This window comes from Bradyrhizobium elkanii USDA 76 (assembly GCF_023278185.1).
Lineage (GTDB): Bacteria > Pseudomonadota > Alphaproteobacteria > Rhizobiales > Xanthobacteraceae > Bradyrhizobium > Bradyrhizobium elkanii.
In genome coordinates this window covers 8,479,845-8,535,428 of record NZ_CP066356.1, presented here as the reverse complement: position 1 = coordinate 8,535,428, position 55,584 = coordinate 8,479,845, and the positions used below count along the sequence as shown (strand labels likewise).

The 55,584-nt window shown below is 63.4% G+C and carries 54 protein-coding genes and 4 pseudogenes (2 of these 58 running past the window's edge); 28 read left to right on the top strand and 30 right to left on the bottom strand.

Annotated elements, in window-relative coordinates; translation table 11 throughout:
* From JEY66_RS40500 to JEY66_RS40485, 4 genes are all read right to left on the bottom strand, one after another.
* Positions 1-1,050, bottom strand: the 5' portion of a protein-coding gene (locus JEY66_RS40500) for an ABC transporter permease (RefSeq protein WP_018269501.1). Its footprint begins 1,074 nt before the window's first position; only the first 1,050 of its 2,124 coding nucleotides appear in the window; its start codon is at positions 1,048-1,050; the stop codon falls past the left edge of the window.
* A 77-nt stretch (positions 1,051-1,127) separates the two neighbouring features.
* Positions 1,128-2,144, bottom strand: a complete 1,017-nt coding sequence (locus JEY66_RS40495; RefSeq protein WP_018269502.1) for a sugar ABC transporter substrate-binding protein — start codon at positions 2,142-2,144, stop codon at positions 1,128-1,130.
* A 42-nt stretch (positions 2,145-2,186) separates the two neighbouring features.
* The gene (locus JEY66_RS40490; RefSeq protein ID WP_018269503.1) at positions 2,187-3,158 is read right to left on the bottom strand and encodes an ABC transporter permease; all 972 of its coding nucleotides are present in this window, start codon (positions 3,156-3,158) and stop codon (positions 2,187-2,189) included.
* 19 nt (positions 3,159-3,177) lie between these two features.
* Entirely contained in the window at positions 3,178-3,885 is a 708-nt protein-coding gene (locus tag JEY66_RS40485; protein ID WP_016848130.1) for a TetR/AcrR family transcriptional regulator, read from the bottom strand.
* 377 nt (positions 3,886-4,262) lie between these two features.
* Between JEY66_RS40485 and JEY66_RS40480 the strand changes: the two genes are divergently transcribed.
* A complete protein-coding gene (locus JEY66_RS40480) occupies positions 4,263-4,454 on the top strand; it encodes an MJ0042-type zinc finger domain-containing protein (RefSeq protein WP_016848131.1) in 192 nt (63 codons plus the stop codon).
* 69 nt (positions 4,455-4,523) lie between these two features.
* Here the strand turns inward: JEY66_RS40480 and JEY66_RS40475 are convergent, their stop codons facing one another.
* From JEY66_RS40475 to JEY66_RS40455, 5 genes are all read right to left on the bottom strand, one after another.
* On the bottom strand, positions 4,524-5,786 hold the full coding sequence (locus JEY66_RS40475; protein WP_018269504.1) for an MFS transporter: 1,263 nt from the start codon (positions 5,784-5,786) through the stop codon (positions 4,524-4,526).
* The gene (locus JEY66_RS40470) at positions 5,783-6,112 is read right to left on the bottom strand and encodes a hypothetical protein (RefSeq protein ID WP_016848133.1); all 330 of its coding nucleotides are present in this window, start codon (positions 6,110-6,112) and stop codon (positions 5,783-5,785) included. Before JEY66_RS40470 ends, JEY66_RS40475 begins: the two co-directional genes overlap by 4 nt.
* The gene (locus tag JEY66_RS40465) at positions 6,099-6,725 is read right to left on the bottom strand and encodes an isochorismatase family protein (protein ID WP_018269505.1); all 627 of its coding nucleotides are present in this window, start codon (positions 6,723-6,725) and stop codon (positions 6,099-6,101) included. The genes JEY66_RS40470 and JEY66_RS40465 overlap by 14 nt, the downstream gene beginning before the upstream one ends.
* Before the next feature lie 41 nt (positions 6,726-6,766).
* Complete coding sequence (locus JEY66_RS40460) at positions 6,767-7,219, bottom strand: MarR family winged helix-turn-helix transcriptional regulator (protein ID WP_016848135.1); 453 nt, start codon at positions 7,217-7,219, stop codon at positions 6,767-6,769.
* A gap of 223 nt (positions 7,220-7,442) precedes the next feature.
* Positions 7,443-7,757, bottom strand: coding sequence for a hypothetical protein (locus JEY66_RS40455; protein ID WP_240536739.1), 315 nt, complete (start codon positions 7,755-7,757; stop codon positions 7,443-7,445).
* 248 nt (positions 7,758-8,005) lie between these two features.
* Here JEY66_RS40455 and JEY66_RS40450 point away from each other — a divergent pair, with 248 nt between their 5' ends.
* From JEY66_RS40450 to JEY66_RS40410, 9 genes are all read left to right on the top strand, one after another.
* The gene (locus JEY66_RS40450; RefSeq protein ID WP_018269506.1) at positions 8,006-9,076 is read left to right on the top strand and encodes a sensor histidine kinase; all 1,071 of its coding nucleotides are present in this window, start codon (positions 8,006-8,008) and stop codon (positions 9,074-9,076) included.
* Positions 9,077-9,125: 49 nt separating this feature from the next.
* On the top strand, positions 9,126-9,782 hold the full coding sequence (locus JEY66_RS40445; protein ID WP_018269507.1) for a response regulator transcription factor: 657 nt from the start codon (positions 9,126-9,128) through the stop codon (positions 9,780-9,782).
* Between the two features lie 139 nt (positions 9,783-9,921).
* The gene (locus JEY66_RS40440) at positions 9,922-10,308 is read left to right on the top strand and encodes a hypothetical protein (RefSeq protein WP_244620903.1); all 387 of its coding nucleotides are present in this window, start codon (positions 9,922-9,924) and stop codon (positions 10,306-10,308) included.
* 1 nt (position 10,309) lies between these two features.
* Complete coding sequence (locus JEY66_RS40435; protein ID WP_018269508.1) at positions 10,310-12,061, top strand: OmpA family protein; 1,752 nt, start codon at positions 10,310-10,312, stop codon at positions 12,059-12,061.
* Complete coding sequence (locus JEY66_RS40430; protein ID WP_016848141.1) at positions 12,061-12,561, top strand: GTP-binding protein; 501 nt, start codon at positions 12,061-12,063, stop codon at positions 12,559-12,561. The genes JEY66_RS40435 and JEY66_RS40430 overlap by 1 nt, the downstream gene beginning before the upstream one ends.
* 282 nt (positions 12,562-12,843) lie before the next feature.
* Entirely contained in the window at positions 12,844-13,248 is a 405-nt protein-coding gene (locus JEY66_RS40425; protein WP_026192134.1) for a DUF3597 domain-containing protein, read from the top strand.
* 77 nt (positions 13,249-13,325) lie between these two features.
* Positions 13,326-13,610 carry a hypothetical protein gene (locus tag JEY66_RS40420; protein WP_026192135.1) on the top strand — a complete coding sequence of 95 codons (285 nt, stop codon included), beginning with the start codon at positions 13,326-13,328 and terminating at the stop codon, positions 13,608-13,610.
* A 78-nt stretch (positions 13,611-13,688) separates the two neighbouring features.
* Entirely contained in the window at positions 13,689-14,108 is a 420-nt protein-coding gene (mscL, locus tag JEY66_RS40415; RefSeq protein ID WP_016848144.1) for a large conductance mechanosensitive channel protein MscL, read from the top strand.
* Between the two features lie 50 nt (positions 14,109-14,158).
* On the top strand, positions 14,159-14,326 hold the full coding sequence (locus tag JEY66_RS40410; RefSeq protein ID WP_016848145.1) for a hypothetical protein: 168 nt from the start codon (positions 14,159-14,161) through the stop codon (positions 14,324-14,326).
* Positions 14,327-14,371: 45 nt separating this feature from the next.
* On the opposite strand, the gene JEY66_RS40405 is transcribed toward JEY66_RS40410, so the two are convergent.
* Positions 14,372-15,190 (bottom strand): class I SAM-dependent methyltransferase, encoded by an 819-nt coding sequence (locus JEY66_RS40405; RefSeq protein ID WP_038378315.1) that lies wholly within the window; start codon positions 15,188-15,190, stop codon positions 14,372-14,374.
* A complete protein-coding gene (locus JEY66_RS40400) occupies positions 15,177-15,641 on the bottom strand; it encodes an Rrf2 family transcriptional regulator (protein WP_018269511.1) in 465 nt (154 codons plus the stop codon). The genes JEY66_RS40405 and JEY66_RS40400 overlap by 14 nt, the downstream gene beginning before the upstream one ends.
* A gap of 338 nt (positions 15,642-15,979) precedes the next feature.
* Here JEY66_RS40400 and JEY66_RS40395 point away from each other — a divergent pair, with 338 nt between their 5' ends.
* The gene (locus tag JEY66_RS40395) at positions 15,980-18,067 is read left to right on the top strand and encodes a tetratricopeptide repeat protein (RefSeq protein WP_051110139.1); all 2,088 of its coding nucleotides are present in this window, start codon (positions 15,980-15,982) and stop codon (positions 18,065-18,067) included.
* A gap of 7 nt (positions 18,068-18,074) precedes the next feature.
* On the opposite strand, the gene JEY66_RS40390 is transcribed toward JEY66_RS40395, so the two are convergent.
* A complete protein-coding gene (locus tag JEY66_RS40390) occupies positions 18,075-19,805 on the bottom strand; it encodes an ATP-dependent Clp protease adaptor ClpS (protein ID WP_016843520.1) in 1,731 nt (576 codons plus the stop codon).
* Positions 19,806-20,119: 314 nt separating this feature from the next.
* Here JEY66_RS40390 and JEY66_RS40385 point away from each other — a divergent pair, with 314 nt between their 5' ends.
* The 4 genes from JEY66_RS40385 to JEY66_RS40370 all read left to right on the top strand — a co-directional run bounded on the left by JEY66_RS40385 (position 20,120) and on the right by JEY66_RS40370 (position 25,553).
* Entirely contained in the window at positions 20,120-22,462 is a 2,343-nt protein-coding gene (locus JEY66_RS40385) for a mechanosensitive ion channel family protein (RefSeq protein ID WP_018269513.1), read from the top strand.
* Between the two features lie 320 nt (positions 22,463-22,782).
* Positions 22,783-23,883 carry an LLM class flavin-dependent oxidoreductase gene (locus JEY66_RS40380; protein ID WP_018269514.1) on the top strand — a complete coding sequence of 367 codons (1,101 nt, stop codon included), beginning with the start codon at positions 22,783-22,785 and terminating at the stop codon, positions 23,881-23,883.
* 155 nt (positions 23,884-24,038) lie between these two features.
* A complete protein-coding gene (locus JEY66_RS40375; protein WP_016847112.1) occupies positions 24,039-24,593 on the top strand; it encodes a flavin reductase family protein in 555 nt (184 codons plus the stop codon).
* A 204-nt stretch (positions 24,594-24,797) separates the two neighbouring features.
* On the top strand, positions 24,798-25,553 hold the full coding sequence (locus tag JEY66_RS40370; RefSeq protein ID WP_016847113.1) for an SDR family oxidoreductase: 756 nt from the start codon (positions 24,798-24,800) through the stop codon (positions 25,551-25,553).
* Positions 25,554-25,562: 9 nt separating this feature from the next.
* On the opposite strand, the gene JEY66_RS40365 is transcribed toward JEY66_RS40370, so the two are convergent.
* From JEY66_RS40365 to JEY66_RS40340, 6 genes and pseudogenes are all read right to left on the bottom strand, one after another.
* Entirely contained in the window at positions 25,563-25,967 is a 405-nt protein-coding gene (locus JEY66_RS40365; protein WP_016847114.1) for a hypothetical protein, read from the bottom strand.
* Positions 25,967-27,550, bottom strand: coding sequence for a tetratricopeptide repeat protein (locus tag JEY66_RS40360; RefSeq protein ID WP_038378309.1), 1,584 nt, complete (start codon positions 27,548-27,550; stop codon positions 25,967-25,969). The genes JEY66_RS40365 and JEY66_RS40360 overlap by 1 nt, the downstream gene beginning before the upstream one ends.
* An 83-nt stretch (positions 27,551-27,633) precedes the next feature.
* Positions 27,634-29,499: a sigma-54-dependent Fis family transcriptional regulator gene (locus JEY66_RS40355; protein WP_018269516.1), complete on the bottom strand. Its 1,866-nt coding sequence runs from the start codon at positions 29,497-29,499 to the stop codon at positions 27,634-27,636.
* Between the two features lie 198 nt (positions 29,500-29,697).
* Entirely contained in the window at positions 29,698-31,815 is a 2,118-nt protein-coding gene (gene glgX / locus JEY66_RS40350; RefSeq protein ID WP_018269517.1) for a glycogen debranching protein GlgX, read from the bottom strand.
* 265 nt (positions 31,816-32,080) lie between these two features.
* Positions 32,081-32,245 (bottom strand): annotated as a pseudogene (locus JEY66_RS40345) (JAB domain-containing protein); the annotation flags it as partial.
* Between the two features lie 246 nt (positions 32,246-32,491).
* Positions 32,492-33,202 carry an IS4/Tn5 family transposase DNA-binding protein gene (locus JEY66_RS40340; RefSeq protein ID WP_018269518.1) on the bottom strand — a complete coding sequence of 237 codons (711 nt, stop codon included), beginning with the start codon at positions 33,200-33,202 and terminating at the stop codon, positions 32,492-32,494.
* A gap of 132 nt (positions 33,203-33,334) precedes the next feature.
* Here JEY66_RS40340 and JEY66_RS40335 point away from each other — a divergent pair.
* From JEY66_RS40335 to JEY66_RS40325, 3 genes and pseudogenes are all read left to right on the top strand, one after another.
* Positions 33,335-33,669 (top strand): annotated as a pseudogene (locus tag JEY66_RS40335) (transposase); the annotation flags it as partial.
* Between the two features lie 287 nt (positions 33,670-33,956).
* Positions 33,957-35,111, top strand: coding sequence for an acyltransferase family protein (locus tag JEY66_RS40330; RefSeq protein WP_223153693.1), 1,155 nt, complete (start codon positions 33,957-33,959; stop codon positions 35,109-35,111).
* Positions 35,112-35,385: 274 nt separating this feature from the next.
* Positions 35,386-35,532: pseudogene (locus JEY66_RS40325) on the top strand (transposase); the annotation flags it as partial.
* A gap of 111 nt (positions 35,533-35,643) precedes the next feature.
* On the opposite strand, the gene JEY66_RS40320 reads toward JEY66_RS40325, so the two are convergent.
* The 5 genes and pseudogenes from JEY66_RS40320 to JEY66_RS45335 form a co-directional block, all read right to left on the bottom strand.
* Entirely contained in the window at positions 35,644-37,248 is a 1,605-nt protein-coding gene (locus JEY66_RS40320) for an IS66-like element ISBj7 family transposase (protein WP_011084592.1), read from the bottom strand.
* Between the two features lie 72 nt (positions 37,249-37,320).
* Positions 37,321-37,674, bottom strand: coding sequence for an IS66 family insertion sequence element accessory protein TnpB (tnpB, locus tag JEY66_RS40315; protein ID WP_011084591.1), 354 nt, complete (start codon positions 37,672-37,674; stop codon positions 37,321-37,323).
* Positions 37,671-37,997, bottom strand: a complete 327-nt coding sequence (gene tnpA, locus JEY66_RS40310) for an IS66-like element accessory protein TnpA (protein ID WP_157183409.1) — start codon at positions 37,995-37,997, stop codon at positions 37,671-37,673. Before tnpA ends, tnpB begins: the two co-directional genes overlap by 4 nt.
* Before the next feature lie 166 nt (positions 37,998-38,163).
* Positions 38,164-38,874, bottom strand: coding sequence for a 5'-methylthioadenosine/S-adenosylhomocysteine nucleosidase family protein (locus JEY66_RS40305; RefSeq protein ID WP_233475583.1), 711 nt, complete (start codon positions 38,872-38,874; stop codon positions 38,164-38,166).
* 48 nt (positions 38,875-38,922) lie between these two features.
* Positions 38,923-39,159 (bottom strand): annotated as a pseudogene (locus JEY66_RS45335) (HNH endonuclease signature motif containing protein); the annotation flags it as partial.
* Between the two features lie 286 nt (positions 39,160-39,445).
* On the opposite strand from JEY66_RS45335, the gene JEY66_RS40300 reads away from it, so the two are divergent.
* The 3 genes from JEY66_RS40300 (at position 39,446) to JEY66_RS45600 (ending at position 42,160) form a co-directional block, all read left to right on the top strand.
* The gene (locus JEY66_RS40300; protein ID WP_011082908.1) at positions 39,446-41,257 is read left to right on the top strand and encodes a hypothetical protein; all 1,812 of its coding nucleotides are present in this window, start codon (positions 39,446-39,448) and stop codon (positions 41,255-41,257) included.
* A gap of 115 nt (positions 41,258-41,372) precedes the next feature.
* Complete coding sequence (locus JEY66_RS40295; protein ID WP_011082907.1) at positions 41,373-41,927, top strand: restriction endonuclease; 555 nt, start codon at positions 41,373-41,375, stop codon at positions 41,925-41,927.
* A gap of 5 nt (positions 41,928-41,932) precedes the next feature.
* The gene (locus JEY66_RS45600; RefSeq protein WP_071908403.1) at positions 41,933-42,160 is read left to right on the top strand and encodes a restriction endonuclease; all 228 of its coding nucleotides are present in this window, start codon (positions 41,933-41,935) and stop codon (positions 42,158-42,160) included.
* Between the two features lie 129 nt (positions 42,161-42,289).
* On the opposite strand, the gene JEY66_RS40290 is transcribed toward JEY66_RS45600, so the two are convergent.
* The 4 genes from JEY66_RS40290 to JEY66_RS40275 form a co-directional block, all read right to left on the bottom strand.
* Positions 42,290-43,426 (bottom strand): SAVED domain-containing protein, encoded by a 1,137-nt coding sequence (locus JEY66_RS40290; RefSeq protein WP_011082906.1) that lies wholly within the window; start codon positions 43,424-43,426, stop codon positions 42,290-42,292.
* Positions 43,410-43,859 (bottom strand): type II CBASS E2 protein, encoded by a 450-nt coding sequence (locus JEY66_RS40285; RefSeq protein WP_202557271.1) that lies wholly within the window; start codon positions 43,857-43,859, stop codon positions 43,410-43,412. Before JEY66_RS40285 ends, JEY66_RS40290 begins: the two co-directional genes overlap by 17 nt.
* A 6-nt stretch (positions 43,860-43,865) precedes the next feature.
* On the bottom strand, positions 43,866-45,116 hold the full coding sequence (locus JEY66_RS40280) for a nucleotidyltransferase domain-containing protein (RefSeq protein ID WP_011082904.1): 1,251 nt from the start codon (positions 45,114-45,116) through the stop codon (positions 43,866-43,868).
* Between the two features lie 75 nt (positions 45,117-45,191).
* Positions 45,192-45,413, bottom strand: a complete 222-nt coding sequence (locus JEY66_RS40275; protein ID WP_011082903.1) for a DUF2188 domain-containing protein — start codon at positions 45,411-45,413, stop codon at positions 45,192-45,194.
* 134 nt (positions 45,414-45,547) lie between these two features.
* Between JEY66_RS40275 and JEY66_RS40270 the strand changes: the two genes are divergently transcribed.
* Genes JEY66_RS40270 through JEY66_RS40260 form a run of 3 tightly spaced genes read left to right on the top strand, consistent with a single transcriptional unit; the run spans position 45,548 to position 47,875 of the window.
* Positions 45,548-45,943 carry a helix-turn-helix transcriptional regulator gene (locus JEY66_RS40270; protein ID WP_011082902.1) on the top strand — a complete coding sequence of 132 codons (396 nt, stop codon included), beginning with the start codon at positions 45,548-45,550 and terminating at the stop codon, positions 45,941-45,943.
* On the top strand, positions 45,940-46,461 hold the full coding sequence (locus JEY66_RS40265) for an ImmA/IrrE family metallo-endopeptidase (RefSeq protein ID WP_011082901.1): 522 nt from the start codon (positions 45,940-45,942) through the stop codon (positions 46,459-46,461). The genes JEY66_RS40270 and JEY66_RS40265 overlap by 4 nt, the downstream gene beginning before the upstream one ends.
* Before the next feature lie 7 nt (positions 46,462-46,468).
* The gene (locus tag JEY66_RS40260) at positions 46,469-47,875 is read left to right on the top strand and encodes an exodeoxyribonuclease I (RefSeq protein WP_011082900.1); all 1,407 of its coding nucleotides are present in this window, start codon (positions 46,469-46,471) and stop codon (positions 47,873-47,875) included.
* Positions 47,876-48,142: 267 nt separating this feature from the next.
* Here JEY66_RS40260 and JEY66_RS40255 read toward each other — a convergent pair whose 3' ends face one another.
* Positions 48,143-48,358, bottom strand: a complete 216-nt coding sequence (locus JEY66_RS40255) for a helix-turn-helix transcriptional regulator (RefSeq protein ID WP_011082899.1) — start codon at positions 48,356-48,358, stop codon at positions 48,143-48,145.
* A gap of 361 nt (positions 48,359-48,719) precedes the next feature.
* On the bottom strand, positions 48,720-48,878 hold the full coding sequence (locus tag JEY66_RS40250; RefSeq protein WP_016839828.1) for a hypothetical protein: 159 nt from the start codon (positions 48,876-48,878) through the stop codon (positions 48,720-48,722).
* Positions 48,879-49,260: 382 nt separating this feature from the next.
* Here JEY66_RS40250 and JEY66_RS40245 point away from each other — a divergent pair, with 382 nt between their 5' ends.
* The 4 genes from JEY66_RS40245 to JEY66_RS40230 all read left to right on the top strand — a co-directional run bounded on the left by JEY66_RS40245 (position 49,261) and on the right by JEY66_RS40230 (position 55,094).
* Positions 49,261-50,457 carry a hypothetical protein gene (locus JEY66_RS40245; RefSeq protein WP_026192137.1) on the top strand — a complete coding sequence of 399 codons (1,197 nt, stop codon included), beginning with the start codon at positions 49,261-49,263 and terminating at the stop codon, positions 50,455-50,457.
* A 172-nt stretch (positions 50,458-50,629) separates the two neighbouring features.
* Positions 50,630-52,723 carry a ParB/RepB/Spo0J family partition protein gene (locus JEY66_RS40240; RefSeq protein ID WP_014490278.1) on the top strand — a complete coding sequence of 698 codons (2,094 nt, stop codon included), beginning with the start codon at positions 50,630-50,632 and terminating at the stop codon, positions 52,721-52,723.
* A 56-nt stretch (positions 52,724-52,779) separates the two neighbouring features.
* On the top strand, positions 52,780-53,838 hold the full coding sequence (locus JEY66_RS40235; RefSeq protein WP_011082896.1) for a DUF7146 domain-containing protein: 1,059 nt from the start codon (positions 52,780-52,782) through the stop codon (positions 53,836-53,838).
* Between the two features lie 326 nt (positions 53,839-54,164).
* The gene (locus tag JEY66_RS40230) at positions 54,165-55,094 is read left to right on the top strand and encodes a DUF2493 domain-containing protein (protein ID WP_011082895.1); all 930 of its coding nucleotides are present in this window, start codon (positions 54,165-54,167) and stop codon (positions 55,092-55,094) included.
* A 75-nt stretch (positions 55,095-55,169) separates the two neighbouring features.
* Here the strand turns inward: JEY66_RS40230 and JEY66_RS40225 are convergent, their stop codons facing one another.
* Positions 55,170-55,584, bottom strand: partial view of a hypothetical protein gene (locus JEY66_RS40225; protein ID WP_011082894.1) — the 3' portion only. It continues 254 nt past the right edge of the window; only the last 415 of its 669 coding nucleotides appear in the window; the start codon falls outside the window, past its right edge — the gene reads right to left on this strand; its stop codon occupies positions 55,170-55,172.

Here is a 55,584-nt window from a genome sequence, read left to right as displayed (position 1 = left end):
GGTCGGCGCGACATAGACCTTGCTGATGATGCGGGTGCGGTTCTTCTGCCAGCGGATGTCGATCATCGCCGCAACCAGCAGGATGCCTGCCAGCGCCATGCGGTTGATGCCGCCCCGTGCATTCAGCGTGGTCAGGCCGTTGGTGATCAGGAGCACGATCAGCACGCCGACCAGCGATTTGGCGACCGAGCCCTTGCCGCCGCCGAGCGTGATGCCGCCCAGCACGGTCGCGGTCAGCACGATCACCTCGAGGCCGACGCCGATGTCGCCGCCGACGGTGCCGAGCCGGGCCGCGAAGAACAGCGCGGCGATGCTGGTCAGCACGCCGCTTGCGACATAGCAGAGCGCGATGGTGCGGCGGACCGGAATGCCGGAATTGTAGGCCGAACGGCGCGAGCCGCCGATCGCGGTGATGTGCCAGCCCGGGCGCAGCCGGGTCATGAAGATATGGCCGAAGATCGCGATCGCGATGTAGACCAAGGCGACGCTCGGAATGCCGAACACGTCGCCGCCGCCGATGAAATTCCAGGACGGGATGTCGGGGAAGGCGGCGGCGATCGAATTGGAGTAGCGCTGGATCAACAGATCGAACGCCGAGCGGTAGATGATCAAGGTGATCAGCGTGGTGATGAAGGCGCGCAGTCGCAAGTAGCCGATCAGGACACCGTTGACGGCGCCGAGCAGTGCGCCGCAGACGAGGGTGGCGACCACCACCGCGGGAACCGGCCAGTTCAGCACGTCGAGCAGGTAAAGCGCGCAGAAATCCGTCAGCGCGAAGATCGAGCCGACCGACAGATCGATGCCGCCGACGATGACGACCAGCGCCATGCCGAGGCCGATGAAGCCGATCTCGCCGGCCTGCCGCGCGGTGTCGGCGAGGCCCGACGGCGACAGGAAGTGATCGATGGAACGGCTGAGCGCGAAGCCGACGATCAAGAGCAGGATCACCGGAATTGCGGTCTCGGTCCAACGCTTGGACAGGATCTCGCCGAGGAGATGATCCGGCCAGTAGCGGTAACGCAGGCTCGTCAGGGTGTCGCGCATCGGCATTCCAGCAAGGCGTTCGATTCGGGAAGATCGACGTCCCGGGGTGAGATCGCCCGGGACGTCGAGCGGGAATGGCCGGACTATTTCTTCAGGTCGCTGAGATTCCAGCACGCGGTCTGGCTGTCCGCGTTCTCCTTGGTGATCGGGATCAGCGTCGTGTACTCCGAGCCCTTGATCGAGCCGGCCTTGGCGCCCGACGACAGCAGCCATTTGATGGTGCCGGCCATCTGCGCGGCCTGGGTCGGCACGTCGTAGCTCATGTTGAGATCGAACGCGCCGGACTTCACCAGCTCGCAGGCGCCCTTGCGCTCGCCGCCGCCGGAGGTCGCGACGAACACCTTGCCGGTCAGGCCGGCTTCCTTCACCGCGGCGGCGGTGCCGATGTCCATGCCGTCCCAGAAGCCGACGATGCCGCAAAGATCAGGATTCTGCTTCAGCACGGTCTGGGTAATCGCCTTGGCCTTCGCGGCGTCCCAGTCGGCCGCCTGGCTCGAGACCACCTTGATCTCCGGATGCTTGGCGAGCACGTTCTCGACGCCCTTGAGCGTGTAGGCGCTGGCGGCCGCCGAGAGCGCGCCCTGCACGATGGCGATCTTGTTCGACTTGCCCTGGCAGGCCTTCACCACGGCTTCGGTGTCCCGCTCGCCGATCTCGATCCAGTTGGCGCCGACAAAGGCCGAAGAGCGATAGGCCGACCCCATGTTGATCTGGATGACGTAGATGCCTTCGTTCTCGGCGCGCTGCAGCAACTTGGCGTAGGTCTGCACGTCCGGATTGTGGATCACCATCACGGCTGGCTTCTCCGAGATCAGCGAGGTCACCGCCTGCGCGCCGGCATTGGTGTTCCAGTTGGGATCGCGGATCTCGAACTTTACGCCGTAGGGTTCGAGCTCCTTCTTCATGCCGGCGTACCAGCCTTCGGTGAGGTCGAAGTTCATGGCGACCGGAACGTAGGCCACCGTCTTGCCGGCGAGGGCTTCCCTGAACGGCTTCTGGAACGGCTCGTCCAGGCCCTGCTGGGCCAGAGCCGGAGCGGCGATGGCTGCAAGCCCGAGCGCCGCGGCGATCACCTTTGCAGTCCTGACAGCGTATTTCATTGCTTCCTCCTTGGTCGTGATTGAATGTTCTTGTGGCCTGGTTCAGATGTCGCCCTGCTGTGCCGTTTCTTCGTTGCGCGGATTCAGGAACGAATCCGTGATGACGGCGAGCAGCAGGACGACACCCTTGACGAGGTTTTGTCCGGCGTAGGAAATGTCCATGATGGTCATGCCGTTCAGCATGGTGCCGATCAGCAGCGTGCCGATGATGACGTTGAGCACGCCGCCGCGGCCGCCCGACAGGCCGATGCCGCCGAGCACGACGACGAGGATGACGTCGTAGATCAGCGTCGAATTGAAGATGCGGGTCGGCATCGAATTGACCGATGCCGCCATCACCAGGCCCGCGAAGCAGCCGATCAGCGCCGCGACGACATATTGCAGCACAATGATCGGGCGCGAGGGGATGCCGGTGACGCGGGCCGCGTAGGGATTATCGCCGATCGCGTAGATATAGGCGCCCCAGCGCGTCTGCCGCAGCAGGAACGCGACCACGACGCAGGCGATCGCGAACATCACGATCGAGGTCGGGATGCCTGATATGGTGCCCTGTCCGAGCCGCTCGAAGCCCTTCATGCCGTCGCTCCACTGCACGACGTCGAGCTGAAACAGCGCGGCCTGCCCGAGGCCGGCGAGCAGCAGGCCGGTCGCCAGCGTCGCAAACAGCGAAGGGACCTCGGCATAGGCGATCAGCCAGCCATTGACGAGGCCGAAGGCGATCGTGAGCAGCACGGCCGTCACCAGCGCGGTCGGCAGCGAGTGGCCGTTCTGCACCATCTGCAGCACGAGCCCCGGCGGCACCGCGAGGGCTGCGATCAGCGAGATGTCGATGCCGCGCCCGATCACGACGATCGCCATCGCCAGCCCGAGGATGCCGAGCACCGCAACGTTCTGCAGCAGCGTCAGCATGTTCTCCGGCGTCAGGAAGCCGCGCAGGAAAATCGAGAACGCCAGGAACAGCACGGCAAAGACGGCGAAGACGATCTCCTGTTGATTGAATCGCAATCGCTTCATTGCCTCGTCCTTCCTGCTTCTACGGGTGCGCCGTCGGTCTGGCTCTCGTGCGGGAGCCGGTCGCGGCGCGGCCGGGCCGCGGCCTGCCGGCGACCGCGGCGTCCACGAACGCGCCGACGGATTTGATGTAGGCCTCGATCGAAGTGCCGCGTCTGCGGTACTTCGCGCGTTTGACGTACCAGTCCTGCAGCAGCGGCTTGATCAGCGATGCCGTCAGCGTGACCTGGTCGATCGCGAAGACGCCGCTGGCGACGCCCTGCTTGAGGACGCCAGCGATGATCTTCTCGGTCATCACCTCCATCTCGATGGCGCGCTGGCGCTCCGCGGGCGGAAACGACTTTGCTTCCATGAAGCAGAACACGAACCAGGGCTGCATCGCCTCGCTCATGCGGACATGGGTCGCGATGATCCAGTGCAGATGCTTGCGCGCATCCTGCTTCACGTCGGCGGGCGGCGAGTTGAGAACCTCCGCCACCGTCTCGGCGACCTCGCCGAGAATCATCGACAGCAGCGTCGGCTTGCTGTCGAAGTACGTATAAAGGCCGCCCATGCTGAGGCCCGAGGCCTCCGCGAGCTGGCGCAGCGTGGTGGCGTGAAAGCCGTGCTTGTTGGAAAGCGTGAGCGTGGCGCCGATGATGCGCGTGAGATTCGGAACGGCGAGATGGGTTTTCTGGACCCGGATGGAATCCCGATGACGTTCGAGGATGCGTGCGCAAAGCACGTCCATCGCGAACGCATTCGCCGTCCCCGGTCGCTGACGCGCGAGACCCACGTTGCCTCCCTGGCTATGCTCCCGGACCATTTCATTTTGTTGCTGGTCCGGGCTGGGCTTTACGCCCTTGCCTAATTCCTAGCCCACGAAATGGCGCTCGGAAAAGGGGGATGATGAAATTTTCTGAGAGAGCGCTCGCTCGTTTTTTGGTCCGCAGCCGTGTTGCCCGCCTTGGGCTCGGCGTCGTTCCGGCCATCGTCGGGAACTTTTCGCGCTGAAAGCACAGCACAAATTCCCGATGCTCTGGTCGACCAGCACGCCGGTTAGACGGCCGTCACATTTCCGATCATGGGCGTGTGGGAAACTCAAGAGCGCAACGGCTTGCTGATTCCATGCGAAAATCCGACGTGACGTGCCCACACTGCCAGGCCGGCTATCGCCGGATCGAATTGACGTCGAAGGGCGGCGTCGCGGGTGAGTTTCGCTGCCTGGTGTGCGACCACATCATCGAGCTGATGGATGGGTCGACCGATGTCGCCTTTCGGCTGACCGTGCAGCCGGGCAAGCCGTCCTACGCGTACTAACGTTTTCGGTTCGCGGGAAGGGCACGCGTCCAAACACAGAGCAGGAGCGCCGGTCGGTGGCAGCCCCGATCAACGCTGCTGCGGCAGGTTGACCTCGCTCCTTCGCGCCTCCTGGCTGCGGCGCTCGGCTTCGCCGCCCGATCGGGACAGCATGCCGAGGGCAACGATCGCCGCGGCAAAGCCGGCGGCGGCGCCGACGCCGAGTGCCCAACGCGGGCCGAGGTGATCGGCGACCCAGCCGACGATCGGCGCGCCGATCGGCGTGCCGCCGAGCGCAACGCCGAGCCGCAGCGCCATCACCCGTCCGCGCATCGCCGGCTCGGTCGAGAGCTGCATCAGCGCGTTCGAGGTGTTGGTGACGGTCAGCGCGGCGACGCCGATCACGACCAGCGCCGCGGCGAACAGCCAGTAGCTCGGCGCCAATGCCGCGAGCGTGCAGCCCAGCCCGAAGATCGCGGCGCCCAGCATCAGCGAGCCGAAGCGCGGCTCCTCGCGGCTCGCGGCCAGCAGCGCGCCCGACATCGTTCCGAGCGCCATCATCGACGACAGCAGGCCGAAGCCACGCGCATCGGTGTGGAACACGCCAACCGCCATGGTCGAGATGAAGATCGGAAAGTTCAGTCCGAAGGTCCCGATCAGGAACAGCATGATCAGTGTCGCCCTGAGATCGGGCCGGGACCACACATAATGAAAGCCCTGCATCACGCTGCCTTTGGTGCGATGGGCGCGCGCGTTCGGACGCAGTTCGGAGGTGCGCAGCAGGGTCAGCGATGTCAGCACCGCCAGGAACGATGCGCCGTTGAACAGGAATGCCCAGCCGGTGCCGACGGAGGCGATGATGAGGCCGGCGACGGCGGGGCCGATCATGCGCGCGGCGTTGAACGAGGTCGAGTTCAGCGCGATCGCATTCGACAAATTGGTATCGCTGACCAGCTCGGCGACGAAGGTCTGCCGCACCGGGGCATCGAGCGCTGCCGCGCAGCCGAACAGGAACGCGAAGGTATAGACGTGCCAGAGCTGCACCAGCCCGGTGACGGTGAGAATGCCGAGGATGAGTGCAAGCGCGCCCATCGTCGCCTGAGTCGCCATCAGCAGCTTGCGCTGGTTGAAATGATCGGCGGCAAAGCCGGTCCACGGCATCAATAATAGTTGTGGCCCGAATTGCAGCGCCATCACGATACCGACGGCGGACGCGCTGTGATTTGTCAGCTGGGTGAGAACCAGCCAGTCCTGCGCTGCGCGCTGCATCCAGGTGCCGATGTTGGACACCAGCGCGCCGGCCGCCCAGACCCGATAGTTGAAGCTCGCGAGCGATCGAAATACGCGTCTCATGTTCTCTGAGGTTCATTCCCGCCGTGAAACCGCCCGAACCGTCGCGCCAGGAACAGGCCGATCAGCAGACCGCCGAGACCGAGCGCTGCGACGTCGCTGGTGGTTCGCAGGCCGAAGTCGCCGACGCGGCAGACCAGGAGATATCCGACCGCGAGGTTGAAGAAGCCCCACACGATGTTGACGGTCGATGAGGACAGACCTTCGCCGGGCGGCTTGGCGAACGGGCTCTGGAACGCTTCGCCCATCATGCCGGCGACGACGTGGGGGATCGCATTGGTGAGAAAGGCGCCGCCGAAGAAATAGGCGACGAGATCAAGCCAATTCATGAGCGTTGGTCCTTTCAACGAGATCGATGATCGCCTGCGTCGAGCCGGTTTCGCCGAGCCGCGGGAACACGTGCTCGACGCTGTAGGCATGCGCGTGCGGCCGCGCGTCGGTCACGGCGTCGATCGCGAGCGTGACGTTGAAGCCCGCTTCATAGGCCTGTCTTGCCGTCGATTCGACGCCGCCGGCGGTGGCGACGCCGGCGATCACGACTTGCGTGACGCCGCGCGCTCTCAGCAGGCTTTCGAGGTCCGTGCTGGCAAATGCGCCTCGCGTTCGCTTGGTCACGACGATGTCGCTGGGCCGCCGGTCGAGCTCCGGAATGAGATCGGTCCATCCGTCGGGAAGCGGGCCGCCAAATGGATTTCCAATTGGATTTCCAATTGGATTTCCAATTGGATTTCCCTGGCGCGGCGCCTGCTCGGTTCGTCCCGGCGAGCTGCCGTCGACATTGACCAGCGCGACCGGCAGGCCGCGCCGCCGGAACGCAGCGCCAAGCGCGGCGGCGCGAGCCACGATGTCGCCGATCGGATGGGCGAAGGGCCAGCCCATGAGGCCGCTTTGCAGATCGATGACGATCAATGCGGTGATCGGATCGAGCGTCGTCAGGGCCATGGTCGTTACCTTTCTCGCAAGCTGTCGCGGCGCAGCCAGCCTCAATCCTCGACCAGCCGCTTCAGCAAGCCGACGGCGGCGGCGAGTTCGTCCTGCTCCCGCGCCGACAGCCGCGCGGCGATGGTGCGCGACAGCCAGTCCTGCCGCGCGGCGCGGCCGGTGCGGAGCCGCTCGCGGCAGCTATCGGTGAGCGACATGATGGTCTGCCGGCCGTCGTCCGGATCCGGCGCGCCGCGGACCAGGCCCGCAGCCTCGAGCGCCGATATCGCCGAACTCATCGACTGCGGACGCATGCCCTCCGATCGCGCCAGGCTGGACACGGTCGCGGGGCCGTCCTTTTCGAGGCGAAGCAGCACCGCGACCTGGGAAGGCGGGAGGTCCTCGCGCTGACCCTGCTCGCGAAGCCGCCGCTTCAGCTTTCCAATCAACAGGCGAAGATCTTCGGCCAGCGCGGATGTGCGCGCCGAGCCGGGACGGGCCGGTACATTGCTCATGCCGGACCGGATAGCATATATGAAGGTAAACTGTAAAGATTGTCTTCGCAGTTTATCTGCATACGTGTCCTGCTGCAGCCAGCCGGCTGGTCCGACGCTGCTCGCGGCCGGAATCGGCGCGGCACGCGGGGCGTCTGCGCGCATGTGACGCCGGCCAAGCCTCTGCGGAGAAATGAAATGGATGGTGAGGGTTTTGAGAGCGCCTCAGCGCAATGGCGCGCGCTTACTCGGGCGCAGCGTCGCCGCTTGCCGCGGCCTCGTACATCTCGCGCGCGCGCCTGGTCACGGCCGCATAGCGCGCCGTCGCGCTGAGGCTCATCAGGCCGGCGCGCACCAGTCCGAGAATGGCGCGTCGGGAGTGGAACGGTCCGGTCTTGCTCGCGGCATATCCGCGCGGATAGAGCTGCAGGCGGCCGGCGAGCGCTTCCTGCAACGCCATCTTCTGGGTTGCGCTCAGGCGCCGGCGCCGCGCGGGTCTGCTTGCTTCCGCCAGCATGCGCAGCTCGATGCCCGACGGTTTTCGTGGTGCGCCCTTCATTGTCAGCTCACATTCCGGCCGACTGGCGCGACCTTCCGCGAGGCCCGGCGCCCGGCCGGCATCGCCATGGACGCCGGCATGTGGCACATCATGGCTTGCGCTGTTGCTCATTCGTGAGACAGAACCGCATTTCGAGCAGCGGCGGCATCTGACGAAGGTCAGGACCGGTTGTGACGAAAGTCATATTCGTTTGCGACCGCTGCCGGCTTACGCCAGAGTGGGCTGCTCGCTGAGCTGATGGGCAACGCATGATCGATCTGAGCGCGGATTTGCTTGCGGCCGCAGAAGCCGACGTCATCGGTCTCGCCGTCATCGGCGCCGATCGAAGCATGCAGCGGAAGATCGGCCGGCTGGTCGAATGGCTTCCCGCAACCGGCGTCGATTGCTGCGAGTGTGTGTTGCTGGTCGGCATGGAGGCCGAGTTGGCGGCGCTTGCCCAAGGCCAGCGGGACATGATCGCGCTGGCCGGTGTGCGTGGCGCGTCGCCTGACATCACGCAGCCGATGACGGCGGTCGTGCTGTGGAACGGTGCGCAGTCGCATTACTTCGTCATCGCCATGCCGGATTTTGCCGGCCGTCAGGTCGAAACGCTGCTCGGCAGCGAGCGCCGCGCCCGGCGCCTGATGGAGCAGCAGCTCGAGGCGGCGAGCGCTGAGGTGCGCTTTGCCTCGCTGGCGCGGACGCGGCTTCGGCTGGCGCGCGATCTGCACGATACGCTGGTGCACTCGATCGTGGCGCTGCTGACCCAGATCCGGCTGATCCGGCATTATCTGTCGGCCGATCCCGCCCGTGTGGCGGACAGCCTTGCGACCGCGGAAGATGCGGCCGCGAGCGGCCTGAACCGCGCCCGCGAAGCCATCGATCGCCTGCGCACGCCCGACGATCTGAAGCTTGATCCCGACGTCGAGGGGCTGCTCAGCGACTTCGCCGCACGCAGCGGTGTCAGGGTGTCGATCCAGATCGACGAAGCGGCGCGCCCCGGCTTGCGCGATTGCGGCCTGACGGTTCAGCGCATTCTCAGCGAGGCACTGCGCAATGTTCAGACGCATGCGCAGGCGCGCCGCGTCTCCTTTCACGCCTTCGACGAACCGGCCGCGGTCGGCCGCAAGCTGATTGTCGAGATCCGCGATGACGGCCGCGGCTTCGATCTCGCGGTCCCGACTCCAGGACATTTCGGATTGATTGGAATGGCCGAATTTGCTGAACTTGTCGGCGGCAGCTGTGCGGTGGAGAGCGCGCCCGGGCAGGGAACGCTGGTCCGGATCTCGCTCCCCGTGGCGGTGCCGCCGGCAGCGTCTGCCGGTGTGCTGGCCGATTGAATTCGCAGCCGCGCATTCAACGCGTTTTCGAGAGGATGACGGAAAGCCCGTGAGCAGAATCGAGAAGATACGGGTGCTGATCGCCGAGGATCAGACCCTGATCAGGGAAGGTATCGCCACGCTGCTTGCCCAGCAGAACGACGATTTCGAGATCCTTCCCGGCGCGGCCGATGGCGAGCAGGCCATCGAATTCGCGCGGCGCTATCGGCCGGATGTCATCCTGATGGATTTGCAGATGCCGCGGGTCGACGGCATCGCCGCGACCCAGCGGATTCTCCGCGAATTGCCGCAGACCCATATCGTGGTGCTGACGACGTTCGAGACCAACGATCTGATCTTCGAGGCGGTGAGCGCAGGCGCCAAGGCGTATCTCCTGAAGGACGCCAGGATGGAGGAGATCGCCTCGACGATCCGCGCCGTGATCAACGGCCAGTCCGGGCTTTCGCCCAGCGTCGCTGCGCGCATCCTCGACGAGTTCAAGCGGCTGCGCGGCCCGCGCGTCTCGGCGAAGCTGCCGGTTCGTGACGGGCTGACGGCGCGGGAAAATGAAATTCTTACGCTGATCGTCGAGGGCAAGAGCAACACCGAGATCGGCGAGCAGCTGCATTTGGCCGAAGGAACCGTGAAGAACTATGTCAGCACGATTCTGGAGAAATGCCAGGTCAAGAACCGTACAGAACTCGCAATAAAGGCAATAACTTACTAGAAATAATTGGCCGCGATCGCACAACCACGCGGTTGATCCGGCTGAGATTGCTCGCCTTTCTCTGGGCCGCGCCCGCAAAATTGGCTATAGGGTTGTTTCGGATTTGCTTTTCGACACCGCAGGTCCGGATTGCGCAGCTATGAGTAAGCGGGAAATGACCATGAAGGGTATCGAGCGCCAGACCAAAGGTACGGACGGACCGGCGGACGCTCCGGCGGCCGGCAACGGCGTGGATCCGGCGGCGCATGGCATGGCGGCGATCGATCAGGTTCGCGACCTGCTGTTCGGCGGCGCGCAACGCTCGCTCGAGACCAACCTCTCGGGCCTGCGCGAGGAGATGCAGGCATCGCTCAAGCAGATGCAGGCGGACTTCACCAACGAGCTCACCGCGCTGTCTGCGCGGCTCTCCGACCTCGAGCATGATACCGAGCAGAAGCGGCTCGACTCGCTGAAGGATGTCGGCGCGGCGATCACCCAGCTCGGCTCGGTCATCAGCGGATTGGGATCCGGCCGCACGGGCAAGTAGCATGGCAGCTGCTGCCGGCCAGAACCGCGAGATCGAGCAGCTCAAGACATTGCTGTTTCAGCCCGAGGCGACCCGTCTGACGTCGCTGGAGGCCGACCTCGACTCGCTGCAGCGCTATGTCGGCAACGCCGACCGCCTGGAGACGGCAACCGCGGGCATCCTGGTCGAGGCGCTGGAGCGCGCCGAGGTCAACCGGCCGCGCGAGCTCGCCAGCGCGATTGCGCCGGTCGTGGTCTCGGCGATCCGCAGCGAGATCAAGAATTCGCGCGAGCAGATGATCGAGGCGCTCTACCCGATCGTCGGCCGGCTGGTCAGTGCCGCGGTGGCGAATTCGTTCAGGGAGCTGGTTGCCTCGCTCGAGCAGCGCATCAATGCGTTGACCTCGGCGCAATTGTGGGTCGGCCGCGTCAAGTCGCTGGTCACGGGACGCCCGATCAGCGAATTCGTGCTCGCCGATCAGCCGCCGCAGATCAACCGGCTCCTGATCATCGAACGCGGCAATGGCCGCCTGATCGCGGACTGGAAGCGCGATGCGACCGCCGACGAACGCGCCGACCTGCTCAGCGCGATGGTCGCGGCGATCCTGGAGTTCTCGGTGCAGGCGCTGGCCGGCGAAGGCAATCTGCAGACGCTCGATTTCGGCGGACGGCAGCTCGCGCTGCGCGCCTCGCCGCGCTTCATCCTGGCGGCGGAGTGCCTGGGACCGCTGCGGCCCGCCGACAATGCCAGGATCAACTCGCTGTTCTTCGATGCGATCGAGCGCATCGACCGCGGCGCGGATTGCGACGGTCCGATGCTGGCGTCGCTGGCAGCCGCGATCGAGACCGACGACACGCCACGGCGGATCGCGAGCCGGCGCGGCAAGGTGATCCTGTTCGCCTTGCTCGCGGCGGTGGCCGCGCTGTTGCTCTGGCTTGCCGCGACGTCGGTGACGCGCGGTCTTGTGGAGCGGCGAACCCAGGCGGCGCTGGAACAGCTCGCCGCAAAGCAGCCGTTGCTGGCCTCGTTCCCGCTGCAGCTCGACTTCGATCACGGCGGCCGAAGCGTGGCCGTTTCAGGCATCGAGCCGAGCCAGCTGGAGACCGCGCCGTTGATCGATGCGCTCGCCGCGGCCGCGGCACCGTACAAGGTCGTCAACCGCATCGGTCTGGTGTCCGCACCGGAGCAAATCGCGGCATCGCAGGCCGGCATCGCGGGCCTGCAGCAGAGCCTGACGCGCCTGCAGGCGAGCCTCGACCAGATGCGCGAGGCGATCGGTGCGCAGGCGAAGTCGGCCGACCAGAAATATACCGCCCTGAGCGAGCAATATGACAAGCTCGGCGAGCAGTATGCCAAATTGGCCGAGCAATATGCGAAGCTGCAAGCCGTCGCCGACGGCCCGGCGGCGCGGCTCGACCGCTTCATCGCCACCACCGCGATCTTCTTCGCGAACAATTCGGACGAAGTCCTCGACAACGACCAGGCCGAGCAGCAGCTGCGCGAGCTCGCCGGACTCATGGCGAACAACGATCTCAGGCTGCGCATCGTCGGCTATGCCGATCAGAGCGGCACGGAGGGCACCAACCGGACGCTGGCGCGCAAGCGGGCCGAGCAGGTCCAGCGCAGGCTGACCGCGCTGGGGGTCGATCCGTCGCGGCTAATTTTGGTTTCGCGCGCGGCGACGATGCCGATTACCGACCGGGTCGACGCCACCGTCGGCGGCAACCGCCGCGTGGCGTTCGAGACGGTCTATCGAGGCGAAGTGGCCCGCTGATGCTCACCGCAAAAGTCATGCTGCTCGGCGATATGGGGGTCGGCAAGACGTCGATCCTCTATCGGCTGATCTACAACCGGTTCGAGGGCCAGTACAAATCGACTCTGGGCGTCGAGATCCTGAGCCACGACGTGGTGCCGGCGGATGGCAGCGATCCGATGCGCCTCGTGCTGTGGGACACCGACGGCGATTTCGGCACGCAGATCTTCGACACCGTCTATGTCACCGGCGCATCCGCCGCCATCATCGTGTCCGACGTCACGCGGCCGCAGACGGTGACCCGCATGGTCGAATTGGTCCGCGGCTTCGAGGAGCGCTTCCCCGGCCGGCCCTATCGGGCGCTGCTGAACAAGATCGATCTGCCGGAAGCCGCGGGCAGCGCGGGCGCGATTGCCGGGCTCGCCAGGTCGAGCGTCAAATCGGTCAGCGCCAAGACCGGCGTCGGCATTGTCGAGAGCTTTGTCGAACTCGCCCAGACCATCCGCCGCCGCCAGCTCTAGTTAGCGACAACGCGCACACGTCTGTGTCAGCCGTCCCGACTTCTCGGGGCTGGCGAATCGGGCCGGGACGGCTGACTTCATCGCACGTGGGGCGTGCGATGAAAGGCTGTCGCGCGGCCGCAGAAAGCCGCACGCTTTCCCCGCCAACAGCACCACGCCGTCCCTCACTCCGATAGTGACGATGGTCATCTTCCGCTCGGCCAATGGCCTGCCTATCGTCCGCCCCGTCACTGGAAACAGCCACGGGACGAGCGGTGTCTCGGGCGCACGGAGCGAGAGATCATGAGCATTTTTGGAAGCATCATGGGTGCAATCTTCGGCCACGGCGCCCAGGCCAAGACCGCTGAGAGCACGACAACGACAGCGCCCGGCGCGGCGCCATCGGCGTCGGCGTCTGCATCCGCTGCGTCCGGCACGGCGGCGGCACAAACCGTCGACGTCGCCGCGATCGTCGACAAGGCGGCCGCTGCGACCGGCGAGAAGCTCGACTGGCGCAGCTCGATCGTCGACCTGATGAAGGCGCTCGGTCTCGACAGCAGCCTTGCGGCGCGCAAGGAGCTCGCCAAGGAGCTGCACTACACCGGCGACACCAGCAACACCGCCACCATGAATGTCTGGCTGCATCAGCAGGTGATGGCGAAGCTCGCCGCCAATGGCGGCAAGCTGCCGGACGACATCAAGACCTGACGTCCCGCCTCGAGCCGTGCGCGGCGCTCGCGCCCGCACGGTTCCGAACGATGTGTATTGCGTGAGGAGCAGCTGCGATGACCTCATCTCATCCTGCCATCATGAACCGGCAGCGGCCTGCCATGCCGCGGTTTGGCGCGGCGCTTGCTGCGGGAATTGGATTCGTCGCGCTGGCGCTCGGCATCCATGTCGCCATCGCCCGCGCGGATAATTCCGCCGACGAGCCGCACCCGGCCAATGCGAATGTGCAGCGCGCCGCGCAGAACCTGCCGCCGGCGCGGGTCATCCTGCCGGCGCCATGGGAGCAGGCCGCGCCTGCGCAGCCGGTCGCGGCGCCCGCGAAGCCGGCCGATCGCAAATAGTCTTTCGTCCCCTTATAGCGGCCGGCGATCCAGTCGCCGCGCCGTGCCATCGCATTCATTTGGAGAACAGGAGATCACATGCTGAAGGAATTCAGGGAATTCGCCATGAAAGGCAATGTCGTCGATCTCGCCGTCGGCGTGATCATCGGCGCGGCATTCGGCGCGATCGTCTCGTCGATGGTGGCCGATATCATCATGCCGATCATCGGCGCGATCAGCGGCGGGCTCGACTTCTCCAACTATTTCACGGCGCTGTCGAAGTCGGTAGCGGCGACCAACCTGGCCGATGCCAAGAAGCAGGGCGCGGTGCTGGCCTGGGGCAACTTCCTGACCCTGACGCTCAACTTCCTGATCGTTGCCTTCGTGCTGTTCATCGTGGTCCGCCTCATGAACCAGCTCAAGCGCGAAGCGCCCGCGGCGCCGGCCGAGCCGCCGAAGCCGACCAAAGATCAGGAGCTGCTCGCCGAGATTCGCGATCTCCTCAAGTCGCGCGCGTAGCAATCGCTGCGAATTCCACTGCGTACAGCCCCCAGCTCTGGAGTCTAGCCATGCCAGATCAGGTCAAGCTGCCCCGAAAATTGTCGCAAGAGCCCGGTGGTGAAGAGCCGCTACGGCCGAGCCACCGGCGGGTCATCGAGGAACTCGATCGCTGGGCCAACAGCCCCGGCCTGCAGCCGCCGAGCGATGAAGAAAAGCCGGACGACGACAAGCGCTAGTGCCGGCAGGGGACCGCATACGTAGTCGGATTACGCCAGCTGCGGTCAAGCCCGCCGGGCCGTCGCGATCAGCGCGGTCGACGGAATCGCGAAGCTGTCGCCGACTCGCCCCCGCTCGATCTCGCTCCGGAATGCGCGCGCGACTGCGGCGCTCTGCTCGGCATCGAGCCCGCTCCAGTGCGGCATGAACTCGAACAATCTGTCGACGTCGCCGGGATTGGCGACATTGAGTTTGAAGTCGTGGGTGACCTCGGCAATCGCCGGATCGGAGAAGCCGGCGGCGACGAGCGCAGCGGCGAGGCGGCCGGGATCGGCGAGCTCGGCGAGGCCGGTGCAGGGCATCGGCGTGACGTTGTCAGGATAGAGCCGCCGGATGATCTGCGAGAGCAAGAGATGCACGGCGGCGCCATCGGCGCTTTTCCAGACCGCAATCGCCGCCGATCCGCCCGGTCGCGTCACCCGCGCCATCTCGCAGAGGCCGGCGCGCCAGTCCGGAAACAGCATCACGCCGAACACCGACACCGCCGCGTCGAACGCGGCATCCGGCAGATCGAGCGCCTGGCCGTCCATCTGCCGCGCCTCGATATTCGCCGCACCATGCGCCCGGACCCGCGCCACCATGCCGGCGGAGAAGTCGATCGCGGTGACCTGGGCCCCGGTGCGGGCGGCGGCCAGCGCCGCGGCGCCCGTGCCGGTGGCGACGTCGATCACCCTGGATGACGGGTCGATCGGCAGCGTTGCGACTGCGGCGTCGGCGAACAATGTCGTGAACGGCTGCGACTGCGCCTCATAGGCGGCGACCATTCTGTCCCAGTGCGCGGGATCGTTGTACGGCAGAGCTTTCGCCGGCTCACTTGACTGCATGAATCTGGTCCTCGAGGCTTTGTTTGTGTTTGGCGAGCCGGCGCTTGAAATCCCTCGCGAGCGCGTCGAGCGTCACCGCGCCGAGCCGCTTCAGGAACAGCGCCTCGACCTCGCGAAACGCGTCTCCGAGCGCGTCGTTGACGGCCTGTTCGACCAGGCAGCCGGGATTTTCCGAGCGATGGCCCATCGCAACGATCGTGGGCGCGCCGACCGCGCCATAGATGTCCGCGAGCGTGATGTCGGCGGGATCGCGCGCCAGCGTCCAGCCGCCGCCATGGCCCTTCTCCGAATGCACCAGACCCTGCTCGCGCAGCCCCGCCATCACGCGGCGCACGACCACCGGGTTGGTGGCCATCGCCTGTGCAAGTTGCTCCGACGTGACCGGCTCGCCGGCCCCGATCATGTGGAGCAGGCCATGCAGGACGCTGGACAGGCGGCTATCGCGGATCATGTAACTTCATATGTTACATGATGCGATGGCCGTCAAGGGGGCGATGGCGGCTATCATCGCTGCTGGTCGCCCTCTTACCTCCCCTTGAAAAGGGGAGGTCGCTTTGCTCGACAGAGCAAAGCGGGTGGGGATCTGCTCTATCCACTTGCAGCGTCGTCTGCCGCTGACCCCCATCCCGACCTTCCCCCTTTCAGGGGGAAGGAGAAGATCAAGGACCTGCACCCGGGCTTTGATTGTTCAACCGAGATTCGCGTGCCGGATTTGACGCCGCCGCCCGTTTAATCCGCATCGGGGTGTTTGGCAGGGGCGGTATCGTGGGCAGCGTGGCGGTCGATCGGATGTTGCGGGATGCGGTGGCGCATTACGGCGCGGGCCGCGCGGCGGAGGCCGGCACGCTGTGCGGCGACATCCTCACCGCCGATCCCGACCATGTTCCGGCGCTGCATCTGTCCGCCGTCATCGCCTTCGCGACCGATCGTGCCGCGGAAGGCGCGCTGCTGCTGAACCGGGTGTTCAACCTCGATCCGGATCATGCACCGGCCTTCGCCACGCTCGGCGATGCGCTCGACGTGAAGGGCGAGCACGAAGGCGCGGTGGCGGCGTTTGAGCGCGGCGTGATGCTGCGGCCGCAGGATGCCGGCCTGCACATCAAGCTCGGCGTCGCATTGTGCGATCTGTCGCGTTTCGACGAGGCCGAGACCGCGTTCCGCCGTGCGATCGCGCTCGATGGCGGCCTGACGCGGGCGCGGTTCAACCTCGCCGTCGCGCTGGCCGGGCAGCAGCGGCCGGTCGAGGCGGAGCAGGCCTATCGCGAGGTGATCGCCCGCGATCCGGTCTACCACGGCGTCTGGCTGAACCTTGGCAATGTGCTGAGCGATCAGAAAAGGCACGAAGCGGCCGCCACGGCCTATCGCCGCGGACTTGCCGCGGATCCCGACAATGCCGGATTGCATTGCGGCCTTGGTGCGGCGCTCTATCGCCAGGGCTTGCTGGACGACGCGATCCTGCATTACCGCCGCGCGATCGCACTCGATCCCGGCAACATCGCGCCGCAGCGCCTGCTGGCCATGGTGCTGCACGAGGCGGGCGAGCGCGAGGAGGCAGTGCGCATCTATCGGCAGGTCTCGGCCCGCGACCCGTCCGATCACGTCATCCTCAACAATCTCGGCGCCTGCCTGTTCGAGCTCGGACAGGTCGACGACGCCATCGCCTGCGCCGAGCTCGCGCTGGCGCTGAAGCCGGACTACGCCGCCGCGCACACCAATCTCGGGATCATCTTCGAGGCGCAGAACCTGGTCGAGGCCGCGGTCGCCGCGCATCGGCGCGCCATCGAGCTCGAGCCGCTCTATGCCAAGGGCCACGCCAACCTCGCGGTCGCGCTGCGCAATGCCGGCGAGATCGATGCGGCGCTGGTGGCCTCGCGCCGGGCGATCGCACTCGATCCCGAACAGCCGCTGGCGCATTACAACCACGCGCATTTCCTGCTGATGAACGGCGAGTTCGGGGAAGGCTTTGAGGAGTATCAGTGGCGCCGCAAGACCAGGATGCTCAGCGACGGCGATCCCGTGTTCGACGGGCCGGAATGGCAGGGCGAGCCGCTCGCCGGACGTACGCTGCTGTTGTTCGCCGAATACGGGCTCGGCGACGCCATCAATTTCGTCCGTTATGTGCCGATGTTGGCGGGCGGTGGCGGCCGGATCGTTCTGCAGGTGCAGCCGGCGCTGGTCACGCTGCTGCGGCCGATGCTGCCCGATGTCGCGGTGTTCGCGCGCGGCGAGCCGCTGCCGCCGTTCGATCTGCAGCTGCCGCTGCTCAGCCTGCCGCGGATCTTCCGCACCACCGTCGAGACCATTCCCGCAGCGACATTCTATCTGCGGGCGGACGCCGGCAAGCTCGCGCGCTGGCGCGAGGCGCTCGCCGGGGTGACCGCGCTGAAGGTCGGCGTGGTTTGGGCCGGCAATCCCAGGCACAAGGGCGACCGCCAGCGCTCGCTGCCGGCGGACGCCGTGCTGCCGCGGCTGGTCACATCAGGCGTGCAGCTCTACAGCCTGCAGAAGGAGCCGCGGCCGGACGATGCTCCCGTGCTGCGGGGCCTTGGTGCCGGCATCGTCGACCTCGCGCCGATGCTCGGCGACTTCGCCGACACCGCGGCGGCCGTCTGTGCACTCGATCTCGTCATCGCCGTCGACACCTCGGTGGCGCATCTCGCCGGCGCACTCGGCCGCCCGGTCTGGATGCTGTGTCCCTATGCGCTCGACTGGCGCTGGCTGCGCGACCGCGCCGACACGCCCTGGTATCCGACCATGCGGCTGTTCCGCCAGGACAAGCCGCAGGCCTGGGACCGCGTGCTGACGCGGATATCGGACGAACTCGCGCGTGCCTCGGCCGGCGAGCCCGCGCTGCTACTGCCGGCAGCGGCGAAGTGATCGGCCATCACCCCGCACTCATCCCCTGCGCGCCGCCGAGCAGCTTCACGTTGAGCCGGCCGCCGTCGAACAGCATCTCGTTCAGCGCCCCGTCGATGTCGTCAGCGGTGACATCCTGGCCTCCCTCGCGGGCGATGCTGGCCTGCGCGATGCGGCGCATCAGCTCCTTGATGAAGGCGGCGCTGACGCCGGCGGTGCGCTGCACCGCTTCGTCGACGATCGGCTGCTCCAGCGGCAGGCCCTTGCCGTACAGCCGGATCAGCTTGCTGCGTCCGGTCTCGTCGGGCAGCGGCACCTCGATCGCCTGGTCAATGCGGCCGGGCCGGCCGGCCAGCGCGCTCTCGAGCTCTTCGGGACGGTTGGAGGTCAGCACGAACAGGATGTCGCAATCCTCCTTCAGGCCGTCCATCTCGTTAAGCAGCTTGTTGAGCAGGGATTCCTCGCACGGTCCGCCCATGTCCTCGCGGTCGCGTGCGATCAGATCGACGTCCTCGATCACGACCATGGTGGGCTGCAGCAGCCGCGCGAGGTTCATATAGGCGCCGAGCAGCCCGACCTGCTCGGCGGTGATGATCAGCGTGGTGTGATCCGGCAGGTTGGTGGCGAGATAGCGAATGGTGTGGGTCTTGCCGGTGCCGGGCGGGCCGTAGAGCAGGATGCCTTTGCGGGTCGACTGGCCGAGCCCGCGCAGCAGATCGCGGCTTTCGACAAAACCGAGCACGTTGCGGTCGAGCAGCCGCAGCGTCCGGTCCGGCAGAATTACGTCATCGCGGGCGACCGTCGGCAGGCGATGCACGGTCAGTCCACGCGATCGTCCGCGATAATTGGCGCCATCCTCCAGCGACAGGATCTTGCCGCGATAGGATCGCGCCGCATGCACGGCGGCCTCCAACTCGGCGAAAGTGCGCTGCACGAAAGCATTGCCGGTCGCGCCGGCGGGCAACGCCAGCTCGATTCGCAGCGACGGCTCGTGATTATATTCGCGATGGAACGTCAGCAGCACGGCGTAGCGCAGTTCGCCGGTTCGGCACAGCCATAGTCCATTGGCGAGGCATTTCACCGGCTCGGCCTCGCCGATATCGACGTCGCGATATTGCGGCGGCGCGATCGCCGGTGCATTGCGGCCGGCCTTCATCAGCGCCGCGAAGTCGAGCGTCTCGTAGCGATATTCTTCATGGATGCCGAAGAAATGGATTGGATCGGTGAGCAGCTTGTCGATCGCGACCTGAACGTCGGCGCGCATGTGGCCCGGAAACTGTCGCGCCCGTGTCACGATCAGGTTGCGCGGAACGCCGGCGAAATGCCAGTCGAGCGCAACGTAAGCGGACCGAAACGTCTCGCCCGGCAATTCTTCCGAGCTGCGGCGTGCAGCGAGCAGGCAGTCGCTGCACAGCGACGCAGTCGTACCGGGGATCAGAATTTCCGTCACAGCCCTCGGGGCTTCGCAGAGATCGCAGGGGCGGCTGGCGTCGGCGGATTCGGTGGTGATCATCAATGGCTGGCCGTTGGAGCGGATCAGCCACTTCGCCGAGTTGAAGATTGCCCGCGCGACCGGTCCCGGATAGGGGCCGCACGGAATGGCGCCCTTGGCCTCGATCAAGGCAGCGGATGCGATGGCTTCCTGCTCGGATTTCCCGAACACCGTGCGCAACAAATCCTGGACGAATTCCAGCGGGGTTTCATCGTCGTCGTGAATGAAGAGCCGCACCGGACCGTCGTCGCTAAACACGTCGTGCATGAGACCCCCGAAACGCAATTGGGAACAAAAGAACAAAGTAAGAACATCACGGCCGCTCCTGCGCGTCAAGCGAAAGATTCTGCGGCCTCACCCCTGACGTGTAGTGAGCCGATCGGCCGGGAACGCGCACTGGAAGCGTAAACGCGGCTCAACGCCTGTGACGATTGTGTTGCGGCAAATGCCAAGAGATGGCCGTCACAACGGCAAACTTCCGACACACCATCGGGGCGAAAAGGAGTATCCGACATGGCGCGAGCGCGAGAGCAGATTCCTCCCAAGGGTTTGCGGTCGCGCAGTTATTTTATGAGGCCCTCGTGTCGCACAAACTTCGCCTTGCGCTGCTTCTCGTCGTCACCCTGTTCGTCTCTCCCGCGTTCGCGCAGCCGGCCGCCAAGCCGGCGCCGCCGCAACCCGTTACCAGCGATGCGCTGACGCCCGAGCAGGCCAAGCGCGCGCTCGACACGCTGCAGGACGACAAGAAGCGCGGCGAGATCATCAACACGCTGCGCGCCATCGCCAATGCCTCGCCGCAGGCGGCTGCCGCGGAGCCGGCGCCGGAGCAGCATTCGCCGATCCCGCTCACCGCCGACAGCCTCGGCGCACAGCTGTTGCTGATGGTGTCCGAGCAGGTCGGCGAGATGTCGCGCGAGGTCGCCGACGTCGCGCGCACGCTGACGCATTTCCCGGCGTTCTATTACTGGTTCGTGCGCACCGCCAACGATCCGGTCGCCTATGGCCTCTTGATCGATATCGCCTGGAAGCTGGCGCTGGTGTTCGGCTGCGCGCTGGCCGCCGAATGGGTGGTGTTCCGCCTGATCAAGCGGCCGGTCGCGTTCCTGGAAGCGCGGCTGCCGCAGACCGCACGCGTACCGGTGCAGACGCTCGCCAGCGTCGATCCGCCGTCGTCGGTTGCCGACGTCACGCCGGCGCCCGAGTTGCAGCGGCGCCGGCTCAGCCTCGCGCGGGCCTGGCAGTCGCTGGTCCGGCTGCCCTTCGTGCTCGGCCGCCTGCTGCTCGAATTGCTGCCGGTCGTCGTGTTCGGCGGTATCGCCACCGCGCTGCTCGGCACCGAGATCGGCGATCAATCGACCACGCGGCTCGTGATCCTGGCCGTCGTCAACGCCTATGTGTTCTCGCGCGTCTTGATCTGCGCGGTGCGCGCGCTGGCAGGGCCGTTCGGCCTGTTCCGCGTCCGTGCCGAGACCGCGGCCTATATCGAGATCTGGGCCCGGCGTATCGTCGCCGTCGGCGTCTCGGGCATCGCCTTTGCCAATGTCGCGCTGCTGCTCGGGCTGCATCGCGCCGGCTATGCCGCGCTGATCCGGCTCGTGATGCTGGTGGTGCATCTGTTCGTCGTCGTCATCATCCTGCAGTGCCGCCGCCAGGTCGCCGACGTCATCCGCGCGCCGGCCGATCGCACCGGGCTTGCGGCGCGAACGCGCAACCGTCTCGCGGCGCTCTGGCATGTGCTGGCGATTGCGCTCGACCTCGCGCTGTGGGCGGTGTGGGCGCTCAACATCCGCAACGGCTATTCGCTGCTGCTGCAATATTTCGTCGGCACCATTGCGGTGCTGCTGGTGACCCGCCTCGTCACCATGGTGGTGCTGAGCCTGATCGATCGCGGCTTCCGCATCAGCCCGGAGCTGATCCAGCGCTTCCCGGGGCTCGAGGCCCGCGCCAACCGCTATCTGCCGCTGCTGCGCAAGGTGGTCACGGCGGTGATCGCCTTCATTGGCTTCGTCGCGCTGCTCGAGGTCTGGGGCGTCGACGCCATCGTCTGGTTCTATGGCGGCCAGATCGGATCTCGCCTGATCTCGGCGCTGGTGACGATCGGGATTGCCGCGCTGGCCGCGGCCGTGATCTGGGAGGTCGCCAATGCGCTGATGGACCGGCAGATCGACACCCTGTCGCGCGAGGGGCATTACGCCCGCGCCGCGCGCCTGCGCACCTTCCAGCCGATGCTGCGCACCGCGCTGTTCTGCATGATCGTCGCGGTGGTCGGGCTCACCGCGCTCAGCGAGATCGGCGTCAATGTCGCGCCGCTGCTCGCCGGCGCCGGCATCGTGGGCATCGCGATCGGCTTCGGTTCGCAGAAGCTGGTGCAGGACCTCATCACCGGGCTGTTCCTCCTGATCGAGAACACCGTGCAGGTCGGCGACAACGTCACGGTGTCGGGGCTCTCGGGCGTGGTCGAGAACGTCTCGATCCGTACCATGCGGCTGCGCGCCGGCGACGGCTCGGTGCACGTCGTGCCGTTCAGCGCGGTGACGACGATCACCAACTCCAGCCGCGGTGCCGGCAACGCCGCGGTCAGCGTCAACGTCTCCTACAAGGAGGACACCGACCGCGCCGGCGAGGTGCTGAAGGACATCGTCGCCCAAATGCGCCAGGAGACGGCGTATCGCGCGTTCATTCGAGGCGACCTCGAATTGTGGGGCGTCGACAAGGTCGACGGCTCGGTGGTGACCATCGTCGGCCAGATCCGCTGCACCGATAGCGGCCGCTGGGCGGTGCAACGCGAGTTCAACCGCCGCATGAAGCGGCGCTTCCAGGAGGAGGGCATCGAGATCGCCTCGATGGGCCAGACCATCCTGATGCAGCTTCCTCCGCCCTCCGAGCCCGATACCAACGCCCAGCCGCGCCGCGCGGCGGGCTGATTCCTGACCCTCATCCTGAGGAGCCCGCATAGCGGGCGTCTCGAAGGATGTAGGCCACAGACGGGCCTCATGGTTCGAGACGCGCATTCGCGCTCCTCACCATGAGGGGCATTATCCGTCTCACGATTGCGACGCGTCTCGCGACCGTGAGACGGTCGCAGCGCTCCTGAACCCGCCGACCGGCCCCAGCCGGCCGAAAACCGGCCGTTCCCACCCATTCCCTGCGACTTCCTCCGCTGGCACAGCGCTTGCTGATCGTCATGCAATGCGCGGCAAGACGCATTGCATGACTGAACCCAACGCGAAGGAAGGAAACGCACATGGAGCTTGGCTACTTCACCATGCCCTCGCACCCGCCGGAGTGCGGCTTGAAGGAGGGCCACGACTGGGACCTGCAGACGCTGCGCTGGCTCGACGAACTCGGCTACCAGGAAGCCTGGATCGGCGAACACCACACCGCGCCGTGGGAGCCGCACCCATCGCCCGATCTGCTGGTGGCGCAGGCGCTGCTGCAGACCAAGAATCTGCGCATCGGGCCCGGCGGCTTCCTGCTGCCGTATCATCATCCCGCCGAACTCGCCAACCGCGTCGCGATGCTCGATCATCTCTCGAACGGGCGCCTCAACTTCGGCGTCGCGGCCTCGGGCCTGCCGAGCGACTGGGCGATGTTCAATGTCGACGGCATGTCGGGCCAGAACCGCGACATGACCCGCGAGGCGCTCGAGATCATCCTGAAGATGTGGTCCGAACCGGGGCCCTGGACGCACAAGGGCAAATATTGGACGGTGAGCAAGCCGGACACGATGTTCGACTTCCTCAAGCCGCACATCAAGCCGTTGCAGGGCCCGCATCCGCCGATCGGCGTCGCCGGCCTGTCGAAGAATTCGGACACGCTGAAGCTGGCCGGCGAGCGCGGCTTCATCCCGATGAGCCTCAACCTCAACCCGGCCTATGTCGGCAGTCACTGGGACTCGGTCGAGGCCGGCGCGGCCAAGACCGGCCGCAAGCCGAGCCGCAAGGACTGGCGGCTGGTGCGCGAGGTGTTCGTGGCGGATACCGACGAGGAGGCGTGGAAGCTCTCGACCGGCGACATGATGGGCCGGATGATGAGCGAGTACTTCCTGCCGCTGCTCGGCCATTTCGGCTTCAAGGACTATCTGAAGCACGCGCCCGATGTGCCAGACAGCGACGTCACCGTCGAATATTGCGCGCGCCGGAATTGGATCGTCGGCTCGCCCGCGACCGTCACCGAGAAGATCGAGAAGATCTACCGGGAGGTCGGCGGCTTCGGCGTCCTCTGCGTGTTCGGCTTCGACTACAAGCACAAGCCGGAAGCCTGGCGGCACTCGCTGGACCTGCTCAAGAACGAGGTGATGCCGCGACTCAAGCATCTCGGCGCCGAGTTCGAGAAGGCTGCATGACAGCTGCGCGGGGTGCGGGGCTTGCCTCGCACCCCGCCTCGCATATCTTGAACGGAGTGTTTTTACCGAAGCATGATCCGGACCCGGCGGGCCGCGTTAGCGCAAAGTGCGAAGCAGTTTTCCGGGCAAGATCATGCTCAAACAGGGCTTGCGGCATGACGGTCGACGCACAGAGTTTCAAGCAGGCGATGCGCCATTGCGCGGGCGCCGTCGCGCTGGTGACGGTCGGCTCGGAGACCGGGCAGCGCACCGGCCTGACCGTGACCTCGGCCTGCTCGCTGTCGGACAATCCGCCCTCGGTGCTGGTCTGCGTTAACCGTAACGCCAGCGCGCATCAGCGCATCCGCGAGGAGCGCCATTTCGTCATCAACTTCCTGAACGAGGACCACGCGCTGCTGGCGCTGACCTTCTCCGGCCAGAAGGGCGTCAACGGCGACGACCGTTTTGCGTTTGGACGCTGGACCACCGGCGCCACCGGCGCCCCGGTGCTGGAGGATGCCGTCGCGGCGTTCGACTGCGTGCTGGCGCAGGAGCTCGAGACCAAGACCCATTCGATCTTCATCGGCGAGGTCCAGCACGTCCGCGCCGCGACCACGGTCGATCCGTTGATCTATCTGCGCAGCGGCTTCCAGAGCGTGCGCAACATCCATGATCCGGTCGAGCTCGGCGACCTCGACGCGCGGCGTGTCAGCTGGAACGAGTTTTCCTGAACGGTTGACGAACCGCACGTCAGCTCAAGTCAATCAGCACTGCTGACCGATCCCGATCAATTTGACGAACGCGCCGGAAGCGCGAGCGGCATGTTATAAGCGCTCGTCCATACGCCGATAAGTCGGCGCGGTCATCGCGCTTGACGGTAGCAACCGGAAAACAAGCGCGTCCCAGAATCTCTCGTCGTCGAAGGGAGGCCCACCATGAAGATCGTTGTGATCGGCGGTACCGGACTGATCGGCTCAAAGACCGTTGCCATTCTGCGGCAGCGCGGCCACGAGGTCGTCGCCGCCTCGCCGAAAAACGGCATCAATGCGATCACCAGCGAGGGGCTGAAGGAGGCGCTGGCCGGCGCGGCCGTCGTGATCGACCTCGCCAATTCGCCCTCGTTCGAGGACAAGGCGGTGATGGAATTCTTCGAGACCTCCGGCCGCAACCTGCTGGCGGCGGAGAAGCCGGCCGGCGTCAGGCACCATGTCGCGCTGTCGATCGTCGGCACCGACCGCACGCCCGAGAACGGCTACTTCCGCGCCAAGGTCGCGCAGGAGAAACTGATCGAAGCGTCCGGGATTGCCTACACCATCATCCGCGCGACCCAGTTCATGGAATTCGTCGGCGCGATCGCCGATGCGAGCGCAGTCGGAAACACGGTCAGGCTCTCGCCCGGCCTGTTCCAGCCGATCGCGGCGGAGGACGTTTCCGCGCTCGTCGCCGATATCGCGCTCGAGCCGCCGCGCAACGGCATCGTCGAGATCGCAGGTCCCGACCGCGCGCCGTTCAACGAGATCGTGGCGCGCTACCTGAAGGCAAAAGGCGACCCGCGTGAGGTGGTCAAAGACCCTGACGCGCTTTACTGGGGCGGCCGGGTCGAGCAGCACTCGCTGGTGCCGCTCGGCGAGGCGCGCCTCGGCGGCATTGATCTGAACGAATGGCTGCGCCGCGCGCGGCCGGCGGCCTGACGGTATCGGCTATTTGAGCCACACCAGCAGCGGGACGGGGGGGCGTCCTTCGCAGGACAGCGTGCCCTCGTAATTGCGCGTCTTGCGGGCGCTGTAGGTGCAGGGCGCGCCGTCCAGCACCAGCTCGGCGGTGACCTGCGAATCCGTGCCCGTGATTTGCAGCTTGATTTCTCCGGCGCGTTCGTCCGGCCCGTCCTGCGTGCAGATGCCCACATGCTTCATCTTGAGCGGTCCGGAGAACTGCCTCGGCGCGCCCGGCGGGCTTTCGGTGAGATGTCCGGTCAGCTCCCATTCGCCGAGCACGCCGGCCTGGCCGAGGATCTCCATCGCGCCAACCGGTGGCACCTGGCAAAGCGATAGCGCGACGGCGCCGAGCAGCGCCGCACCACCGCTGCGCCATGTCGTCCGTGGCATCACAGCTTGCTTCCGGTCGTCTGGCGCAATTCGATCAGCTCCGGCCGCGACAGATCGGCATCCGCGGTGAGCCGGGCAATCTGATCAGCGCATTCCCGGGTCTTGGCCTGATCGCCGGTCGCCTTGGCGCTCTTGATCATGCCGAGATAAGTCGCCAGCCGGTTGGGCTCCTTCTTGAGCACGGCTTCATAGGCGGCGAGCGCCTCCCTGGCCATGCCGCGATCGAGCAGCATCGCGGCGTAGAGCTCTCGCGCCGGCGCCAGCGGTCCCGGCGTGACGGGATGTTTCTCGGTCTTGTCTTCCGCCTCCGCGGCGGCGTTCATCGCGCCGAGCGCCTCATCGTACTTGCCTTCCGCGTACAGCACCCAGGCGCTCGCGATCTGCTGCTGGATGTCGACGATGTTGGACCAGTAGGCGTCCTTGGCGTCCTTCAACTTGTCGCGCAGCTCGACCAGCTTGGCGACATCGGCCTTGGCGGCGGCCGGGTCGCCGGAGCGCGCAGCGCCGACCGCGCGGGCGAAATAGGTGATGGCGTCAGCATAGGCGTATTTGGTCGGATGCACTTCAAGCGCGGCGGCTCCCTTCCAATCGCCGCGTTCGAAGACATAGCGGGCCTGGCTTGCCGCCACCGCGAAGGGGCCTGCGAACCGGTCGAGCTTGAACTGGAGCTTGCCGAGCTCGTCGATCACCGCACGCGCCTCCTTGTCCTGGCCCAGCTGCAGATAGGCATAGACCAGATAGTCCATCGCGTGCGCCTGGTCCTGCTGCTCACCGTCTTCCTTGGCGATGCGCGCGGATTCCTTGTTCGAGGCGATCGACTCCTTCCAGTAGCCGACGCGCGTGAAGATGTGCGACGGCATGTGCTGGGCATGCGGCGCGTGTTCGGCGATCTTGGCATAGCGCATCGCCGCGGGAAGGCCTTTCGCCGCGAGTGCCGGGTAGTCGTAGAGATGGATCAGATAGTGGGCGATGCCGGGGTGCTCGGGCTGGCGCTTGAAGATCGGTTCGAGCAGCGCCGCGCCCTTCAGCTGGTTGGCGTAGGTCTTGTCGGCCGGCGACGCCGCGACGTTGAGCGTGATCGCATAGGCGATCTGCGCCTCGTCATCGTCGGCATAATGCGCCGCGACCTGCTCTTCGGCCGCGAGGAATCGCTGCACGCGGGTGCGGTGATCGACCTTGTCGTAGTCGACATACATCGCCGCGATCGCATCGATGTATTCCCGCTCGCGCGGGGTGCCGGCATTCAGCGCCTGACCTTTTTTCGCAGCCGCAAGGCCGAGCGGAAGGTTTTCCGGCGGCGGCGGCGCGTGCGGATTGTAGAGATAGCTGAGCGCGATGCCCCAATAGGCGATGGCGCATTGCGGGTCCGCCTCCAGCACCTCCTCGAAGGTGCGCCGCGACGCGCTGTACCAGAACGAATGCTGATACAGCATGGCGCGATCGAACAGCTCCTGCGCTTCAGGCTTGCAGGATGTCACGAAATGGACTTTGCCCAATCGTTGCTCAGTAGAATCCGAGGCGGCAGGCTGCGAAATGGTCGCGGCAATGAGGCCAACGACCACAGCGAGGGGAAACCGTGTCATGTGACCCGCTCCGTGGCGCTGAAGGCGAAAGCCGTACGATATCACCTTTCCCGTACCGCCGGAACAGCGGGAGCCGTTCTGGTCTAGCTGTCCAGCGCGATCCCTAACGCCTTGATCTTCCGGTACAACGTCGCGCGGCTGAGCCCGAGCGCCCTGGCTGCGTTCGTCACTCTTCCGTCATTGGCGCGCAATGCATCGACGATCGCGGTGCGCTCGCGCGTTGTGTGATCGGCCTCCGCACCGCGTGCGCCGAACGGCGGCAGATCGAGATCCGCTTCGGTGATGACGGCGTCCTCCGCGGTGGCGCCGGCGAGCCGCAGCACGTGGCGAAGCTGGCGCATGTTGCCGGGGAACGGATAGGCCATCAGCTGCGCCCAGGCGTCGGCCGCGATGCGGCAGTGCGGTGCTTCCTCGTCGGCGATCTGCGCGATGACGTCCTTGCGGTCGGTGCGCTCGCGCAACGCGGGCAGGCGGATCTCCATGCCGCGCAGCCGGTAATACAGATCGGAGCGGAAGCTGCCGTCCTCCGCCATCCGCGCCAGATCACGGTGCGTGGCGCTGATCAGGCGGATGTCGACGGCGACAGGCTTCAGTGCGCCGAGCGGCCAGACCTCGCGGTTTTCGAGCACGCGCAGCAGCCGGGTCTGCAGCGAAAGCGGCATGTCGCCGATCTCGTCGAGGAACAGCGTGCCGCCGGAGGCCTGCACGATCAGCCCCTTCGATCCCTCGCGCCGCGCGCCGGTGAAGGCGCCGGCCTCGTAGCCGAACAGCTCGGCATCGATCAGGCTCTCCGGCATCGCCGCGCAGTTCAGCGCGACATAGTTGCGGCCGGCGCGGTTGCTCGCGGCATGGATGGCGCGCGCGAACACGTCCTTGCCGGCGCCGGTCTCGCCATGCAGCAGGATCGGCAGATCGAGATTGCCGACCGTCATCAGCCGCTTCACGCCCTTGATCAGCACGGGATCGCGGCCCGCCAGCCTGTGCAGGCCGGAAAACTGTCCGGCCGGTTTTTCGCGCGGCGGCGTGGATGGTGGACGCGGCGATCGGGTCCGCACCGGCGGCGCCAGATGGCCGCGGCCCCACGGCGTGCCGTCGGCGCGGCGCAGCGCGACCTGCTCGTCCGCGGCCCGCGTCGCGCGATCGTCGAGTTGAATGAGATGCGACAGGTCGATGCCGTCCTCGATCATCGCATCGCTCAGGCCGAACGCGGCGCGCGCCGTGCGGCAGGCGCCGACGACACGGCGGTCGTCGTCATAGGCCAGCATGCCGTGCCCGTCGCCGGGCAGCATCGCGATCCAGGAGGCCCGGTAGCGCCGGCGGAAGAACGACTGCTCGATCCGCCGCGTCGCCTCGGTGGTGACGGCGAGCGCCAGTTCATGCGCGCTGCGGCCGAGGTCGCTGCGGCACGAGGTGATGTTGACGGCGCCGGCGAGCCGCCCGGCATGATCGAACAGCGGCGACACCGCGCAGGTGAACATGTGCCACTGCTCGCGGAAATGCTCGTCGCCATGCACCAGGATCGGCCGCTGCTCGGCGAGCGCGGTGCCGAGCCCGTTGGTGCCCTCGAACGTCTCGGCGAAGTTCGAGCCGGTGTAGATCTTCCACTCCAGGAACATCCGCGCGTAATCGCCCCCGGGCAGCCGGCTCACCAGCATGGTGGCGTTGGGATCGGCGAGGTTGACGCAGTAGCCGGAGTCGTGGAGCACGCGGGCGAGGTCCTCGAGCTCGGGGATCGCGACCTGGATCAAATCCTCCATCGGCTCGGCGAGGTGCCTGACCTCGGCCTCGGTCAGGGTCTGCGGCGGCCCGCGCCGGGCCGGATCGAGGTTGTGATTGACGAGGCAGCGCCGCCAGGACGCGGCAATCCGCGTCTCGGTGTCGACGCCGGCCACCTGGTTGGCCGCCGACAGAACACGGGCGACGTGATTTGAGGCCGAAAGATTGGCCATCCAGAGGTCTCCACCCCTAATTTTCCGCGAAGTCTGGCAGTCCGCGGCCGAATGTCAATTGGCCGGCGGGGTCGCGGGGCGGGGGCGTTTTGGGGGGAGGCAGTGGAGTGGGCGCGCGGGCCGCCGACTCAATTCGACCTCCCCCGCAAGCGGGAGAGGGGGCGCAACCCCTGCGCGGCCGCCATTCGATCTACAGCATCATGCTCTGGGCTGATTAGCCGTAAGCAGTACGAACGAACGCCCCACCGCCTTGTACGTGCCGTCGAACGCAAACTGCGCGCCCGCCGGCTGTTCCGGCGCGTTGGTGTCGAGCAGCAGCGACCAGTGCGGGCCGGCTGACGTCGGCGGCAGCTTGAAGTCGACCTCGTCCTCATAGCTGTTGAGGATGACAAGCACGGTGTCGTCCTCCCCCGCGCGCGCGATCGCGGTCTTGCGGGCGCGGCCGTCGAGCACGACGCCGAAACATTTGATCCAGCCGGTGGTCCAGTCGGCCTGTGTCATCTCGGCGCCTGCCGTGCTGATCCAGACCACGTCGCGGATCTCGAGTTGGGAATCGCGATCGCCGGAGAGGAAGCGGCTGCGGCGCAGGATCGGGTAGTCGCGCCGCAGCTTGATCATCCGCCTGGTGAAGGCGAGCAGCTTTCCGGCGTCGTCGGAAAAATTCCAGTCGAACCACGAGATGTCGTTGTCCTGGCAGTACGCATTGTTGTTGCCGCGCTGGGTTCGGCCGAACTCGTCGCCGCCGAGCAGCATCGGCGTGCCCTGCGAAGCCAGCAGCGTCGCCAGCATGTTGCGCTTCTGCCGTTCGCGCAAAGTGCGGATATCCGGATTGTCGGTCGGGCCCTCGGCGCCGCAATTCCAGGAATGGTTGTCCGACGAGCCGTCGTTGTTGCGCTCGCCGTTGGCCTCATTGTGCTTGTTGTTGTAGCTCGCCCAGTCGTTCAGCGTGAACCCGTCATGGGCGGTGATGAAGTTGACGCTGGCCCAGGTGCGGCGGCCCTCGCGGTTGAACACGTCGTGCGAGCCGAGCAGCCGCGGCGCCAGGCTGCCGGGTGCCGCCTCGCCGCGCCAGAAATCGCGCACGACGTTGCGGTATTTGTCGTTCCATTCCGCCCAGCCGGCCGGGAAGCCGCCGACCTGGTAGCCGCCGGGGCCGCAGTCCCAGGGCTCGGCGATCAGCTTGACGGTCGCGAGCAGCGGGTCCTGGTTCATCGCCTTGAGGAAGCCGGACTGCTCGTCGAAGCCGTAGACCTCGCGCGCCAGGATGGTGCCGAGATCGAAGCGGAAGCCGTCGACATGCATGTGGCCGGCCCAGTAGCGCAGGCTGTCCATCACCATCTGGATCACCCGCGGATGCGACAGGTTCACCGTGTTGCCGGTGCCGGTGTCGTTGATGTAGTAGCGCCGCTTGTCGGGCAGCAGCCGGTAATAGCTCGCATTGTCGATGCCCTTGAACGACAGCGTCGGGCCGCGCTCATTGCCTTCGGCGGTGTGGTTGTAGACGACGTCGAGGATCACCTCGAGGCCGGCGCCATGCAGCCGCGACACCATCTCCTTGAATTCGCGCAGGCTGTTCGGCACGTCGGCGGCGTAGCGCGGATCCGGCGCGAAGAAGCCGATGGTGTTGTAGCCCCAGTAATTGGTGAGGCGCTTGTCGAGCAGGTTGCTGTCGTTGATGAAGGAATGCACCGGCAGTAGCTCGACCGAGGTGATGCCGAGCGCCTTGAGATGGTCGATCGCGGCGTTCGAGCCGAAGCCGGCATAGGTGCCGCGCAAATGTTCGTCGATGCCCGGGTGCTGTTTGGTGAACCCCTTGACGTGGGTCTCGTAGACCACGGTCTCGTCCCAATGCACGTCCTGCCGCTGCGCCTCCTGGATCCAGTCGAAATTGGGATCGACCACCACGCATTTCGGCATGAACGGCGCGCTGTCGCGCTCGTCGAAGGTGAGGTCGTCGCCGCTTTCCATCTTGTAGCCGAACACCGCCGGATTCCACGTCAGGCTGCCGGCATGGGCGCAGGCGTAGGGATCGAGCAGCAGCTTGTTCGGATTGAAGCGGTGGCCGCCGTCCGGCTGGTAGGGCCCGTAAACGCGATAGCCGTAGAACGTCCCCGGCTGCACGCCGTTGATGAAGCCGTGAAACACCTGGTCGGTATATTCGGGCAGCTCGAAGCGGTGCGTCTCGCGCTCGCCGTCGAACAAGCAGACCTCGACCTTGGTGGCGTTGGCGGAAAACACCGCGAAATTGGTGCCGTGGCCGCTCCAATGGGCACCCAGCGGATAGGGCAGCCCTTCCTCAATGACGTAATCGGACATCGGTCCCCCAAAGCCCCTGACAGGCCGTCAGATCAATCTGCAACAAACGCCGTCGCGCAGAAAACGTTGCATGGGTCATTTTAGGAGAGTTTGCCCCTGGCCTGTGTGACAGTTCAAACGCGGCGCCGCTCTCTCCGTTCGTCATTCGGGGCATACGAAGGGGATGTGTGACTCACAAAGCCCTCAACATATTCACTGTCGTCCCGGCCTAGTGCGCAATTGCGCACTAGGCCGGGACGACGGCGGAGCTTGTTGAGTGCAATCCTCACATCAGCCGCATGCCCTTGAAGCTGGTATGCCCGTTCTTGCCGACGATGATGTGATCATGCACGGCGATCCCGAGCGGCTTGGCGATGTCGACGATGGCTTTCGTCATCTGGATGTCGGCCTGCGACGGCGTCGGGTCGCCGGAGGGATGGTTGTGCATGAGCCTGCGGCGTCTATTATCTATTTGAGTTTGCTGTTATTTTAGATTCTGATCGAGCTGTAGGAGGCGGAGACTGGGGCATGTAGTGGGTGATTGTTCGTGATAGTCACGAGAGTTCACGCTCGGTCCTGGCCGCTTCGATTGGAGTCCTTGTTTCAATGCCCGATCTGTCCGTGACATGCATTTCAGTGCGTATCGACGGCTTACGGACACCGCCGAAAGCATCAGCCTGAATGCTCAGGTTTTCCGTTAACGTGTCCTTTCATCGACGGCTTCCTCCAATACGTGCAACGTATCGCGCCGCTCGAACAGTAAAATTAGCTCTCTGACCCGGGCCGATTTGCGGTCGCCGGGAATTTCGTCAATGTCCACGCCCAGGAGAAAGCAAAGGTTCTTAAACTCTTCCATATCGAACGCCGTACACAGCTCATCGAACAATTTCTTACGTTGAGCTATCGAAATACGCGACTTCGTTGCCGCTACCGAAGCAACGGACTTCGGCCACGCCCCCTCCGAGAGGGAAACTGGGCGCGACTCAATGAAGCTTCGCAAGCACGAAGCCGCGGAATACGCTGCGTACTCTTGCCACATGTCATTCTTTTTGCCGTCGGCGAAGTCGCAGATGGCTCGGATCGTCAAGAATCCCACCTTCTTGACAGCGCTGAATGCCGCAGAAGCGACTCCTGCACTGAAAGCGGTGCCTATCGAGATGGTATCCGCCTCGTCGACCCGCTCGTTGGAGAAGAATCGATAGGCGGCCTTCGTGTTGGCCCAATCCTGACAAACCAACGGGATGCTTTGACCCATGTCGCTCCCGATTTGTGCGAGCAATTTGCAGAACCGGCGACCAAGCCGCTCATCCTTAAACTCGCATCCCGCAACTTCCCGATCAACCCACGTCTCGATACCGGTCGTCAATCGCTGAGCACGCGCCACCGCGCGTTCCTTCACCAAGCCCATCGAGCACCCCGCACTTCCGAATCAGGTGCTCAACAACGAATCACAACAGATTCTACTGATTCAAGATTTCGGCCGCGGCCCCCCGCTCAAATCCGACGTCAAATGTGGGTAATTGAAAGATCTCTTTGCCGCTTACAATGCGCGCGCGGCCAAGCCGAGAATCTGATCAAGCTGCATATGACGCAGCTCGCCTCCGACCGCACCAGCTGCCGTTCGGCGCTCGCCAACCAGGTCCGTCTCGCGCTCCATACGGCCGCTTATTGGCTGATGCTGACCGTGCGCGAGGCGATTCCCAAAGTCCGGGAATTGGCCGCTGCCGAGTTCGCGACGCTGCGTCTTCGTCTCTTGAAAATCGCTGCCCGTGTGGTCGAGACCACGAGCCGCATTCGCCTTGCGTTTGCCGCGGCATGTCCCGAGCCGACCTGATCCGCCGTTTGCCAGGCGCGCTGCTGCCGCTCGGTCCTTGACCGGCGGGGCGTCCGCCCCCCGTTCACCCACCCCATCCCTCAAGCGCGTTGCAAAGTACGGGTCGTCAGGCGGTGAAAAGCCGAAGGCAATCCTGTGCGCCTCGCCAGACAAGATGTGCGGCCGCATCAATCGGGCCCAAAAGCCGCCCTCTGACGAATAGGCCGGGCTAGCAGTTGACGGTGCTCAGACCGTGTAGCGGCACACGGTATATGCATGTATATGCATGTATATGCATGTATATGTAAAGAAATGCGACAGATGCGTTAATAGAATTGCAGAATCCTACATGTCGAACGCGATGCTCAAATCCAGCTGCGCCACCCCGAATTTACCGCCCCCCAACGCCTTTCCCGAAGACCCCGGGTCGCTGGCTGCCAAAGAGGTCGCGCGACTGAGCATTCTTGACGGCATGCGGGGAATTGCTGCCATCTGTGTCGCCGTTTTACATTTTTATGAACCCTTTCAGTTCGGTCCTCAGAACCGGATTCCTCACGGTTATCTCGCTGTAGATTTTTTCTTTTGCTTGTCAGGGTATGTAATGGCATTTGCCTACGACCCTTCTCGCGTAGAATTGTCACCCACAGAACTTATTAAAAGGCGTCTGATACGACTGCATCCGCTCGTCGTAATTGGCTCCTTGTTGGGCTTCGTTGTGGTTGTAATCGGACGATTCTATGCGCCTATGGCTGCTGCGTTATTCAATTTTAGTGTCACGGAGTTTTTTATTCTCCTCACCTGCAGCGTACTTCTGTTGCCGCACTTATTTGTCCACGATCCCAGCTTTCCTATTTTTCCTTTTGTCGCTCCCGCCTGGTCATTGCTTTGCGAGTATGTGGCGAGCCTAACGTTTGCTCTTTGTCTGCGCCAACTATCGCTTCGATGGTTGCTAGCGATGCTCGCCTTCGCCGCGGTTGCAACGGCATACACGTGCTACGATTTCGGAAGCCTAAACGGCGGTTTCGACCGCAGAACCTTCTGGATTGGCTTTGTACGGGTAGGTTTTTCATTTATCGCGGGCGTTGTTGCTTGCCGTATTGGCAGGCAACCGCTGTTGCCAGGGGCAGCATATTACCTTCCGCTTATCATGCTTGCGACCTTTTTTTGGCCCTTCCTTTGGAAGCCCTACGATTTCCTGATCGTCACAATCGTATATCCGCTCCTTGTTTGGCTGGGCGCTAATGCAATCGGGAGTCCGTCGATCAACCGTTTTAGCGAGTTTATCGGAGATCTTTCATATCCGCTTTATATGACCCACTACGTTCCACTCATGCTATTGTTCGGCGGAACTTCGGCAGGTTGGGTTGCGCAGATCCATGCAGCGCTAGCGGTACCAAGCATGACTCTAGTTGCAATCGCTTTTAGCTTTCTTGTTAAGCGATATATCGACGAACCGATCCGTGCCACTTTGCGTCACAGATCATTTGAGCACCTCAAAGGCTAATGCAGGCACTGCCGCAGGTATGCACGGATGTGCTTATCCTGTTCTGCTCTCAGAAGCGCTTTCGCCCCCTCTGGCCTTCCAGCTTCAGGGTAATTAGCTAGGTATGAGATGTGGGTAATTGAAAGAGCTAACTCAGGCAGACCACATGTTTCCCATTCACAATATCTTCCCGAAAGAGATGGCGATAATCGGTAAGCGGCGTGTCTCCCGCACCTTGTTGCTGTTGAGCAGACCGGCAATATGCGTTCCGTCTTGAAGAGGACGGTTTGCATATATGATCGAGCGTGTTGTCGACGCATCGGAGCTACGGGTTCGGCGGCGCTGGGGTGGCGAGGTCAAGGGACGGATCGTCGCGGAATCCTTTGTTCCCGGCGCGGTCGTCTCGGACGTCGCGCGGCGCCACGGTCTATCGCCGCAGCATTTGTCGACCTGGCGCAAGGCGGTGCGCGACGGGTTGTTGACGTTGTCGGAACACACGGAGCCGGTGGCGACGAGGCCGGCTGGAGCGGTCGCGATCCAGGAAGCGAGTTCATCAAGCGGCGAGGCTTTTAGCTTGCTCGGCGCTCCACGCCCAGGGCATGAGTTCGTCCAGACGCGAGGCCGGCCAGAGGTTGACGAGTCTGGTGAGGACGTCGGTCAGATAGGCCTGCGGCTCCACGCCGCAGAGCTTGCAGGTCTCAATCAGCGAAGCGATGCAGGCCCAGTTCTCCGCGCCCTCATCATGCCCCGCGAACAGTGCGTTCTTGCGGTTGAGGATAAGAGGACGGATGCTTCGCTCGACAATATTTGTGTCGAGCTCGATGCGGCCGTCGTCAAGGAAGCGCATCAGGCCAACCCAGTGGTTCAAGGCGTAACGGATGTGCTCGGCGATTGTCGCTTTGCCCGAGACGCGGGTGAGTTGCTGCTCGAACCAGGCCTTGAGCGCCAGCACCAGCGGCTTGCTGCGCTCCTGGCGGATGGCACGACGCTCATCGGCGCTGCGGCCCCTGATCGTCTTCTCGATCGCATAGAGAGCGGCAATACGCTCGAGCGCTTCGCTCGCGATCGGGGCAGGACCGTCCTGGACAACGTCGAAGAAGCGCCGCCGCAGATGAGCCCAGCAGAAGGCGAGCGTGATCGCCGCGTCAGGCGCGGTGTCGGCAATGGTCTTGTAGACGGTGTAGCCGTCGCATTGCACGATGCCGCGATAACCGTCGAGCAGCTTGAGCGCGTGGACGGCGCCGCGACCAGGCGCATAAGTGTAGGCCACTGCCGGCGGATCGGCCCCGCCCCACGGCCGATCGTCGCGCGCGATCGCCCAGAAGAAGCCTTTCTTGGTGCGGCCGCGGCCGGGATCGAGCACAGGCGCTGTGGTCTCGTCCACCGCGATCTTGTTCGCGGTCAAAATGATCTCGCGCAGCCTGAGCCAGAGCGGACGAAGCTCTGCGCCTGCATAGCCCACCCAGAACGCCAAAACCGAGCGCTTGATGTCGATACCCTGCGCCAGCAGCATCTGAGCCTGCCGATACAGCGGCAGGTGCCAGGCAAATTTGGCGACCAGAACATGGGCGACCATCGCCTCGGTCGGCAAGCCGCCCTTGATCAGCCGCTCTGGTGCCGGCGCCTGAACCACGCCATCCGTGCAGGCCCGACAGGCATATTTGGGACGATGGGTGACGATCACGCGGAACTGCGCCGGGACGACGTCGAGCCGCCGTGAGGTCTCCTCACCGATCACATGCAGAGGCGTGCGGCAGCACGGACAGTTGGTATCCTCCGGGGCAATCGTGACGTCGATATGCGGCAGATGGGCCGGAAGCGCACCACGGCTGGCGCGGCGCCGTTCAGCACGCTGGCGTGCGCCTGCCGTGTCCTTCCTGTCCTGGACCGCTTCATCGCCGGCAATGGCCTGCTCGATGTCCTCGATCGCCAGTTGCAACTGCTCAGGGTCGAGCTTCTCCGAGCGGCGACCGAACTGCGCGCGTTGCAGCTGGCGCAAGAGATGCTGAAGGCGATCCATTTGCGACAGCGCCTGATCGCGTTCGATGATCGCCGCGTCGCACTTTGCGATCGCCGCGTCGCGCTCCGCGCGTGCCGCCGCAACCAGCGCCTGCAGCGCCTCGATATCGGTCGGAAGTTGATCCGTGGTCTCGCTCACGCCCGGTACTCAAGCTGATTCGCGGGCCCTTGTGGAAGACTGCAGCCGACATGATTCAATTGGTCACAGGGTTCACGACGTTGCGCTCGGCTGACCAATGTCGCGGGCATGCAGGCGCGACCAATCCAGGCCGTCCATCAGCGCGGCGAGCTGTGAGGCAGACAAACGCATCACGCCATCGCTGATCGGCGGCCAGCGGAACGCGCTATGCTCCAGCCGCTTCCACAGCAGCACGAGCCCGGACCCGTCCCAGGCAAAAATCTTCAAACGGTCCGCTCGCTTTGAACGGAAGACGAAAATCGTTCCCGCGAACGGATCATGGTGGAGTTGCTCGCGCACCAGCGCGGCGAGACCATCGGCACCTTTACGAAAGTCGACCGGCCGCGTCGCGACCATGATCTTCACGCCCGCCGAAGCCGCGATCATGTCGTCGCCCTCACGGCCCGCAGCACATCGCGCAGCCAGGTCGGATCGACCCCCGCCGCTGCGCGAACTACCGCATCGCCAATCTCGATGCTGATCGTTATCCCGTTCCGCGTTGCCGCTTCCACGCACATCCCAGCGGGGCGAAGCTCCGACACCACCGGAACGAAGAGCGGTGCATCCTCCGCCGGCAAGCTCAGCAGACCGGCACGCGCGGCCTTGCGCCAAGCAAACAGGTGTTGCGGTGAGAGGTCGTGCCGGCGCGCCACCTCGGACACAACTGTGCCCGGCGCATATGACTCCGCCACGATCCGCCCCTTGACCACGGCGCTCCACCGCCGCCGACGCCCCGCTCCGACCTGGATATCCACCCGGCCCCGTGGCTCTGAAGCGTCAACTATATGGTCAACCATATATGCGAACCTTACTGTATATGACGGCTCGCATGTTGCCGATCAGCTCACGCCAAACAAGGTGTGGGAGACACACCGCTTACCCTGCACTCTCCATCTCAATTGCGATGAGATCGCGTTGCAACGACCGAAGCTCTTGGGCAGCCTCGCTTGAAGCAATCACCTTCTCTCCAGAGGCAATTGGTCCGACATGAATTCTCGGCTCGATGGCGCTCGCGCTTTTCCCATCGGGCCTTGAAGGCAAATGTGCGCGCCACGTTGAGTCGGTCAAGTTCAGTATTCCATCCACGAGGATGGGGTCCGCCTGAAATTGCCGAGCTCGATGCTCCTGATGATTGGGTCGAACCTTCGAGAGCTCATAATAGAAAATGGAGTTCGAGGCCACGATATCGCCGAAGCCCTGATCCTTTCTAGAGATTCCACCAGCAATTCCATTCACAAGTACAAATCGCGGCTTCCATTTGTGGATGAGGTCCGATGTCGCATGTGCGGCATCGAGATTTCCCATCGAATGAAGGAGAGTGGCAACAACTCGATACGAGCCGCCGCGTCTTGTTGGAATCGTTCCGCGAAGGTACGTGCGGGTCGAATCCGATGTCGACGAAATCGGTACCAGCTCAGGAAAATAATGCTTAAGCGCAGCCAATTCCTTCCGCAACGCGACGACAACTGCGAAGTCGACTGATTCGTCCTCCACCTGTCGCGAGAGGTCGGTAGCCTGCTTGTCAGTAAGCTCGACAGCAACCGAGCTGAGAAATGCTGCGACGCGGCTCTCATGGCGCCGTTTCATGAGAAGCAACGAATCCGCTGTGTAAGTGGTCGGATCCTGATCGACCAAACGATGATGCGTTGGACATAGGATGATCAAGTTGTCTGCGTCGTTGCGCGACTCTTCGGATTGCGCGGGATCGAATCTCGGCCCCCCGGGAGAGGCCGCACGAATGTGGCAGAGTTCGCCCAGTAATGCGCGAGATTGAGGCTGAACGAGCTGCGTTGTACATCCCGGGAAAGCGCATAGGCCCCCCGAAGAAGCGAACAGAATCTTTATCGAACGATCACTGGGTTGTCGTCGCATAGCACCTCAAGCACGCTCCGCATGCCGTCGCCCCGTAGTCAAGAGATCATAGCCTTCAACGCCCATCAACCGGATACGTGTCGATAAGCCGACACTTTGTGGCTAACGTTGCTATTGAGCAGGCCGTCTAGAGCTGCGCGACATCGAGTAGCCTTCTAACTCTTCTTTGCGGGGGGCATGTTCTTTCCATTTGCATCGTGGAGGCATTCGCGCTTAAGTTGATCATATTGAAGGTCCGTCTTAATTGACATGGCGTACTTCCGCGCGGAAACGCGACGGGGGATGGATGATCGACTCTCTTCGCGTTGCAAAAACAGCAAATTTTCACATTCTTAAGCGGCAGATGAGCAATGCCGCATTGGATGACCTTTTTCGCCAAGTTCGGGCAAGCCAGCCCTCGGCCTCCCAAAACATATTCTACCATCGGCGCGTCCAAGCTGGGCGCGCGCGTTGGTCTGCGATCTCCTTCCTCTATGACCGCTCGCCTTCATTCTTAACCGAAGACGCAGGAATCCGAGAACGAATCTGCGGATTTATTCTTTTGATCGAATATCGCGATCATCTCGCGATTCTTAAATCCAAGCTCGATCTTCCGGCAGGATTTTTCACCCGCTATCTCGGTCGAGTATCAGCCGAACGCGTGGATCGTGCGGTCGCACGGCAGGGAGCGGTGTTCGAAAAGATTCGGCTTCGAAACATGTCGGTCTCCAAGCACGTGATGAGGAGTAAAACGTTCGAAGCCGATGACCTACAAAATGTTGTCGGGCCTGCTGGCGCAAACCGGTATGTGCCCCAGGCGTACGCGGTCCGGTCGGGAACTGACCACTATTCTACAACTCCTAGCACCGGCAGGATAGGGCAGCGGTCTGATCGGGTCGATCACCTCGCACTTGTGGAGTACGCGAAATCTGTAATTGACGAGCTGGTAGGTGGAAGAGCTGCACCTGCCAGCTTTCTCCGTACCTTAGCCCGCGCTATCGATTTGGCGAGTATTGGCGGCACCGCGCGTCCAACAAGTTTTGCCGTCGACGTTGCGGGATTTGTTGATGCGATCCATGTCGATCGCGAAATCAGACTTGTACATGAAGATAGCGGTAGACTCACTCAACTCTCCAAGCATGAAATCGATGCAGCGTTAAATGAGCTCGATCGTGCGTTTAGGGTCAGCGGCGACGGAAAGAGGATGGATATCTTCGACGGTGCTGATTCGGTTGGAGCAATTGCAATCAACCAAGCTCGCGTAGCATTGCGTGACTTGCAATTGCCGATCACTGCCGGCATCGAGGTCGAAAGTACAGAGTATGCTCTCGGTCACGATCCAAATCGGATCTCGCTCCGACGCTACATCGATCGCGAGGATAAGTTCATATTGCTGTTCGACGCCCTCTCTTTAGCTTACATCGACGGGACCTTGTTCCGCGACGAAGGCTTTGTAGATGGTGGCGCAGCCCTGTTGCGCCATTTGCGCTCTGATCCGCTCCTAGACGGAGTGACTGATGAAAAGGGTAACTTTTCGACGCGAAAGGCCACCTTTGATGCTGACTCCACTTTCGGTGTGATCGAAGCGAGTGTTGCGGACGGGGACGATGTGCTTGTGTGCGACGATCTTGGCGACGAATGGGCGGACTATATTGGGCTAAACAACTCCAGCAGCCCGCCTAGAATTACCTTTTATCACGCAAAGCATGGTCCACTATCGCTCGGTGCTGGGCCGTTCCATATCTCCGTGAGCCAAGCAATTAAGAACTTGCAGCGTATGAGCCTTCCGCCGGAATCGATGGAAGCGAAAATTCGTGGTTGGAACAACAAGTATGTAAGCGGTAGCGGAGTCAAAACCCGGATCAAGAGGATTGTCCGAGGCGATGCCGACGAGCTAATGAACGAATTCGCTCAAGTGCGGCTTGCGCCGGATGCAATTCGTCGGGTCTTCATCGTGACCTCTTCGCTGAGCCGCGGTGCTGTTGAAGAGGCGCTAAAGGAAGTCGCAGCCGGCCAAGCGCCAGACCCATACTTCGTTCAGCTCTATTGGCTGTTGATGTCATTCTTCTCGGCGTGTACCGAAATGAACGCACATGGATACGTGATCTGTCAAACTTAGCAGGCGCTGATCACGGAGTCGGTATTCGAAACTGCGATTTGGCTATTCCGGCTGTTAAGGCCCGACAGCCGGCTGACTGCTAACCTATGCGCAGTTGTAGTAAAGAGCGCGTGCCATGCTTACTTTGCAGCAGATGGAAGAGGTAAGGGTTCGCCTAGCGCAGCAACTGATATTCTACATGCCCGTTAAGCTGTTTCCTATTGCGCAGAAATTAGCGTTTCCGATTCTTTTAGAGTTCACACGACTAGTGGATTTTAGGAATCTGGAAATTCCACCAGAGAAGATCAAAATTACTGACTTGATCTACGAAGACAGGCTTCCGTCAGTGTTCGAGTCGTTTATCGCTCGGCGGTTTTCCGAGGGGAATAAGCAAGCGGAGTTGCGAGTAGCGGGAATCATTACACCAGATCACAAGATCGTCCTGGCAGATCGTAAAACGGCAGAGGGATTTCTAATAAAGGCAAACTCAGCGGTTTGGTATGAAATTGTAGCAAGCCTGCAATCGGATTGGAGCCAAGCGTATTCACTTTCTGCGACGCGTTGGGAAGAGATCGTCGCTGGTGCCTTCGATAAAGCGGGGTTCGACGAGGTGACATTAACGCCACGCTCAGGGGATCACGGACGGGATGTCATAGCTGTTCGAAGGGGGTTGGTTGCATCAAGATCATAGGATCGGTGAAGGCGTATAAGCCGAGGAACGAGGTTTCATATGATGACATTCGTGCATTGCTGGGCGTACTCAGCGGGGAGCAGAATGCCTCTAAGGGAATCCTGACTACAACGTCGGACTTTCCGCCAAGGCTAATATCTGATCCGTTCATAACTCCCTTTCTGCCGACGCGTCTCGAATTGATGAACGGTGACAGCCTTCAAAAGTGGCTTGGTGGCCTCCTGAAAAAATAGGCTTCTCCCGTTCGGATACATGCCTCTACGAGAGAGGGCTTGGGTCCGGACTTAATTGATCCACCAGGTAATCGCAGCGGCGAGGAGGATTGCGGACAGGAAGATGTCCGCGCGCTTGTCGCATCGGGTTTAGGGAATATCGAAGGTCCGTATGAACCCGTGCGATCGATTGTTGTCGTAGAGCCGGAGGGAAAGATCCGATTTGGGCATCCAGACGCGGCCGACCTCGACCGCCAGGGAGGCGGGAAGCGCGGGAAAAACATGCAGCAGCGTTCCCTCGCCATGCCGAGCCTTGATGCGGTCGTAGAGCCGTCGGAGTTCGCGCCGAAATGCGGCCTGATCGTCAGCTCGCCGCAAGACGTCGTTGTGAGGTTGATCCGCGCAGAGCGACCAGATCGCGGCTTCGTCGCCGAGAACCGCCTGGAGTCGCGCGTCGGTCACGGTAGCGCTGACACCGAGCTTTAGCGCGACCGAGCCTGACAGCCCGATATCCGGTTCGGTGACCTGGAATGTGATCGGGGGGCCATCGGACGCCCATCGCCAACTCGCGGGTTCGCGATGCCTTTGATGAACGACGGCCGGAACGATATCGCAGAGCAGCCGGCCAAGCTCGATCAGCAGCGGCTGCGGTGCGAGTGCGAATACGCTTAGATGCCTAATCTCCTGTCGCTCTACGCGGCCTCGCACCTTCGCTTCGAACTGGCGTCTCAGGTTCTCGCGCTGGACCGTCCAATAGGCAGGCTCGTTGTCTCGAAACGCACAGCCTACCATTTCAAGATCCAACCTCTGGCCGCTGGCTGGGTGGCGGTCGGGCGGCATCGCCGAAAAGATCGCCTGCGTCGATACAAGCGCCTCGTTGTCACAAATGCTCGCCCCAAACCTGATGACGTGAGATGCCCGGTCTTCGTCGATGCCGGCAACGATCGCGATCCGGCCCTCGTGCTCGGCTTTCATAGTTAGCAGAACAGATTCCGGATGATCGGCGACGGCGTCAAGATCGATCAGCTTGTGATGTCGGGCGCACATCAACATTAGATTTTCCAGACTACGCGCGAGCTGAGTCGACCGGATCGGATCGCCGCGCGGGCCGCCTTCGACGTCAGCCACGATGTGTGCGATGAAGCCGAAGATCCCGTCTTGCCGCCCGGCCACCAGGTCGCCGACCAAATCAGTATTGCATCCACGATATTGGCAGCGGCCAGCAGCCCGCGCCCACAGCGCCGATTGGACCTTTTGCGGAATGCTGCTCTTAGACACCGACGCCACCTGCTACGACGTGGCGGCCGCTCGCTGTCCATTGACCCGTTGCGCGCCAGCCCTCGTAAGCGGCAAGCCACTCGATCACCCAGGGCACAGTTGTCTGCGAGAGGCTGTCGAACGGCGACCAATCGTCGGAATCGGGATCGAGCATGCATAGCGTCACTTCGCCATCCGAACCGTAGTACACGTGAGGGAGCCTACCCTCCGGGTCGCCCGGACGGTGCCGTAACGGCGGTGACAAGACTTTGACGCGTGGCTGGAGAATGCGCACGTCGAGCCGTTCGATCACCAGCGGCGCTCGATAAGTGATCTCGACCTGAAACGTCTGAAGCAAAGGCCGGAGAGGGCCCTGCCACGCCGCGATTGCGCCGTGGCGGCCGATGAGTTTCAAGTTCGGCCACAAGGAAGCCATGTCAGTGATCTGGGCGTCGACCGTCATCACCACTTATCGGCGCTCTCCCATGTTGGTGTGTGCGCGAGCCGCGACTGGCGCCAGGCTGGTCGCCGCGCCGATGATCGCCGGCGCGGCGGGAACGAACAGGCCGCCGGAGCGCGTATAACCATGCTGCCGTGATTGAACTTGGCGCCCGAGCCGCTGGTTGAAAGCTTTGACAGAACGCGTGACGACCCGGTCCCCGAACTGCCCGCGCAACCACTCCTGCAAGTCCTCCAGCTGCACGTCGCCGGTGCGGGCGGCTTCGAGCCCGTTAGCGAGGGTGTGCAGGTGGCGAGAATAGGTTGTCTGTTGCAGCTGAGATTCTGGCCAACGGTCGGTGAAACGCTCGACCGGAAATTCGGGGTTGGGCACGACCAGGAGCTGGCCGCGCTTCGCGGCGTCGTCGATCGCGCGGGCCGTCCAGCGCGCCTGCCGGATCAGCATTTCCGCAAGCCTCATGCCCGGACGGGCGGCATGGCCGGCATGGCACGACAACATCACCGATGGCGGGATCCGGCCCGTCTCGGTCGCGTAGGCGATGTTGCGGTGCCGCTTGATTAGCTGCAGCGCGACCGTCGTCACGCTCTTGATGATGAGCGGCGTTTGCGGCGGAACGTCCTCGACGTCCGCTGCGGCGAAGGCGATTCCGGCCTGTTCGTACAGCTGACGATTCAGCGCCAGCGCGAACCGCTCCTCGGTAGGCGTTCGGGCGCAATACCACTTCCCGAAGGCATATGAGTTCATCGGCACATAGCGCGCCGGGTCGCTGCGAGTCCCCTTCTTCGCATGCGGGATCTCGCCTTCCTTCTCCTTCGGCGCCCGCCGCCGCGACGGCGTAATGTCAAGATGCATGCCGTCGGCGTAGTAGAGCGTGATGCACCGAGTTTGGCGCACGACCTTGCTTACCGGGTAGCTCTCGAGTGCGGCTTCCAGGTCATCCAGCAGCGCCTCGGGACCGAGGTCGGGGCCTTCGATCTCGGCGACGATATCGAGATCGTACTCGTCGTCCGTGCCGCGGGTCGACGTGGTTGCGTCGATTGCCATGGAGCCCTGGGGATAGAAGCAGGCGACCCTGCCTTCGAGCGGACTACCGGGTCGTTCGATGTAGCGTCGGACCGCCTCATATCGCTCGACCGCCTTGGCATGCAGGCCGGGCGGAAGCTGAATATTGATGGCAAGCTCGGCGAGTACCGCGTCCAGCGGGTCGGCAAAGGGATCATCAGGCCGATCATCGCGGCGCAGGGACGGAAAATTCGACATCGATATTGGTCCTCTTCTTTGAATGACCTCCGCGCGCCGATCCGACCGGATCGCCCTGGTGAGCGATCCGTTGGGTTATCCTTTCGGCGGGAAGGGATCGTTTCCGTAGGAGTTGGCGTCGCGAATGCGGCCATCGGGACGGTGGATGACGACTTCGCCGTGCTCGCGAAGCGCAGTGCTACGCGCCGCCTCCGTCGCCTCGGCTTGGGTGTGATGGGTGGACCCCACCCGCAACGCCCCCTCACGTCGGGTTGCCCAACCTGATTCGTGCGGCACGACATGAATGCGCTTCGACATCTCGGTTCCTTCGCCTCGTCGGTGAGCGTCGCGCTCTCCGGCGGGATATGGATTCCTGAGATTGGCCAATATGTCAAGTAATGATCACACTAGTAAGTTTGTAATAAGCACATAATGTTTGCGGGATTGACATTATGCCCGAAGCAGCGCAAACATCGGCGATGGCGGGCAATCCGGTCTATATAGCGTTCGGCAACGCGGTCTCGACGCGGCGCAAGGCTCTTTCGCTGACCCAGGCCCAGTTGGCGAGCAAAGTTAAGATGTCTCGCGCGTCGATCGCCAACATCGAGAGCGGCCGGCAGAACATATTGCTGCACCATGTCTATGCCCTCGCCACCGCGCTTGATTTCGCGAAGGTCGCCGACCTGCTGCCGCCAATGCCGCATAAGTCCATCGGGGAGGAATTGAAGATGACGCTGGTCAATGAGAAGCTTTCGAAGGAGTCGCTGTCCGAGAACGCGGGCGCCCAGGTCGCTGATTTGATCAGCAGCGCGCTCGCGCCACGCCGCGGCTCTAAGGTCGGATCGTGAGGGACGCTGATCCAGGTCGAGCGCGCGAAGCTGCGCGCTCGATCCTTCGGGAGTTCGGCGTTTCAGCGCCGCCCGTCCCTGTCGAACGCATCATTAAATCGCGCAAGATCGTCCTTCAGTACGCACCGCTGGAGGAGGATCTTTCGGGCATGGCCTATATCAAGGACGGCATCGGCATCATCGGCGTCAATGCGCTACATCATCCCAACCGCCAGCGTTTTTCCGCCGCCCATGAACTCGCCCATCATGTGCTGCACGACGAAGACATCAGACAAGCCGTTCACGTCGACAAGGGGATACGCGTTCTCTTCCGAGATGATATCTCAGCGCTCGGAACCGAACCGATAGAGATCGAAGCCAACGCCTTCGCCTCAGAGCTGTTGATCCCCGGCGACCTCTTAGCCGCCGTCTTGGAAGGCGGTGGTGTGGATCTCGAGGACGAGGCAGCGATTGAGGGTCTCGCGCGCCGGTTTAGGGTAAGCCCGGCGGCGATGCGTTTCCGGTTGACTCGTTGGTAGCACACCCATGAGCTTCGTCTTTTTCGACACCGAGACGACGGGGCTTAAGCGTGGCTTCGATCAGATTCTCCACTTCGCCGCTGTTCGCACCGATGAAAACCTGAACGAGGTGGCTCGGTTCGAGACGCGCTCGCGCCTTCAGCCACATGTGCTTCCCCATCCTTCGGCGCTTCGGACGAACGGATTGCCGATCGAGTCGTTGACTGATTCCAGCCTGCCGTCGCACTACACCATGGTAGGAGATATTCGCCGGACCTTGATTTCCTGGAGCCCTGCGGTTTTCGTCGGCTTCAACTCCATCCGCTTCGACGAGGAGATGCTGCGCCACGCCCTCTTCCAGTGCCTATATCCGGCATATCTGACAAGTAATCATCGAAACTGCCGCGCCGATGCGCTCAGTCTGGTGATGGCCGCCGATGCCGTGTCGCCTGCGCAACTAGTTGTGCCGGTCAGCGAAGAAGGGCGGCGGACATTTCGCTTGCAACAGTTGGCGGCGGCAAATGGCGTCGCACATGCTCGGGCACACGACGCGATGTCCGATGTGCTTGCGACGCTCGAACTGAGCCGATTGGTCTATCGAAGGTCTCCGGAGTTGTGGCAGCGCTTCGTGCGCTTCTCGAACAAAGCGACCGTCGCGGATTTCATTGAGGTCGAAGACGGCTTCGTGTTGACCGAGTTTTTCGGCGGCCAAGCTTATCATACGTCGGTCGTCTGCATCGGCAGGGATCCCGATCAGGCCAATGGCCGGCTTTGCTTGAGTCTCAACGAAGACATGGGCCGGCTTGCCGCGATGAGCGATCTCGAACTGCAAGTTCATCTGACGCAGAAGCCAAGTCCGATTCGTCGCTTCAGGATCAATGCCGCGCCCACGCTGACGGCGTTCTACGACGCTCCCGAGCATATGCTGGATGGCGGTTCGATGGGCGCCACCGGAGACCGGGCCTGTCTCATGAAGGCGGACACTGGTCTGTGCGCGCGGCTTGTGGCTGCTTACATGGCTGCGCGCGAGCCCTACGCATTATCTCCGCACCTCGAAGAGCGCATCTATAGCGGCTTTCCCGGTCCTGCTGATGAGGCACGCATTGCCGCGTTCCACGATGCGCGATGGGAGGACCGCCTCGCGATCGTCCAGGGCATGGAGGACGAGCGACTGCGCTGGTTCGGGCTCCGGTTGATCTATTTCGAAGCGCGCTCGGTTCTCCCCGAACCTACTCGATTGGAGGTCGAGCGCTACTTGACCGATCAGATGACAGGCGACGGTTCGGGCTGCCTCACCATCGATCAGGCGATGGCAGAGACGGAAAGGGTGCTTGGCGAGTTCGCCAGTCCAGATGATCTTCTGATCCAATATCGCACGTATCTGCAGGATCGACTGGCGCGGCTTGAGGCCTATCGGACACGGCTGATTGCCTGAACCGACCGGTTCGGAGCGCTCAACTCAACGTCGCCTTCTCTGCGCTGAGTATTTGGTCACGGACGGAGTGCCGCGAGGACATGGCGTCAGTGTTGAGCCGACTTATGATGAAAGCGGTGGTCTGACGGTGCACCGCTGAACAGGGGAAACGCAGCGCGGTTCGCGATTTTAGCTCCCTATCATTCCGAGCACAGCAACCGAGTCGTTGTCTCGAGCGTGCCAGCGGATTGAGTCATCATATTAGAGCGCGATTTTGTTTTTCTCAAGCTAGCTCACGTTCAGTTCTTTCGACGCACTACAAATCACCAGATTTCCCCGATCCCATGCGTCAAGCTCGTCCACCGGGTATAAGACGGCTTTGCCGATCTTGATGTATGCAGGCCCAGTTCGCATTGCGCGCCAATTCCGCAGCGTACCCACGGAGACCTCGCCACGGTATCGTGCAGACACTTCCTCCGGTGTCAGGAATTTGGACTCCGTCATTCGTCTTCTCCATCACTCCGCCGCACGAAACGTCACGGTCGAGATGACTGAGATGTTGGCACCCAGAATGACGGAAGAAAACGATATTCTCGATGACCCCGCATAGCTCGCGTCAAACGCGAGCGAGTTAACGCGTCAGCCTGCGTTGATAGCCGCAAGATAGCGTAACGGAGCGTAGCAAAAATACTTGCGGCTCTCGGCCGCAGGTACACTGACCAATCGCGAAGATCGGAAGGTCGTCCTTGTAGGAAGTGTCTTTGGTTAGAAATGCCTTGAGCTGATCGTCTCCCAACCCGTATCCGTTGTCTTTGCAGGAAACGATCATGGACTCTCGGTCGTCGAGCATGTCAGCTCGAATAAATTAGACGTCGATTTCAACCAGCATGTCCGTTTCAGAGGCGTCTTCGTGCTTGCGGATAAGGAATGAGTCGGTCGCATTTGAGATCGGTTCCTCAAAAACGACATACAGGTTCGAGCTGATCTTCGTATTCTTGATGCTGCCCCTGATATCGAACGTCATTTTCGTTTCAATCGCTGACGTTGTGGTCTGTGGAGGATCGTTCTGCCGGTGTGTGGGACGTCAAGTCAAGCTGTCGTATGAAAATGGCGAAAGCACCCGCCAGTTGGCTCCGATGTTCAGTTCCCCTTGTTTGCGCGCGCACTAACTTTCCGAGCTGGTCCATCGGGTTACGCAGCCTGTTGCTCCGATGATATGGCGAATTCCGGCGGTGCGCCTTTGAGGGGAAAGCCTTCCCCCTGGTCGGCGCCGCGGTCGCCGACGCACCCCCTTCTGCGGGGAGACCCCGCAACGCCCCCATTAGAGTGAGAGGACGGATCGGCTTCGCCGTGACGGGTTGATGATCGGAGGAGAGGCCTCCGGCGCCCGTCATGGAGATTGTCCCATGACCCAAGCAGAAGTTTTGATCGCTGCCCACGACTGCGCCGGCGGCTACAAGGTGGATGTGAGTCGCGGCGAGCGCATCGGCCGCGTTTCATCCGAATGGTTCTCGCGGCCGGCGGACGAACGCTATCTGTCCTTGTCGGATCTCTACTCCGCCGTGCGCAGCCGGAGCGAGCGCAGCCGGACCCGAACGGTCGAGAGCACCGCGATCCGAGTGGAGGCCAACCGCGACGATGCCGAGCGCCTGACGCTGATGCTACCCGGTTGCGACGCGCCGATCGCGCCGACTCATTGGAGCTTCGGTCAACTTGCCAGCTTGGTCGGAGCGCCGGCGGCTTACCTCCGTCAGCTTCCGGCACCGCTCGCTGGCATCAACCTGCAGTTCGGCCTCAGCTTTCATCGAGCCGAGCAGATAAAAACGCTTGAGGTGCAGGGCAGTCGCCTCGAGCTTCGCGCCGCGACGGGTCCGGAATATGGGCGTATATTTGACCACGAACTCGTGGCAGCTGTTCAGCGCATCGCCGGCAATGGCACGGGTGACACGCGCTGGAAGGTCCCAGGCGTGCTTGATTGGTCGACTGGCGTTTACAACCCGCGCGTCGACATCACCCAGGATACGACGACGCTCTACGCCTCCGATCGCGATGTCTTCCTGTTTCTGGTCGACGACCTCAATCCGATCGAGGCCGGCCGGCTGCCCGACGGCTTGCCGGACCTCTACTTCCGCGGCTTCTACTGCTGGAATTCCGAGGTGGGCGCGAAGACGCTCGGCATAGCGAGCTTCTATCTTCGCGCCGTCTGTCAGAATCGGAATTTGTGGGGTGTTCAGGATTTCGAGGAGATCACCATCCGCCATTCGAAATACGCCGCGACGCGCTTCGCCCATGAGGCGGCGCCGGCGCTGACACGCTTCGCGAACTCTTCGCCGATGCCCTTCGTCAACGGCATCAAATCGGCGCGGGAGCGGATCGTCGCCCGGACCGACGAGGACCGCAGCGAGTTTCTGCGCAAGGGCGGCTTCTCCAAGACCGAGACGGCGAAGATCATCGACACAGTTCTGTCCGAGGAAGGCCGGAAGCCCGAGAGCGTGTTTGATTTCGTCCAGGGCATCACAGCCGTCGCGCGCGACAAGACTCATCAGGACGCACGACTCGACATGGAGGCACGGGCGAAGAAGCTGCTCGACCGCGCGGCCTGATTCCCGGACAACCGGAGATACGGAACGGTGCTTTTCCGGTTCCGAGGCTTTCCGTCTTTCCTGTTCGTTGGCTTTGCGACGCCGCCCTCCAAAGTGAGAGGGCGGCGCTGCGCTTCGTGACGAGTTGATGTCGAGAGAGAGGCTCTCGGCGCCCGTCGCGGAGTATCATCCCATGGCGACTACCGTTCGCAAGATCACCCTTTCGCCCTCGCGCGATATCCCCTTCAACAGGCTCGTGCTGAGTCAGTCGAACGTCCGGCGCGTGAAGGCCGGCGTCTCGATCGAGGAGCTAGCAGAGGACATCGCCCGCCGGGGCCTTCTGCAGGGCCTCAGTGTCCGGCCCGTCGTCGACCAGGTCGGCGCCGAGACCGGCGTGTTCGAGATCCCGGCTGGCGGCCGGCGCTACCGCGCGCTGGAGCTGCTCGTCAAGCAGAAGCGCCTCGCCAAGACCGCCCCGGTGCCCTGCGTCGTCCGCGATAGCGGCATCGCTGAGGAAGACTCGCTCGCCGAGAACGTCCAGCGCGCTCCGCTTCATCCGCTCGACCAGTTCCGGGCATTCCTGGCGCTGCGCGAAAAGGGCCAGTCGGAGGAGGAGATCGCTGCCGCCTTCTTCGTCTCCGTCAACGTCGTCAAGCAACGCCTCAAGCTCGCGTCGGTTTCGCCGACGCTGCTCGACGTCTATGCGGAGGACGGCATGACGCTCGACCAGCTCATGGCCTTCGCTGTATCTGGCGACCACGAGCGTCAGGAAGTTGTGTTCGAGCGGCTGAAGGCGTCCCACGACAAGCAGCCCTACGTCATCCGCCGCATGCTGACAGAAGGCGCGGTCCGCGCTTCCGACAAGCGGGCGCTGTTCATCGGGGTTGACGCCTATACTGCCGCCGGTGGCACGGTGCTGCGAGATCTGTTTCAGGGCGACGATGGCGGCTGGATGCAGGATGTCGCGCTCGTCGACCAGATGGTGGCCGACAAGCTGAAGGCGGAATCCGAGACGATTGCCGCCGAGGGTTGGAAGTGGACCGAGGTCGCCCCCGATTTCGCTTACGGCCACGCTTTCGGTCTGCGACAACTTCGCGGCGAGATCGTCACCCTCACTGCCGAGGAGGAAGCGGCCCGCAACGCCTTGCAAGCAGAGTTCGATCAGCTGTCTGAGAAACACGCGGACGCCGATGAACTGCCCGACGAGGTCGACGAACGGTTGTCCGAGCTGGAAACAGCTTTGGAGGGGCTCGAGAGCCGGCCGGTTGTTTTCGACCCGGCCGAGATCGTGCGCGCAGGCGTCTTCGTCAGCATTGGCGCTGAAGGCGAGCTTCGTGTTGAGCGCGGCTACGTCCGGCCCGAAGACGAACCGTCGGCGGAGCCGGAGCCCGGTCTTGCTGAAGAAGATGGTGAGGCCGAACGGGCCAAGGCCGCGAGCTACGAAGGCGGCGAGCGCAACGTGTCGGTCGAGCCCGGCGCCGAGCAGGAGGAGGACGAGGGCCTTTCGCCCATCTCCGACCGGCTGATGACCGAGCTCACCACCCATCGGACACTCGGCCTGCGTCATGCCCTCGGTGAGCAGCCGCAGGTCGCCTTTCATGCGGCCCTGCATGCTCTGACATTGAAGACCTTCTACCACTACGGCTCGGATAGCTGCCTGGAGCTGGATCTGAAGAGCGTGAGTTTCGGCGCCCAGGCGCTCGGCCTGAACGACAGCGCCTTAGCCGAGGCGATCCGCGCTCGGCACGAGCGCTGGGCGAAGGCTTTGCCGAAGGAATCGGCCGACCTCTGGGACGCACTTCAGGCGTGGGACGGCGACAGCCAGGCGATGCTCTTTGCCCATGTCGTCAGCCTGTCGGTCAACGCCGTGCATGAACCCTGGAATCGGCGGCCGCGTGCGCTCGCTCACGCCGACCGTCTCGCCCGGGCTGTCGATCTCGACATGGCTGCGGCGGGGTGGAAACCGACCGTAGACAACTTCTTCGGTCGGGTGACGAAGACGCGAATCCTCCAGGCCGTGGTGGAGGCAAAAGGGCAGCGCGCCGCCGATCGGATCGAGCATCTGAAGAAGGGTGACATGGCTGCCGAGGCGCAGACCTTGCTCACCGACACGGCCTGGCTGCCCGAACCGCTTCGCACGCTGGGCCGAGCCATTGGCGACGAACCGGCGGTCGAATCTATAGTCGAGGAAACTCCAGAGCAGCCTAGCGAAAACAAACTGGAAGACGAAGAAGAGCGGACCGCCCACAATCAGCGAGCCGGTGAGCAGATTATGGCAGCCGAATAAGCCGTCGAGAGCAACAACAAGGTCCGCTGGCGACGGCGGACCTTTTCTTTTTGGGGATGACGATGGCCGATAACGCACACGATCTCGCACGGCGTCTCGGCCGGCAGGCTGAGTCCGTGTGCCGTCACTACCTCTCTGCCGGACGACGGGAAGGTAGCTATTGGCTCGTCGGCGACGTCCGCAATACGCCTGGCCGCTCAATGTTCGTGCGGCTCAAGCAGTCGGCGAAGGGAGCCGCCGGCAAATGGACCGATGCCGCCACCGGGGAACATGGCGATTTGCTCGATGTCATTCGCGAGAGTTGCCGCCTGGTCGACTTCAAGAACGTCCTCGACGAGGCGCGCTTGTTTCTCAGCTTGCCGCATCCAGAGCCCGAGCCCAATCAGCCGCGGCTCCGCAATTCCAGCGCGGCACGAGGATCGCCGGAGGCCGCTCGTCGGCTCTTTGCCATGTCGCAGCCGATCGAACGCACACTCATAGAAGCGTATCTCCGCAATCGCGGCATTACGTCTTTGCACGAAACCGGAAGCCTGCGCTTTCACCCACGTTGCTACTACCGGCCCGACGACCACAGCCCGACCGAGACCTGGCCGGCGATGATCGCCGCCGTCACCGATCTGTCCGGCGAGCTGGCTGGCGTACACCGCACCTGGCTCGACCCGCATGGTTTCAGCGAGGCGACGCTGGGCAAGGCGCCAATCGACACGCCAAAGCGGGCGATGGGCGACCTGCTTGGTCACGCTGTTCGATTTGGCGTCGCTGGTGAAGTCATGGCGGCCGGTGAGGGCATCGAGACGATGCTGTCGCTCCGCTGCGCCCTGCCGACCATGCCGATGGTCGCAGCTCTCTCGGCAGCGCATCTCTCCGCCGTCCTTCTTCCGGATACGCTCCGCCGGCTCTACATCGCCCGGGACGACGATCCTGCCGGTGACGGCGCCATGGCGACCTTGATGGATCGGGCGCAGGAGGCCGGCATCGAGGCAATCGTGATCTCGCCACAGCTTGGCGACTTCAACGAGGATCTTCGCCTGCTCGGATTTGACGCCCTTCGGGCCGCAAGCCGCGTACAGATCGCGGCGCAGGACGTCGCGCGCTTTATGGAGCTGGCGGCATAGCCGAAACGGGATGAGGGGCGACGCGGCCGCTTCGTTACCGCACGGTCGGTGAACGTGTTTCCCCTCGGCGCCAGAGGACTGCCCCACGGCCTTCTGAGAGGGCGATCGGGCGGCAGGCGGCCCGGACCGGCAACCTCGTGGGCCGACTATTTTCCGTCGGCGGCAGAGCCGCCTTTACATCGCGAGACAAAATAGTCGGCCCCCTTCGGTCCTCCGCCAAGGCTCCGGCCCTCCGCTGCGCTGCGGGTGCAAGTCCGTTCCGCCTGCCGCTTTCGTCGCCATGAAGGCCGCGATGGGCGCGGTCGATCCGACGAGGGAAAACCGCAATGACCGCCGACCACGACAACGATTTCGAGCCGCACCACAGCTCATCCCCGACCGACCAGGTCCTCCAGGAACTCCAGCTCCATGGCTACCGTCCCTTCCACGATGATCCCGATCCCCGGGGGCTTCCTGAAGCGCGAATCCTCGCCGGCAGCGTCGCCGACATCTTCGATGCCCTGGTGGTGGCGCTGTCCGATACCCGTCTTGAGCCCGACCTCGACGACCTGCTCTGGTCGATGGTAAACGTCTTCCATCGTGCGATCGACAGGATCGAGCGCGAGCTCGACGATAACGAGCTGGCCCAGCAGCGCTCGCAGCGGGAGCAGGACGGCAGCGAAATCAAATCCGTCGAGCTGGAGCGTCTGACGGCAGAAGGGCAAACGCTGATCGAGCGACGCAACGCCTTCGAGCTGATGCGCGACCAGGCCGCCGACGAGTTCGAACGCCACGCCCATTCCGCATGGCGGCCGCGCAACGGATCGAAGGTCAACCACCGCAATCTGACGTCAGCGATGATCGACAGCCGCGATTTCCTGGCCGCGAAGAAGCGCGCCGAAAATCAGGTGCTCATGCCACGCGGACCGAAAGTCGCGCTCACCGGTGGACTCGACTTCAACGACTACCGGCTAATTTGGGCTAAGCTCGACCAGGTGCACGCCAAGCACCCGGACATGGTGCTGCTGCACGGCGGATCGCCCAAGGGCGCCGAGCTGATTGCCGCCAAGTGGGCCGACAATCGCAAGGTCCCGCAGATCGCCTTCAAGCCCGACTGGACAAAGCACGCCAAGGCCGCGCCGTTCAAACGCAACGATGCGATGCTGGAGACGCTACCCATCGGCGTGATGCACTTTCCTGGCACCGGCATCCAAGACAATCTCGCTGACAAAGCGAAGAAGCTAGGCATCCCGGTCTGGAGGTACGGCGGCTCGTGAGCGCCGCCGTACCTTGTCGTGCAGAACGACAGACGAAATGAGAGCCCAATCGTGCCATGAAATGCCTAGCTGCCCTCAGGCGTCCTGATCATAGTAATGTGAGTCATCAATGGCGCCCGACGTCTCCAGCTCCGGCCGCATATAGCCGGTTCGACCGGCCACACGCTCAAATGTTATCATCGTCGTGAAAGCGATCGAATCCCCGTGGAACGGCTTATCCGGATCGTTCTCTCCATTGAGAGAACCTGAGACATTTGCCACGAGCACATCGTCTCCGACGTCTAGGCTTACTTTGTCTATGTAAAGCTCGTCAAAAAAAGCATTCGTCATAGCCATCTCACCCGAGAGAGCGTCCTCGATCATCATGGGATCTTCTTGAATGAAGGATACATCGATATACTCCTCGAGATCTCGGGTGTACCAAACCTCACCTGAAAAGTAGCCGTTTGCGTTAAGAAAGCTCGAGAGCAGCGAAGCCAGCTCGTCAACA

What these genes read in the sequence shown, in the direction of transcription:
- JEY66_RS40495 (WP_018269502.1), bottom strand. Translation starts at nt 2,144, where the DNA reads ATGAAATACGCTGTCAGGACTGCAAAGGTGATCGCCGCGGCGCTCGGG.
- JEY66_RS40490 (WP_018269503.1), bottom strand. Translation starts at nt 3,158, where the DNA reads ATGAAGCGATTGCGATTCAATCAACAGGAGATCGTCTTCGCCGTCTTT.
- JEY66_RS40485 (WP_016848130.1), bottom strand. Translation starts at nt 3,885, where the DNA reads ATGGACGTGCTTTGCGCACGCATCCTCGAACGTCATCGGGATTCCATC.
- JEY66_RS40480 (WP_016848131.1), top strand. Translation starts at nt 4,263, where the DNA reads ATGCGAAAATCCGACGTGACGTGCCCACACTGCCAGGCCGGCTATCGC.
- JEY66_RS40475 (WP_018269504.1), bottom strand. Translation starts at nt 5,786, where the DNA reads ATGAGACGCGTATTTCGATCGCTCGCGAGCTTCAACTATCGGGTCTGG.
- JEY66_RS40470 (WP_016848133.1), bottom strand. Translation starts at nt 6,112, where the DNA reads ATGAATTGGCTTGATCTCGTCGCCTATTTCTTCGGCGGCGCCTTTCTC.
- JEY66_RS40465 (WP_018269505.1), bottom strand. Translation starts at nt 6,725, where the DNA reads ATGGCCCTGACGACGCTCGATCCGATCACCGCATTGATCGTCATCGAT.
- JEY66_RS40460 (WP_016848135.1), bottom strand. Translation starts at nt 7,219, where the DNA reads ATGAGCAATGTACCGGCCCGTCCCGGCTCGGCGCGCACATCCGCGCTG.
- JEY66_RS40455 (WP_240536739.1), bottom strand. Translation starts at nt 7,757, where the DNA reads ATGAAGGGCGCACCACGAAAACCGTCGGGCATCGAGCTGCGCATGCTG.
- JEY66_RS40450 (WP_018269506.1), top strand. Translation starts at nt 8,006, where the DNA reads ATGATCGATCTGAGCGCGGATTTGCTTGCGGCCGCAGAAGCCGACGTC.
- JEY66_RS40440 (WP_244620903.1), top strand. Translation starts at nt 9,922, where the DNA reads ATGAGTAAGCGGGAAATGACCATGAAGGGTATCGAGCGCCAGACCAAA.
- JEY66_RS40435 (WP_018269508.1), top strand. Translation starts at nt 10,310, where the DNA reads ATGGCAGCTGCTGCCGGCCAGAACCGCGAGATCGAGCAGCTCAAGACA.
- JEY66_RS40430 (WP_016848141.1), top strand. Translation starts at nt 12,061, where the DNA reads ATGCTCACCGCAAAAGTCATGCTGCTCGGCGATATGGGGGTCGGCAAG.
- JEY66_RS40425 (WP_026192134.1), top strand. Translation starts at nt 12,844, where the DNA reads ATGAGCATTTTTGGAAGCATCATGGGTGCAATCTTCGGCCACGGCGCC.
- JEY66_RS40420 (WP_026192135.1), top strand. Translation starts at nt 13,326, where the DNA reads ATGACCTCATCTCATCCTGCCATCATGAACCGGCAGCGGCCTGCCATG.
- mscL (WP_016848144.1), top strand. Translation starts at nt 13,689, where the DNA reads ATGCTGAAGGAATTCAGGGAATTCGCCATGAAAGGCAATGTCGTCGAT.
- JEY66_RS40410 (WP_016848145.1), top strand. Translation starts at nt 14,159, where the DNA reads ATGCCAGATCAGGTCAAGCTGCCCCGAAAATTGTCGCAAGAGCCCGGT.
- JEY66_RS40405 (WP_038378315.1), bottom strand. Translation starts at nt 15,190, where the DNA reads ATGCAGTCAAGTGAGCCGGCGAAAGCTCTGCCGTACAACGATCCCGCG.
- JEY66_RS40400 (WP_018269511.1), bottom strand. Translation starts at nt 15,641, where the DNA reads ATGATCCGCGATAGCCGCCTGTCCAGCGTCCTGCATGGCCTGCTCCAC.
- JEY66_RS40395 (WP_051110139.1), top strand. Translation starts at nt 15,980, where the DNA reads ATGTTGCGGGATGCGGTGGCGCATTACGGCGCGGGCCGCGCGGCGGAG.
- JEY66_RS40390 (WP_016843520.1), bottom strand. Translation starts at nt 19,805, where the DNA reads ATGCACGACGTGTTTAGCGACGACGGTCCGGTGCGGCTCTTCATTCAC.
- JEY66_RS40380 (WP_018269514.1), top strand. Translation starts at nt 22,783, where the DNA reads ATGGAGCTTGGCTACTTCACCATGCCCTCGCACCCGCCGGAGTGCGGC.
- JEY66_RS40375 (WP_016847112.1), top strand. Translation starts at nt 24,039, where the DNA reads ATGACGGTCGACGCACAGAGTTTCAAGCAGGCGATGCGCCATTGCGCG.
- JEY66_RS40370 (WP_016847113.1), top strand. Translation starts at nt 24,798, where the DNA reads ATGAAGATCGTTGTGATCGGCGGTACCGGACTGATCGGCTCAAAGACC.
- JEY66_RS40365 (WP_016847114.1), bottom strand. Translation starts at nt 25,967, where the DNA reads ATGCCACGGACGACATGGCGCAGCGGTGGTGCGGCGCTGCTCGGCGCC.
- JEY66_RS40360 (WP_038378309.1), bottom strand. Translation starts at nt 27,550, where the DNA reads ATGACACGGTTTCCCCTCGCTGTGGTCGTTGGCCTCATTGCCGCGACC.
- JEY66_RS40355 (WP_018269516.1), bottom strand. Translation starts at nt 29,499, where the DNA reads ATGGCCAATCTTTCGGCCTCAAATCACGTCGCCCGTGTTCTGTCGGCG.
- glgX (WP_018269517.1), bottom strand. Translation starts at nt 31,815, where the DNA reads ATGTCCGATTACGTCATTGAGGAAGGGCTGCCCTATCCGCTGGGTGCC.
- JEY66_RS40340 (WP_018269518.1), bottom strand. Translation starts at nt 33,202, where the DNA reads ATGGGCTTGGTGAAGGAACGCGCGGTGGCGCGTGCTCAGCGATTGACG.
- JEY66_RS40330 (WP_223153693.1), top strand. Translation starts at nt 33,957, where the DNA reads ATGTCGAACGCGATGCTCAAATCCAGCTGCGCCACCCCGAATTTACCG.
- tnpB (WP_011084591.1), bottom strand. Translation starts at nt 37,674, where the DNA reads ATGATCGCGGCTTCGGCGGGCGTGAAGATCATGGTCGCGACGCGGCCG.
- JEY66_RS40305 (WP_233475583.1), bottom strand. Translation starts at nt 38,874, where the DNA reads ATGAAACGGCGCCATGAGAGCCGCGTCGCAGCATTTCTCAGCTCGGTT.
- JEY66_RS40300 (WP_011082908.1), top strand. Translation starts at nt 39,446, where the DNA reads ATGATCGACTCTCTTCGCGTTGCAAAAACAGCAAATTTTCACATTCTT.
- JEY66_RS40295 (WP_011082907.1), top strand. Translation starts at nt 41,373, where the DNA reads ATGCTTACTTTGCAGCAGATGGAAGAGGTAAGGGTTCGCCTAGCGCAG.
- JEY66_RS40285 (WP_202557271.1), bottom strand. Translation starts at nt 43,859, where the DNA reads ATGACGGTCGACGCCCAGATCACTGACATGGCTTCCTTGTGGCCGAAC.
- JEY66_RS40280 (WP_011082904.1), bottom strand. Translation starts at nt 45,116, where the DNA reads ATGTCGAATTTTCCGTCCCTGCGCCGCGATGATCGGCCTGATGATCCC.
- JEY66_RS40275 (WP_011082903.1), bottom strand. Translation starts at nt 45,413, where the DNA reads ATGTCGAAGCGCATTCATGTCGTGCCGCACGAATCAGGTTGGGCAACC.
- JEY66_RS40270 (WP_011082902.1), top strand. Translation starts at nt 45,548, where the DNA reads ATGCCCGAAGCAGCGCAAACATCGGCGATGGCGGGCAATCCGGTCTAT.
- JEY66_RS40260 (WP_011082900.1), top strand. Translation starts at nt 46,469, where the DNA reads ATGAGCTTCGTCTTTTTCGACACCGAGACGACGGGGCTTAAGCGTGGC.
- JEY66_RS40255 (WP_011082899.1), bottom strand. Translation starts at nt 48,358, where the DNA reads ATGACGGAGTCCAAATTCCTGACACCGGAGGAAGTGTCTGCACGATAC.
- JEY66_RS40250 (WP_016839828.1), bottom strand. Translation starts at nt 48,878, where the DNA reads ATGACGTTCGATATCAGGGGCAGCATCAAGAATACGAAGATCAGCTCG.
- JEY66_RS40245 (WP_026192137.1), top strand. Translation starts at nt 49,261, where the DNA reads ATGACCCAAGCAGAAGTTTTGATCGCTGCCCACGACTGCGCCGGCGGC.
- JEY66_RS40240 (WP_014490278.1), top strand. Translation starts at nt 50,630, where the DNA reads ATGGCGACTACCGTTCGCAAGATCACCCTTTCGCCCTCGCGCGATATC.
- JEY66_RS40235 (WP_011082896.1), top strand. Translation starts at nt 52,780, where the DNA reads ATGACGATGGCCGATAACGCACACGATCTCGCACGGCGTCTCGGCCGG.
- JEY66_RS40230 (WP_011082895.1), top strand. Translation starts at nt 54,165, where the DNA reads ATGACCGCCGACCACGACAACGATTTCGAGCCGCACCACAGCTCATCC.